Source organism: Enterobacter sp. SECR19-1250 (assembly GCF_013391025.1).
GTDB lineage: Bacteria > Pseudomonadota > Gammaproteobacteria > Enterobacterales > Enterobacteriaceae > Enterobacter > Enterobacter cloacae.
In genome coordinates this window covers 1-56,083 of record NZ_JACASJ010000022.1, presented here as the reverse complement: position 1 = coordinate 56,083, position 56,083 = coordinate 1, and the positions used below count along the sequence as shown (strand labels likewise).

The window sequence follows — 56,083 nt, the reverse complement described above, 5'->3', positions numbered from 1 at the left end:
GAGCAGTTGACTTTTAATCAATTGGTCGCAGGTTCGAATCCTGCACGACCCACCAATGTTAAAAAGCGCCCTAAAGGCGCTTTTTTGCTATCTGCAATACAACAAATGCTCCGCACATCTATTCCCGGTGACTTTTCACTCCAGATTCGCTATCTTGTTTAGTATACAAAACACAGTTGCCCTGCGTTTTGCTATGTCAGGCAAAAGAAAGGCAATATTGTTAAGCCAGTAAAACGAGAAGCCATAATGAGCGTGATGTTTGATCCTGAAGCCGCAATCTATCCCTTCCCGCCGAAGCCTGTTCCGCTGAGCATGGATGAAAAGCAGTTCTACCGTGAGAAAATCAAGCGTCTTCTCAAAGAGCGAGATGCCGTGATGGTGGCACATTACTACACCGACCCGGAAATCCAGCAGCTGGCGGAAGAGACCGGAGGCTGTATTTCTGACTCTCTGGAGATGGCGCGCTTTGGTGCAAAACATCCTGCTTCCACGCTCCTGGTTGCGGGGGTGCGTTTTATGGGGGAAACGGCAAAAATCCTTAGCCCTGAAAAAACCATCCTGATGCCAACGCTGAACGCGGAGTGTTCACTGGATCTCGGCTGTCCGATTGACGAATTCTCGGCCTTCTGCGATGCCCATCCTGACCGGACCGTGGTGGTGTACGCCAATACGTCCGCTGCAGTGAAAGCGCGCGCAGACTGGGTTGTTACGTCGAGCATCGCCGTTGAACTGATTGAGCACCTGGACAGCCTGGGTGAGAAAATTATCTGGGCACCCGACCGCCATCTGGGAAGCTACGTCCAGAAGCAGACCGGGGCAGACGTGCTCTGCTGGCAGGGCGCCTGCATCGTTCATGACGAGTTCAAGACGCAGGCACTGTCCCGCATGAAGGCGCTTTACCCTGATGCCGCTATTCTTGTTCATCCTGAATCACCGCAGTCGATTGTCGACATGGCCGATGCCGTGGGTTCAACCAGCCAGCTTATTAATGCTGCCAGAACGTTGCCGCATAAGCAGCTTATCGTGGCGACCGATCGCGGTATCTTCTACAAGATGCAGCAGGCCGTGCCGGAGAAAGAGCTCCTCGAAGCGCCAACCGCAGGCGAGGGAGCCACGTGCCGCAGCTGTGCGCACTGTCCGTGGATGGCGATGAACGGCCTGAAAGCGATTGCCGAAGGGTTAGAAACCGGCGGTGCGGCGCATGAGATCCATGTGGATGCCGCTCTGCGTGAAGGCGCGTTAGTTCCACTTAACCGCATGCTGGATTTTGCGGCTACACTACGTACTTAATTCACTACGTCCCGGGGAAAAGATGGATTTTTTTAGCACACAAAACATTCTGGTTCATATACCGATTGGTGCAGGTGGCTATGACCTGTCATGGATTGAGGCCGTTGGCACGCTGGCGGGATTACTCTGTATCTGGCTCGCAAGCCTGGAGAAGATCAGCAATTACGCGTTCGGGCTCATCAACGTTACGCTGTTTGCGATTATCTTCTTCCAGATCCAGCTCTACGCAAGCTTGCTTTTGCAGCTTTTCTTTTTTGCGGCCAATATCTACGGGTGGTACGCGTGGTCTCGGCAGAACAGCCAGCAGGAGGCCGAGCTGCAGATCCGCTGGTTACCCTTGCCGAAAGCCATCGCCTGGTTTGTCGCGTGTGTGGTCGCCATTGGTTTAATGACGGTCTACATCAACCCGGTATTTGCTTTCCTGACCCGCATTGCTGTGGCGGCCATGTCCGGCATCGGGTTACAGGTGACAATGCCTGTGCTTCAGCCGGATGCTTTCCCGTTCTGGGATTCCTGCATGATGGTGTTGTCCATTGCGGCGATGATCCTGATGACCCGTAAATACGTTGAGAACTGGCTGCTGTGGGTCATCATCAATGTCATCAGCGTGGTAATTTTCGCCCTGCAGGGCGTCTATGCGATGTCTCTGGAATATCTGCTGTTGACCTTCATTGCCCTGAACGGAAGCCGGATGTGGATTAACAGCGCGCGTGAGCGAGGCTCTCACGCGCTCTCCAGTTAGTGGTGGTGATGATGTGAATGGTCGGACTGCGCCTCATTCAGGTGGCAATCCGGCCCGTTACAGGGCTGGTACTCCATCTGGATGGTCGCGTGACCAATTTCATAGTGATGTTCAAGAAAGTGCTGGATGCGTTCGAGCAGCGCATCGTGGTCGTGCGGCGGGATCACCTGGACGTGCAACGTCATAACCGGTTTCTCGCCCACCAGCCAGACGTGTACGTGGTGGACGTTACGTACTTCAGGAACTGAACGATGCAGATTACGCTTTAACTCGGCGATATCCACAGAGGCGGGCGCCCCCTCCAGCAACTCATTGACGCTCTCCTTCAATAGCCGCCAGGCGCTGCGTAACACCAGACACGAGACCAGTACAGAAAGAATAGGGTCGACAGGCGTCCAGCCGGTGTAGAGGATCACCAGTGCGGCAACTATGGCTCCCACCGAGCCCAGTAAATCTCCCATCACATGCAGAGCCGCGGCGCGTACGTTAAGGTTCTTTTCACCACTGCCGCGATGCAAAATCCAGAAGGCCAGAAGATTGGCAAGCAGCCCCGCCACGGCGATCGCCATCATTGTCATCCCGGCGACCGGCTGAGGGTGTCTGAAGCGCTGAATGGCCTCCCAGACGATAAGAAGGGTAATGACCACCAGCGCAATCGCATTAACAAACGCGGCAAGCGTCGTCAGCCTCAGCCAACCGAACGTATGGCGTGCATTAGGAGGACGACGGGCAAACTGTACGGCCAGTAGGGCAAAAAGCAGCGCTGCTGCATCGGTAAGCATATGTCCGGCGTCAGCCAGCAGCGCCAGGGAGCCGGAGATCAAACCGCCGATGACCTCAATAATCATGAAGGTGGCGGTAACGCCGAAGGCCAGCAGCAGGCGTTTAGCGTTGTCGTCGCCGGAGGCGTGGGAATGCGTGTGAGCCATGTTATCTTTCCTGATTCGTTATTATTATTAGTGTAGCGTTTTTAATAAGTTACTCAAAAAGAAAGGAGAGCCTGAGCTCTCCTTTCGCAGTTAAATCCCTAACCGGTTACTGGGTTGTACCATCCGTTTTGGTATTGGCATCATCGCCCACTTTGTCATTCGCGTCCGGGCAACGGCCGTCTTTACACATTGTATTTTTGTGAACCTCATCCTTGCTCATATTGTCATGATTCATGGTGCCGGAGTCGGTACCATCAGGGTGCAGCATCGTGCCGCCGGTGTTGGTGTTCCCGTTATTGATTTGGCTGTTATCGACATTGTTCGGGGCGACATTCTGTTTGGCATCAGGGGCCACCTGGCCTGCTGACGCAGCCGCGTTAGCATCGCCGTTACCCGATGAGCTCGTTTCAGCCGCAAGAACGCTGCCGCTTGCCAGGGTGAGGGTTGCCGTCAGGAAGAGAGTTGCCAGTTTCGTCATTTTCATCATGGTGCTCCTGTTCTTGTCGTTACGCTGGATAACATTCTCCAACAGTGCATCTTTTTCAGAGGCGAAAGATCCCGCCAGACGGACTTACGTCAGTAGGGAATCGCGTTTAATAAAGCAAAAATGGTTGTTACAGTTAAAAAGCTTAGGTTAGATCTCGTTTTTCGCTATTTTGTGGCGATTTTTAGGCGAATTCCAGGAATTATCTGCGTGAAGTGTAAAACCGTGTTTACACTTCCTGGTCGACAAGATAGATTGAAAGGATTGCTTTCATTACTAAAGATATGGCAGAGCTGGAAAGAAGATGAATTATCAGAACGACGATTTACGCATTAAAGAGATCAATGAGTTATTACCTCCTGTAGCACTCCTTGAGAAATTCCCCGCCACTGAAAATGCCGCAAACACGGTTTCTCATGCTCGTAAAGCGATCCACAAGATCCTGAAAGGTAATGACGATCGTCTTCTGGTGGTGATTGGCCCGTGCTCAATCCACGATCCTGCCGCGGCAAAAGAGTATGCCGCGAGACTGCTTAAGCTGCGCGAAGAGCTTAAAAATGAGCTGGAAATTGTGATGCGCGTGTACTTTGAAAAGCCGCGCACCACCGTTGGCTGGAAAGGGCTGATTAACGATCCGCATATGGACAACAGCTTCCAGATTAACGACGGCCTGCGTATTGCGCGCAAGCTGCTGCTGGAGATTAACGACAGTGGCCTGCCAGCCGCCGGTGAGTTCTTGGATATGATTACGCCACAATATCTGGCAGACCTGATGAGCTGGGGCGCCATTGGCGCGCGTACCACTGAATCTCAGGTTCACCGTGAACTGGCGTCCGGCCTCTCTTGCCCGGTGGGTTTTAAAAACGGTACCGATGGCACCATCAAAGTCGCTATTGACGCCATCAATGCGGCGGGGGCACCACACTGCTTCCTGTCCGTGACCAAATGGGGTCACTCTGCCATTGTTAACACCAGCGGTAACGGTGACTGCCATATCATTCTGCGCGGCGGTAAAGAGCCTAACTACAGCGCAAAACATGTCGCGGAAGTGAAGGTCGGGCTGGAAAAAGCGGGGCTGCCGCCTCAGGTGATGATCGACTGCAGCCACGCCAACTCCAGCAAGCAGTTTAAAAAGCAGATGGAAGTCGGCGCAGATGTTTGTCAGCAGATTGCTGGCGGCGAGAAAGCGGTGATAGGGGTGATGATTGAAAGCCATCTGGTTGAGGGTAACCAGAACCTCGAAGGCAGCGAGCCGCTGGTCTATGGCAAGAGCGTGACGGATGCCTGCATTGGCTGGGAAGATACCGACGCCATCCTGCGTCAGCTGGCGAATGCGGTAAAAGCCCGTCGCGGTTGATTCTTCCGGCACAAATAAAAAAGCGCGGAAGGCTCCGCGCTTTTTTTATGTCCGGCGAAAATTACTTCGCTTTACCCTGGTTCGCAACAGCCGCGGCTTTCGCTGCGATCTCATCCGCGTTACCCAGATAGTAGTGTTTGATTGGCTTGAAGTTTTCGTCGAACTCATACACCAGCGGTACGCCAGTCGGGATGTTCAGTTCGAGGATCTCGTCTTCACCCATGTTGTCCAGGTATTTCACCAGCGCGCGCAGGGAGTTACCGTGAGCGGCGATGATCACGCGCTCACCGCTTTTCAGGCGTGGCAGAATGGTTTCGTTCCAGTAAGGAACAACGCGGTCGATAGTCAGCGCCAGGCTCTCGGTGGTTGGCAGCTCAGCGTCGGTCAGTTTCGCGTAACGCGGGTCGTGGCCCGGATAGCGCTCGTCATCTTTGGTCAGCTCTGGTGGGGTTACCGCGAAGCCGCGACGCCACTGTTTAACCTGCTCGTCACCGTACTTCTCAGCGGTTTCGGCTTTGTTCAGACCCTGAAGCGCACCGTAGTGACGCTCGTTCAGTTTCCAGGATTTCTCAACCGGCAGCCAGGCCTGATCCAGCTCGTCCAGCACGTTCCACAGGGTGTGGATGGCACGTTTCAGCACAGAGGTGTAAGCAAAATCAAAGCTGAAGCCTTCTTCTTTCAGCAGTTTACCTGCTGCTTTTGCTTCGCTTACGCCTTTCTCAGACAGATCAACGTCGTACCAACCGGTGAAGCGGTTTTCGTTGTTCCACTGGCTTTCGCCGTGGCGCACCAGAACCAGCTTAGTAATAGCCATCTCTTACTCCTCAAGCATTTTTAGAATGATAACAATTCTCATTATATTGCCGTGGCCGTGCCAGCAGCAACGCTTAACCCTAACCATAGCGAAAATAGTCTCTGAGTGTAAGGTGCTTGTGAATCCAGGGTTATGATTTTGTCTGCGATTGGCGCTATTTTCAGCAAGGCGTGCAGAAAAAAGCCCTCCAGGGGAGGGCTGACGATGTTGCGGCCGGAGGTTAAGCGTGCGGAGTAAAATGATACTCGGTGACGCTGACGTACTCTTCACCCGGGCGCAGCACACAGTCCGGCTGTGGCCATTCGGGATGGTTCGGGCTGTCCGGCAGGAACTCGCTTTCCAGCGCCAGACCTTGCCAGTCGCTGTACTCGCCGTGCTCTCGTGCGGTTGTCCCGCCAAGATAGTTACCTGAGTAGAATTGCAGGGCAGGGGCGCTGGTGTAGACCGTCATCTGCAGTTTTTCATCCGCAGACCAGACCTGTGCAGCAGGCTGTTTAACATCGCCTTGTGCCTGCAGCAGGAACGCGTGGTCGTAACCTTTCACCTTGCGCTGATCGTCATCGCTCAGGAAATCCTGGGCGATGGATTTTGCGTTGCGGAAGTCAAAGCTGGTACCTTCCACGGGCTTCAGCCCCTGATACGGAATGCCCATCTCGTCTACCGGCAAATAGGCATCCGCAAGGATCTGCAGCTTATGGTTACGCACATCGCACTGGTTACCGTCCAGATTGAAGTAGGCGTGGTTGGTCAGGTTGACCGGACACGGCTTATCGACCGTCGCACGGTATTCAATGGCGATACGGTTGTCGTCGGTCAGCGTAAAGCGTGCAAACGCGGTAAGGTTACCCGGGAATCCCTGGTCGCCATCCAGCGAGTCAAGTGAAAACAGTACTTCCCGGTCGTTTTGCTGGACAATTTTCCAGCGGCGTTTGTCAAATCCTTCCGGTCCACCATGCAGCTGGTTCTCACCCTGGCTTGGCAGCAACGTGTAGCGAACACCGTCGAGCTCAAAACGGCTTTTCGCAATGCGGTTCGCATAGCGCCCGACGGACGCGCCAAGATAGGCGGCCTGGTTGATATACTGCTCAGGCGAGGCGCAGCCGAGAAGGGTTTCGCGCACGCTGCCGTCTGGCATTGGTACGCGGGCGGAAAGTAGGGTGGCACCCCAGTCCATGAGCGTAACAACCATCCCCGCGCTGTTGCGCAGGGTTAACAGGCGATACGGCAGACCATCCGGTGCGAGGGTTGGCGTTTCGTTTAGCACTGTCCGGCTCCTTGTGATGCTTTACAAACATAGAACGTTTCTTTAATGCCCGTTTTGGCTTCGTACTGTTTCTCCACCGCCGACTGGACGGCCGGGACGAGATCTTCCGGCACCAGAGCGACGATGCAGCCACCAAAACCACCGCCCGTCATGCGTACACCGCCTTTATCGCCGATGACCGCTTTGACAATCTCCACCAGGGTGTCGATTTGCGGAACGGTGATTTCGAAGTCATCGCGCATGGAGGCGTGGGACTCTGCCATCAGTTCCCCCATACGTTTCAGGTCTCCTTTTGCCAGCGCGGAAGCGGCTTCAACGGTTCGGGCGTTTTCGGTCAGCACATGACGAACGCGTTTTGCCACTACCGGATCCAGTTCGTGCGCCACTTTGTTGAATTCATCAAGCGTCACGTCGCGCAGGGCCGGCTGCTGGAAGAAGCGTGCGCCGGTTTCGCACTGCTCGCGGCGGGTGTTGTACTCGCTGCCCACCAGCGTACGTTTAAAGTTGCTGTTGATAATCACGACCGCGGCACCCTTTGGCAGGGGAACGGCTTTGGTTCCAAGCGTTCGGCAGTCAATCAGTAACGCATGCTCTTTTTTGCCCAGCGCGGAGATAAGCTGGTCCATGATGCCGCAGTTGCAGCCCACAAACTGATTCTCCGCTTCCTGGCCGTTCAGTGCGATTTGCGCCCCGTCCAGCGGCAGATGGTACAGCTGCTGAAAGACGGTTCCTACCGCCACTTCCAGTGATGCCGACGAGCTTAAACCGGCCCCTTGTGGCACGTTGCCGCTGATGACGAGATCTGCACCGCCAAAATTCTTGTTACGCTTTTGCAGATGTTTCACCACGCCGCGCACATAGTTGGACCACTGCTGGCTGTCGTGGATAACAATCGGGGCATCGAGGGAAAACTCGTCCATCTCATTACCGTAATCCGCCGCAATCACGCGCACTTTGTGGTCATCGCGCTTTGCGCAGGCGATCACCGTCTGGTAATCAATGGCACAGGGCAGAACAAAACCGTCGTTGTAGTCGGTGTGTTCACCAATCAGGTTTACGCGGCCAGGTGCCTGGATAACGTGGGTGGCAGGGTAGCCAAATTTTTCAGCAAACAGGGATTGTGTTTTATCTTTCAGACTCATTTATTAGACTCCTGATTCGCGATAATGGACATCGCTAACGGCACGCAGGCGTTCTGCGGCCTGTTCTGCCGTCAGGTCACGCTGGGTTTCCGCCAGCATTTCATAGCCCACCATAAATTTACGCACCGTCGCAGAACGCAGCAGCGGCGGATAGAAATGGGCATGCAACTGCCAGTGTTGATTCTCTTCGCCGTTAAACGGTGCGCCGTGCCAGCCCATTGAGTACGGGAAGGAGCACTGGAACAGATTGTCGTAACGGCTGGTCAGCTTTTTCAGCGCCAGCGCAAGATCGTCACGCTGTGCGTCGCTGAGATCCGTAATGCGCTGAACATGTGCTTTAGGCAGCAGCAGCGTTTCAAAGGGCCACGCCGCCCAGTACGGCACAACGGCCAGCCAGTGTTCCGTTTCGACCACAGTACGGCTACCGTCGGCCAGTTCACGCCGGGTGTAGTCCACCAGCATCGGGGAGCCGTTTTCCGCGTAATAGGCTTTTTGCAGGCGATCTTCGCGTTCGGCTTCGTTGGGCAGGAAACTGTTCGCCCAGATCTGCCCGTGTGGATGCGGGTTAGAGCAGCCCATCGCGGCGCCTTTATTTTCGAATACCTGCACCCACGGATAAGTCTGGCCCAGCTCCGCAGTTTGTGCCTGCCAGGTGCTCACCACCTCTTTCAGCGCATCAACGCTAAGCTCCGGTAGCGTTTTGCTGTGATCGGGCGAGAAGCAGATCACGCGGCTGGTTCCCCGGGCGCTTTCACAACGCATCAGCGGATCATCGCTCTGCGGCGCGTCCGGCGTGTCGGTCATGAGCGCGGCAAAATCGTTGGTGAAAACGAAGGTGCCTTTGTAGTCCGGGTTTTTATCTCCCGTTACGCGGGTGTTGCCCGGACACAGGAAGCAGTCCGGGTCGTGCTGTGGCAGCGTCTGTTTTGCAGGCGTCTCTTGCGCCCCCTGCCAGGGGCGCTTGGCGCGATGCGGAGACACCAAAATCCATTGCCCGCTAAGCGGGTTAAAACGACGATGCGGATGATCGACGGGATTGAATGAAGTCATGACGGATCCTTAGTCCGGATAACCTTGTGGGTGGCGAGACTGCCAGTGCCAGGTATCCTGTGCCATTTCATCCAGCGTGCGGGTAACACGCCAGTTAAGCTCTTTATCGGCTTTGGTTGCATCAGCCCAGTATGCCGGGAGGTCTCCTTCGCGGCGGGGGGCGAAGTGATAATTGACCGGCTTACCGCAGGCTTTGCTGAAGGCGTTAACCACATCCAGCACGCTGCTGCCAATACCGGCGCCGAGGTTGTAAATATGCACGCCCGGTTTGTCGGCCAACTGCTGCATTGCTGCCACGTGGCCGTCGGCCAGATCCATAACGTGGATGTAATCACGCACGCCGGTGCCATCTTCGGTTGGGTAGTCATTGCCGAATACCGCCAGCGACTCGCGGCGGCCCACCGCCACCTGTGCGATATACGGCATCAGGTTATTTGGAATACCCTGCGGATCTTCACCCATATCGCCTGACGGATGGGCGCCGACCGGGTTGAAGTAGCGCAGCAGGGCGATGCTCCACTCCGGCTGTGCTTTTTGCAGGTCGGTCAGGATCTGTTCCACCATCAGTTTGCTTTTGCCGTACGGGCTTTGTGGCGTACCGGTAGGGAAGCTTTCAACGTAAGGAATTTTAGGCTGATCGCCGTAGACGGTGGCGGATGAGCTAAAGATGAAGTTTTTGACGTTCGCCGCGCGCATGGCGGAGATAAGACGCAGGGTACCGTTGACGTTGTTGTCGTAATACTCAAGCGGCTTCGCGACCGACTCACCGACCGCTTTCAGGCCAGCGAAGTGGATCACCGTTTCAATGGCATGGTCGTGGAGGATCTCGGTCATCAACGCTTCATTGCGGATGTCACCTTCGACGAAAGTCGGCTGTTTTCCGCCAAGACGTTCAATCACAGGCAGCACGCTGCGCTTACTATTGCACAGGTTGTCGAGGATGATGACATCATGACCGTTTTGCAGCAGTTGCACACAGGTATGACTTCCTATGTAACCGCTACCACCTGTTACCAGAACTCGCATATTTCGCTCCATTAGGCTTATGGTATGTAATAACCATAGCATAACAGAGACGTGAAAAGTGTGACATGGGATAAATTAGTGGAATCGTTTACACTGTTTTTCAAACCCGCTTTTTTTTGATCCAGTCGCATTATAGATCAAAGAGATAAAAGAGTATCACTGCAGGTTATCTGAAAAGCGGAGGGCGGCGCCCTCCGGAAGTTAATCGATTTTGCTCAGCAGGTAACGATAGTGCTCCCCGTCCGGGATAAACTCCAGACGGTGCATGATGCAGGCCGGTGCGTCTTCAGCATGATGTGAGACAAACAGTAACTGGGTCTCACCTTCGCCAATCAGCACATCCACAAAGCGACGGATCAGCTGGCGGTTCAGCGGATCCAGCCCCTGAAGCGGCTCATCGAGGATCAGTAGGGTCGGGTGTTTCACCAGCGCCCGGACGATCAATGCCAGACGCTGCTGCCCCCAGGACAGACTGTGAAACGGCGCATCAGCGACCCGGTTGTCCATCCCCAGAATATCCAGCCACTGCTGGGCCAGCTTGTGCTGTTTGTCCGATACCGCCTGATAAATACCGATGGAATCAAAGTACCCGGAGAGGATCACATTGCGTACGGTGGTGCTGACCCGGTAATCCAGATGCAGGCTGCTGCTGACATAGCCGATATGCTTTTTGATATCCCAGATGGTTTCACCGCTTCCGCGACGGCGGCCAAACAGGGTCAGATCGTTACTGTAGCCCTGCGGGTGATCGCCGGTGATCAGACTCAGCAGCGTCGATTTCCCCGCGCCGTTGGGACCGACAATCTGCCAGTGTTCGCCCGGGTTAACCGTCCAGCTGAGATGATTCAGGATCGGACGATCGTCATAAGAGACCACCCCGTCACGCAGCACAATCCGCGGCTGATTGGGATCTAAAGCGAGACGTACCGAAGGGGCATCGGGTTCGGGCAGGGTAATGCCGTCGAGCTTTTCGCTGTGCGCCAGTTGGGCAATTAACGCCTGCTTTAGCAGTACCGATTTTTCGCCGGTTTCGGTAAGGCTGCAGTCCGCCAGCACCCCGGCGTTCTGCACAAAATCCGGGATTTCATCAAAACGGTTAAGCACCAGCACAAGGGTGTAGCCCTGCTGGTTAAGCGAGGCCAGCAGGTCCGCCAGTTGGGCGCGGGACTGCACGTCCAGACCGTCGAACGGCTCATCCAGGATTAACAGCTCAGGTTCGCTCATCAGCGCCTGGCAGAGCAGCGTTTTACGCGTCTCGCCGGTAGAAAGGTATTTGAAGCGGCGGTTGAGAAGGGCGGTGATGCCAAACTGCTCCGCCAGCTGCTGACAACGGGCAGGATTGTTGACTTCATCCTGAATAATTTCTGCCGTTGTGCGGCCCGTGTCTTCTTCGCCCGGGCTGAGGAGGTCCGTGTTGTTACGCTGCCATTCATCGCTCACCAGCTTCTGCAACTGTTCAAACGACAGGCGCGTCGTACGCGTAAAATGGCTCTGGCGTTCACCTTTAAGCAGGGTGAGCTCTCCGGCCAGCGCTCGGGCCAGCGCGGACTTGCCGCTTCCGTTGGTGCCCACAAATGCCCAGCTTTCACCCGCATGGAGTGTTAAATCTGGCAGCGTCAGCGTTCGGGTATCGCCAAGACGAAACGTACCTTGCGAAATATGCAATGATGACATGATTTATCCCATTTTTTGCAGCATCAGATGTCAGGGATACTCACTGTCGACACGCTTGTCAATCCGCTCAGCACAATGTGGCGATAATTACCCGGTCTGCGTTGAAATATGCGGTGACTACAGCACCTTCTTCTAATTCGTGCGCCTCGCTCAGGGCAACCGTCGCGCACAGCACCTGGCCGTCCGGCAGGGTCATCAGGACCTCACACTGCGCTTCACCACGTTCAATGTGCTGGATGGTGCCCTGCAGCTGGTTGTCTGCCGCTTTGGCGCGTTCGGCATCGCGCGTCACTGCGACCCACGGCGCTTTCAGCAACACCAGCACCTCCTTGCCTTCATCCAGCCCCAGGCGCTCTCCGCTTTGGGCGGTAATCGCGGCTTTCAGGCGGGTGGTGCCGTCGGCAAGCAGGATCTCGATATGTTGCTGGACCTGCCCGTTATCGCGCGCGGTGACCGTGCCAAACCACTGGTTGCGGGCGCTGGTCTGGAGTGAGAAGCGAGAAATGGCGGCTAACAGGCTGTCCAGCGGGAGGTTATCATCGTCACTTAGCACATCGAACGCTTTCTGCTGGATCTGGGCCAGCAGGTCATAAAGCTGAATCAGACGCTGGCCGTAGCGGGTCAGCACGGCGCCACCGCCCCCTTTGCCGCCCGTGGCTCGCTCTACCAGCATCTGCTCGCTCAGGGTATTCATGTCGTTGATCGCGTCCCAGGCGCTTTTATAACTAATGCCCGCGTTCTTTGCCCCCTGGCTTATTGAACCCGTTTGTTCTATTTGTTTAAGCAGGGCGATACGTCGCGGATCGGCGAAAAGCTTCTGCTGAAGTCGTAGGGTAAGGAGAATTTCAGCCTGCATAACGGAGTGTCCTGACAAAAGAGCTATTGTGAACCAAATGGCACAGGGCGCAAAGGGGACCGCACAAAAGGGGATGTTTTTCTTACTTTTCAGGGTAGAATAAGCCGTCCACAATATCTGGAGAAAACCATGTTAGAGTTGTTGAAAAGTCTGGTATTCGCCGTGATCATGGTACCAGTAGTGATGGCCATCATCCTCGGTGCCATCTACGGCCTGGGTGAAGTGTTCAACGTCTTTTCGAACATTGGTCACAGAGACCGCGCTAAAAAGCAGCACTGATTCCCCACAAAACGCCCGGCTTGCCCGGGCGTTTTGCTCTCAAGTATTTTTCGTCATCGCCGATATGATTTAAAGCATCCGGTAATTGTACCTCTTGATCGGTACGATTTAACGCTGGGATATCTCCGGCGTTGTCGTTATATTATTGTGTATATAACGAAACTCACAGGAGCTACAGATGGCACGTACAGGGTTACGCTTTTTCGCAGGGGCAACGCTGGCACTTTCGCTGACCGGACACGCGCTGGCCGACGAAGGTAAAATTACGGTTTTTGCGGCGGCGTCGCTGACGAATGCGATGCAGGATATTGCTGCTGCGTATAAAAAAGAGAAGAACGTCGACGTCGTCTCCTCTTTCGCGTCTTCTTCTACACTGGCGCGCCAGATAGAAGCGGGGGCACCGGCCGATCTGTTCATCTCTGCCGATCAGAAATGGATGGATTACGCCGTTGATAAGAAAGCCGTGGATACGACAACCCGCGAAACGCTGCTGGGGAATAGCCTTGTCGTGGTCGCGCCAAAAGCCAGTCCGCAGGGTGACATCACCATCAACAAAGAGACTCACTGGACGCGTCTTCTGAACGGTGGCCGGCTGGCAGTGGGCGATCCGGACCATGTACCGGCTGGGATTTACGCGAAAGAGGCCCTGCAGAAACTGGGCGCGTGGCAGACACTGTCATCAGATCTGGCGCCGGCAGAAGACGTACGTGGTGCGCTGGCGCTGGTGGAGCGCAATGAGGCTCCGCTGGGCATTGTCTACGGCTCGGATGCCGTTGCCAGCAAGGGGGTCAAAGTGGTTGGCACGTTCCCGGAAGACGCCCACAAAAAAGTAGAATATCCTGTTGCGATTGTTGATGGACATAAAAATGCGACCGTGACGGCCTTCCAGGCGTACCTGAAGGGGCCGGAAGCGTCCGCAATCTTTAAACGTTATGGATTTACGACTCACGAATGATATTGACCGATCCTGAATGGCAGGCTGTACTGCTGAGCCTGAAAGTCTCTTCCCTGGCGGTTGCGCTAAGTTTGCCCTTTGGGATCTTTTTTGCCTGGTTGCTGGTGCGCTGTAAGTTTCCCGGCAAAGCGCTACTTGACAGCGTTCTCCATCTTCCGCTGGTATTGCCGCCCGTCGTGGTGGGATATCTGCTGCTGGTGTCCATGGGCCGACGCGGGTTTATCGGCCAATGGCTGTACGACTGGTTCGGGCTGACCTTTGCCTTTAGCTGGCGCGGTGCGGTGCTGGCCGCGGCGGTGATGTCATTTCCGCTGATGGTGAGGGCTATCCGCCTGGCGCTGGAAGGGGTGGATATCAAACTGGAACAGGCCGCCCGCACGCTGGGTGCCGGGCGCTGGCGCGTCTTTTTCACCATTACGCTACCGCTCACGCTGCCGGGCATTATTGTCGGTACGGTACTGGCCTTTGCCCGTTCGCTGGGTGAATTCGGTGCCACCATTACCTTTGTTTCGAACATCCCCGGTGAAACGCGGACGATCCCTTCGGCCATGTATACGCTGATACAGACGCCAGGTGGCGAAGGTGCTGCGGCGCGTCTGTGCGTTATCTCAATTGTGCTGGCGCTGATATCGCTGCTGGTCTCTGAATGGCTGGCGCGACTCAGCCGCGAGCGGATGGGGAAATAGTTATGCTGGAACTCCATTTCACCCAGACGCTGGGAAACCACACCCTTACACTGGACGAGACGCTGCCTGCCACCGGCATCACCGCCATCTTTGGGGTCTCCGGCGCCGGGAAAACCTCGCTCATTAATGCGATCGGTGGCCTGACACGCCCGCAGGCAGGGCGCATTGTGCTGAACGATCGCGTCCTGAATGACGTTGAAAACAAGATTTACCTGACGCCGGATAAACGGCGTATTGGCTATGTGTTTCAGGATGCGCGGTTATTCCCGCACTACAGCGTGCGCGGGAATCTGCGTTATGGCATGGCCAAAAGCATGGCCGCGCAGTTTGACAAGCTGGTGACGCTGCTGGGCATTGAGCCACTGCTTGACCGGTTGCCTTCCTCGCTCTCCGGCGGTGAGAAACAGCGAGTGGCGATAGGGCGCGCGTTGCTCACCGCCCCCGAACTCCTGCTGCTTGATGAGCCGCTGGCCTCGCTGGATATTCCGCGTAAACGTGAACTCCTGCCGTATCTCCAGCGCCTGGCGCGTGAAATCAAGATCCCGATGCTGTACGTCAGCCACTCCCTGGATGAAATTCTGCATCTGGCGGATAACGTACTGGTGCTGGAAAACGGCAGCGTAAAGGCGTTTGGCAATCTTGAAGAGGTCTGGGGCAGTAGCGTCATGCACCCGTGGCTGCCCCGGGAGCAGCAGAGCAGTATCCTGAAGGTGAGCGTGCTGGAGCACCATCCGCATTACGCGATGACCGCCCTGGCGTTGGGCGACCAGCACCTGTGGGTGAATAAAATCGACAAGCCCCTGCAGTCGGCGCTGCGTATTCGTATTCAGGCGTCGGATGTCTCTCTGGTTTTACAGCCTCCGCTGCAGACCAGTATCCGAAATATCCTGCGCGCGAAGGTCGCCGAGTGTTTTGATGATAACGGTCAGGTAGAGGTGCAGCTTGAGGTGGGGAGCAGGACGCTCTGGGCACGGATCAGTCCGTGGGCCAGGGATGAGTTAGGGATCAAACCTGGCCTGTGGCTTTACGCGCAAATCAAGAGCGTCTCCATTACCACCTGATTACAGCAGGTGGGTATAAATATACTGCGCGATGCTGTCGGTGGTGTTATCGCCAATCACCACGTTAGCGCGCGCTTTCACCGCGTCATCGGCATTGCCCATTGCCACGCCCGTTCCGGCGGATTCCAGCATGCTGATGTCGTTGTAGTTATCGCCAAAGGCGATCACATCCTGCATTGACCACCCCTGAGACTCCACGAACTGCGTCAGGCGTTTACCTTTGCTGTTGCCTTTACGGGCAATATCCACCTGGTCATGCCAGGACCATTCGCACTCCAGACCCAGCGCCTGTTCAACGTGTTTCGCGAAGGTATTCAGTTTGCTGGTATCTTCATCGGTTAACGCGAATTTCCAGATAGCCTCAACATCCTGAGCCGCCTGGCGCAGGGAAGAGACCTGGGTAAAGACCGGACGCTGCGCTTCTGGCAGTGACTGAGCCCAGTTGGTGGTGCGGATAACGTGGCCGGTCGGGCGCTCATAGACCATCGCATTATCGACATACATCAGGCCGTGGATCGCATGTTCATCCAGCAGATCAATTAACTGCAATGCCTGGGGAACCGGCAGCGGGTCGGATTCTAAAACCTTTTTTGCTTGATAATCATACAAATAAGTGCCATTACAACAAATTGCAGGTGTATCTAACGCCAGTGCCTGATAAAAAGGGTGAATGGCAACGTGATGTCGACCCGTTACGATAAGGAGTTGATATCCCACTTCCTGCGCGCGTTTAAGCGCTTGAAGGGAGGAGGGGAGAAGGGTTTTTTGCGGCGTCAGTAAGGTACCGTCTAAATCCAGAGCAATCACACGCGAGGTCATTTGTTTTTCCGGGTTAATATTGAATTTACGATCTGATGGGATGGTACACCGAGAGGCGAACGCGTCAAAATTCCCGTCGACAATTCAGCATTCACCGTCAAAAGTTACCTACTTTCATGCGCAGTGAGGAGTGAATATTCATGAAACAAACCGTTTATACCGCCAGTCCTGAAAGCCAGCAGATCCACGTCTGGCGTTTAAATGCCGAGGGGACCCTCACGCTGGTGCAGGTTGTTGATGTGCCTGGTCAGGTACAACCAATGGCGATCAGCCCGGATAAACGTTTCTTGTACGTGGGTGTGCGCCCGGAGTTTCGCGTGCTGGCCTACCGCATCTCTCCGGATGACGGCGCGCTGACTTACACTGCGGAAGCGCCATTGCCGGGTAGCCCAACTCACATCTCAACCGATCGCCAGGGCAACTTTGTTTTCAGCGGCTCCTATAACGCGGGCTGTGTCAGCGTGACGCGTCTGGAAGAGGGCATTCCGGTCGAAACCGTGGATGTGGTGGAAGGGCTGGAAGGCTGCCACTCGGCGAACATCTCTCCGGATAACCGCACGCTGTGGGTACCGGCGCTGAAGCAGGATCGTATCTGCCTGTTTACCCTGAGCGACGATGGTCACCTGGTGGCGCAGAATCCGGCTGAAGTGACCACCGTAGAGGGGGCAGGCCCGCGTCATATGGTCTTCCATCCAAACCAGCAGTACGCCTACGTGGTCAACGAGCTGAACAGTTCAGTGGACGTCTGGGAACTGAAAGATCCTAACGGGCAGATTGAGTGCGTGCAGACGCTGGATATGATGCCGTCTGACTTCTCGGATACCCGCTGGGCGGCGGATATTCACATTACGCCGGATGGTCGCCATCTCTACGCCTGTGACCGTACTTCCAGCCTGATCACCATCTTTAGCGTCTCGGAAGACGGCAGCGTGCTGGCAGTAGAAGGCTTCCAGCCGACGGAAACGCAGCCGCGTGGCTTTAATATCGATCACAGCGGTAAATACCTGATTGCAGCGGGGCAGAAGTCTCACCACATCGCCCTGTACGAAATCAAAGGCGAGCAGGGCTTGCTGGAAGAGAAAGGGCGCTATGCGGTAGGCCAGGGGCCAATGTGGGTAGTGGTAAACGCTCACTAAGCGGCTTAAAACAAAAAACCTCGCGAACGCGAGGTTTTTTTATGCCCGGTGGTACTGCAGTAACGGACAGGCCGGGTAAGGCGAAGCCGCCACCCGGCAAAACAGATTACTGCTTCGGCTCAGCAACCACTTTGCTACCCAGACCGCGGTTGTTGTATTCCCACATGCGGTTGAAGTTAGCGTCGTTCAGGTTACGCTGCACGTTTCCTTTATCGTCCACGGAACCGGTATTGCCGGAGAATGGACGTTTGGAGATGGCGGCGTCAGCCCATGGTTTTGCCACGTTGAAACCTTCGTTGATAACGCTGTCGCGGATCACAACCTGACCGTTGGTTGCAGAGTCCACGTCCAGGGAGCGACCCAGCTGCGCCACGCCGTCACCGGAGGCGTTGAAGCGGCTGTTGACGGCGAGGAAACCGTAGAACAGATTAGACTGTGTCGCTGGCGCAAAGACATAACCTTCCTGCTGGGTACGTGAGTTCACGACGCGGAAATCGGTGTTATCAAATACCACCGCGCCACGACCGGAGACCATATCCACATCACCTTCGATGTAGCTGTTGGTCACCAGCGTACGGGTCAGACGGTTATTCTGCAGGGTGTTCTGTACGCCGCTGTTGGTCACGAAGAAGGTGTTCTGACGACCCAGAATATTCACGTTGTTGATCTGCACTTTGTCGCCATCGCTACGCAGCGCCACGGCCTGGTGGTTACCCGCATCAACGCTGTCGCCCAGGGTGTTCTGAATGGTCAGGTTTTGCAGTTGCAGACCGTTGTTCTGAGACCAGACGACCGCAGAACACATCACGCCAATGGTAGCTGCACGCTTGCTCTGGCAGTTATCAAACATATACCAGGCCGGTTTGCCCGGCATGTATTTACCCGCCGGGTTGACCAGGTGACGCCAGGTGGTGCTGTCAATCTCGGAATCAATCGCCAGACCAATTTTAACGTCGATGGCTTTTTCGCCCAGACCGTAAAGGGTGATGCTGCCCGGTGCTGCCGGAATGTAAACGGTACCTTCATATTCACCTGGCATGATCGCGATGTACTGGCGAGATGCGCTGTGTTTGGTGATGGCAGCGTCAACCGCAGCCTGAATAGAGGTATGCGTCACGCCCTGCGCCCCTGCCGGACCCACAACAAAGTTTGGCTGCTTCGGCAGGTTAGTAGAAGACGGCGTCCACGGCGCAGCGTTTGGATCCATCGCGGAGAAGTAGTGCGCGCGATCGAAGTTTTTCGCTTCATCAGCGGACAAAATCGGACGGGACGCGGTGCCTGGCGCGACCTGCTCAGAAGGTCGCTGATCCGGTGGCGTTGAACTGCATGCGGATAATGTCACGCCAAAGGCGAGTGCCAACGCCAGACGGGAAATCCTGGAAATGTTCAAGGTGAAGCTCCTGGGTATGCAAGTCTTAAACGAGATAGACGAAATAGCCTGCTTTTTTATACTAAGTTGAGCGAAACGGGAAGATAAAAAGGGGAAAAGTTGCATTTTTCGCCCGCAGGGGGCGGGAAAGTCGTCACAAATAAATAACATTTTCATAAAGGCGGTTGACAGCAGCCAGCAGATGAAAATAAATGTCTATACAACCCATGACAAGTGAAAGGCTTATGCTGCAACTTCATCCCGACGATGTGATATGGCGAAATGCGCGACTGGCGACAATGGTTCCTGGTGAAGAATCTTATGGCCTGCAAGCGCATCATGCCCTTGTGGTGCGCGGTCAAACCCTTCTGGCCGTCATTCCTGAAGCAGACCTCCCTTCCGGGCATGATAAATGCGTCGATCTCGGTGGACGCCTGGTCACGCCGGGTCTTATCGACTGCCATACCCACCTGGTGTTTGGCGGCAATCGCGCGGCGGAGTGGGAGCAGCGTCTCAACGGTGTCTCCTATCAGACCATCAGCGCACAGGGGGGCGGAATTAACGCCACCGTCTCGGCAACCCGCGACAGTTCGCCGGAAAATTTGCTTACACTGGCGCAGCAGCGGCTGGAGCGGTTAATGAATGAAGGGGTGACCACCCTGGAAATCAAATCCGGCTACGGTCTTAACGCCGCGGCTGAAGAAAAAATGCTGCAGGTCGCACGCCAGCTCAGCCTGAGTAATCCGGTTGAGATCAGCCCAACCCTGCTGGCGGCACATGCGGTTCCGGCGGAATACCGCCACGATCCAGACGCGTACCTCACACTGGTGTGCGAGCAGATCATGCCCGAACTGTGGCAAAAAGGGCTGTTCGAAGCGGTGGATGTTTTTTGTGAAAACGTCGGCTTCACGCCAGCACAAACCGAGCGGCTTTTCCTGGCCGCCCGCGCACGGGGTATTCCGGTGAAAGGGCACGTGGAGCAACTTTCTAACCTGGGCGGTGCGGCGCTGGTCAGCCGATTTAAAGGGTTATCTGCCGATCATATCGAATACCTGGATGAGAAGGGTGTTCAGGCCATGGCGCAAAGCGGCACGGTTGCGGTACTGCTGCCCGGCGCGTTCTATTTTCTTCAGGAGCGTCAGCGTCCACCGGTTGAACAGCTCCGGGCGCAGGGCGTACCGATGGCGGTCGCCACGGATTACAACCCCGGCACCAGCCCGTTCGCGAGCATTCATCTGGCCATGAACATGGCCTGCGTACAGTTTGGCCTGACGCCTGAAGAGGCCTGGGCTGGCGTCACGCGGCACGCCGCGCAGGCGCTGGGGCGTGGAACAACGCACGGGCAGTTAAAGGCCGGTTTTATGGCTGATTTTATCGTCTGGGATGCAGACCATCCGGTAGAAATGGTTTACGAGCCGGGACGCAATCCGCTGTATCAACGCATTTTCCGGGGGGAGGCAGTATGAGTTGGCAGCCCGTTGCAGAGACCGTCTGGCAGGGGCGCGACGACAGCGCCGAGGCCAGCAACGCAAAACGTATTTTTCAGACCATACGCCAGCCGTCGCAATTTACCCCGGTTTCATCCGCGATTGCGCTGATAGGCTTTGCCTGTGATGAAGGAGTAAGGCGTAATCAGGGCAGGCAGGGGGCGGCGCAGGCTCCCGACGTGCTGCGTAAGGCGCTGGCGAACATGGCAACGCATTCCGGCCACGAACGGCTGGTGGACATGGGGTCGGTTTATGTTGAGGATGACCAACTGGAAGAGGGCCAACAGGCACTGAGCGATGCCGTGGTCACCTGTCAGCAGGCTGGCATGCGTACGCTGGTGTTGGGCGGCGGACACGAGACCGCCTGGGCCCACGGCCGTGGTATTCTTGAGGCGTTCCCGAATGAGCGCGTGGCGGTCATCAACCTGGATGCGCATCTTGATTTGCGCAAGGCCGAACGGGCCACCTCCGGCACCCCGTTTCGTCAGCTGGCGAACTACTGTGCTGACCACGCGCGGGAATTTCAGTACGCCTGTTTTGGCGTCAGCCGCGCGGCGAACACCCAGGCGCTGTTTGACGAGGCTGAACGGCTTAACGCCACGCTGGTGGACGATCTGCATTTCCACCGGGATGCGCTACCAGCGCTGGAACAGGTGCTGGCGCAGGCCGATCGTGTTTACCTCACCATTGATCTGGACGTTCTGCCCGCAGCCGAGATGCCCGCCGTGTCAGCCCCCGCGGCGTTAGGCGTGCCTGCGCGGGATCTCCTGCCCGCGATCGAACGCATTTGCCGTAGCGGAAAACTGCAGGCCGCCGATCTGGTAGAATTTAACCCTCACTACGATCGGGACGGACAGGGGGCGAAGCTTGCCGCCCGTCTGGCCTGGCAAATTGCTCACTGGTGGGCATAACAATATTTAAGGAGTCACGATGTTCTCACGCTCACCTCAGCCGCCGTCCGGCTCTCCCGCGCCTTTCTATGAAAAGGTGAAGCAGATGATCAGCGAAAAAATCGCCACCGGCGTCTGGCGGCCGCATGACCGCATTCCCTCTGAAGCCGATCTGGTGGCGCAGTTTGGTTTTAGCCGGATGACCATCAACCGGGCGTTACGCGAGCTAACCGACGAAGGCCTGCTGGTGCGTCTGCAGGGGGTCGGGACGTTTGTGGCGGAGCCGAAAGGACAATCGGCGCTGTTTGAAATCCGCAGCATTGCGGACGAGATAGCGTCGCGAAACCATCAGCACCACTGCGAAGTGCTGGTGCTTGAAGAGACGCAGGCCAGCGCCGAGCAGGCTGCGGTACTGAACGTCAAGGAGGGAACCCGGATCTTCCATTCCGTAATGGTGCATTTCGAAAATGACGTGCCGGTGCAGATTGAGGATCGCTGCGTTAACGCCGAACGGATACCGGACTATCTGGATCAGGATTACACTCAAACCACGCCACATGCCTTTCTCTCGCTTGTCGCACCGCTGACGGAAGGGGAGCATATTGTGGAAGCGGTGCGCGCGACGCCGCAGGAGTGCGAGCTGCTGCGTATCAAAGAGCACGATCCCTGCCTGCTGATCCGCCGCCGCACCTGGTCATCCGCGCAGATTGTGTCGCATGCAAGACTGCTGTTCCCCGGTAGCCGCTATCGGTTGCAGGGCCACTTTATGTCATAAGTTTTAAAAGCGTGATAGCTAACGCAATATAACAAAATTGTATCTTTTTTGTTAAATCTGACCTTGTGTGTGCTTGTCTATACAAGTATATCTAAATGCATCATCTGTCCCGTATGAGGAGCACACAATGTCGTCAGGTAAATACCGTCAGCAGGATGTCCGCGCCGCGCGCGGCACCACCCTTACCGCCAAAAGCTGGCTCACCGAAGCACCACTGCGCATGTTGATGAACAACCTTGATCCTGAGGTTGCGGAAAACCCCCACGAGCTGGTGGTGTACGGCGGCATTGGCCGCGCCGCGCGCAACTGGGAATGCTATGACGCCATTGTTAAGGCCCTGACCGAACTGGAACACGACGAAACCCTGCTGGTGCAATCCGGCAAGCCGGTCGGCGTGTTTAAAACCCACAAAAACGCGCCGCGCGTTTTGATTGCCAACTCTAACCTGGTCCCACACTGGGCGACCTGGGAACACTTTAACGAACTGGATGCCAAAGGGCTGGCGATGTATGGCCAGATGACCGCGGGTAGCTGGATCTACATTGGCAGCCAGGGGATTGTGCAGGGCACCTATGAAACCTTCGTCGAAGCCGGTCGTCAGCACTACAACGGCTCGCTGAAAGGCCGCTGGGTACTGACCGCGGGTCTGGGTGGCATGGGCGGTGCACAGCCGCTGGCCGCGACGCTGGCTGGCGCCTGCTCGCTGAACATTGAGTGCCAGCAGAGCCGCATCGATTTCCGTCTGCGTACCCGCTATGTTGACGAACAGGCCGACAGCCTCGATGACGCGCTGGCGCGTATCAAAAAATACACCGCGGAAGGTAAAGCGGTATCGATAGCGTTGTGCGGCAACGCGGCAGAGATCCTGCCGGAACTCGTGGCCCGTGGCGTTCGCCCTGACCTCGTCACCGACCAGACCAGCGCCCACGATCCGCTGCACGGCTATCTGCCAAAAGGCTGGACGTGGGAAGCCTACCAGCAAAAAGCCGAAACCGATCCTGAAGGCACGGTACTGGCCGCTAAGCGTTCGATGGCAGAACACGTCTCCGCCATGCTGGCGTTCAGCGAGATGGGCATTCCGACCTTCGATTACGGCAACAACATCCGCCAGATGGCAAAAGAGATGGGCGTCAGCAACGCCTTTGATTTTCCGGGATTTGTCCCAGCCTATATTCGTCCGTTGTTCTGTCGCGGTACCGGTCCGTTCCGCTGGGTGGCCCTGTCCGGCGACCCGGAAGATATCTACAAAACCGATGCCAAAGTGAAGGAAATTGTCGCGGACGATGAACACCTGCACCACTGGCTGGATATGGCCCGCGAGCGCATTAACTTCCAGGGCTTGCCGGCGCGTATCTGCTGGGTTGGGCTGGCGTGGCGGCAAAAGCTGGGTCTGGCTTTTAACGAAATGGTGCGCAGCGGCGAAGTGTCAGCCCCGATTGTGATTGGTCGCGACCATCTGGATTCTGGCTCCGTCGCCAGCCCGAACCGTGAAACCGAAGCCATGCGCGACGGCTCAGACGCGGTCTCCGACTGGCCGCTGCTGAATGCCTTACTCAACACCGCCAGCGGCGCGACCTGGGTATCGCTGCACCACGGTGGCGGCGTGGGGATGGGCTTCTCCCAGCATTCCGGGATGGTTATCGTCTGTGACGGAACGGATGAAGCCGCCGCGCGTATCGCACGCGTGCTGCACAACGACCCGGCAACCGGCGTGATGCGTCACGCAGATGCGGGTTACGAGATTGCTATTGAATGTGCCACAGAGCAGGGACTTAACCTGCCGATGATCCCTGCCACACAAGGAAAGCATGAATGAACGCGTTAACACTCACTCCCGGCTCGCTCACGCTCAAACAGCTGCGTCACGTCTGGCGTCAGCCGGTCACGCTCTCGCTGGATGAATGCGCCCATGCCGCCATTAACGACAGCGTGGCCTGCGTTGAAGCCATTATTGCCGAGGGGCGTACCGCCTACGGTATCAACACCGGTTTTGGTTTGCTGGCGCAGACACGCATTGCCACGCACGATCTGGAAAATCTCCAGCGTTCGCTGGTGCTTTCCCATGCCGCAGGCGTTGGCCAGCCGCTGGACGACGAGATTGTCCGTCTGATGATGGTGCTCAAAATTAACAGTCTGGCGCGCGGCTTTTCCGGCATTCGTCTGAGCGTGATCCAGGCCCTGATAGCGCTGGTGAACGCGGAAGTCTATCCGTGGATCCCCGCCAAAGGCTCCGTTGGCGCCTCCGGCGATCTCGCCCCGCTGGCGCATATGTCGCTGCTGTTGTTGGGGGAAGGTCAGGCGCGCTGGCAGGGAGAGTGGCTCCCGGCAAAAGAGGCGCTGAAAAAGGCCGGATTAGCGCCAATCACCCTTGCGGCAAAAGAGGGGCTGGCGCTGCTTAACGGCACGCAGGCCTCCACGGCCTTTGCGCTGCGCGGTCTGTTTGAAGCCGAAGATCTGTTCGCCTCGGCCGTGGTGTGCGGTGCGCTGACCACGGAGGCGGTGCTGGGCTCGCGTCGTCCGTTTGACGCGCGTATTCATGACGTACGTGGCCAGCGCGGGCAAATTGACGCTTCCGCGATGTATCGCCATCTGCTGACGGAGACCAGTGAGATTGCTGATTCGCACCATAACTGTGACAAGGTACAGGATCCGTACTCGCTGCGCTGTCAGCCGCAGGTGATGGGCGCGTGTCTGACGCAGCTGCGCCAGGCCGCAGAAGTGCTGCTGGTGGAAGCCAACGCGGTGTCCGATAACCCGCTGGTGTTCGCCCAGGAAAACGAGGTGGTCTCCGGTGGTAACTTCCACGCCGAGCCCGTGGCGATGGCGGCGGATAACATCGCGCTGGCGATTGCCGAAGTGGGCGCCTTGTCCGAGCGGCGAATTGCGCTGATGATGGATAAGCATATGTCCCAGCTGCCACCGTTCCTGGTGCGCAACGGCGGGGTGAATTCAGGCTTTATGATTGCCCAGGTGACGGCCGCAGCGCTGGCGAGCGAAAACAAAGCGCTGTCGCATCCGCACAGCGTGGACAGCCTGCCAACCTCTGCCAACCAGGAAGACCACGTCTCAATGGCTCCGGCAGCCGGACGTCGTCTGTGGGAGATGGCCGCCAATACCCGTGGCATGCTGGCAGTGGAATGGCTGGCGGCGTGTCAGGGGATCGATCTGCGTGAAGGGCTGAAGTCCAGCCCGCTGCTGGAGCAGGCACGTCATGCGCTGCGTGAGCACGTATCGCATTACGATGATGACCGCTTCTTTGCGCCGGATATTGATAAGGCGATGCAGCTTCTGGAAGAGGGGCGTCTGGTGGGGTTGTTGCCGCCGGTGTTGTGATTTTTTCCCCCTCACCCTAACCCTCTCCCCAAAGGGGCGAGGGGACTTGAACACCCTCTCCCCTTTGGGGAGAGGGCTGGGGTGAGGGGTCATCAGCCCGCACAATTACGAATACATCGCCGTAATCGACGCGCTCTCCAGCGAATGGAAATGCACATTAAACCCTACCATCGCGCCGCTCGCCCCTTCGTCGACCTCAATCTTCTCTACATCCAGCGCGTGAACCGTGAAGATATAGCGGTGCGTTTCTCCTTTTGGCGGCGCTGCGCCACCGTAACCGGCTTTCCCAAAATCGGTGCGCGTCTGAATGGCGCCTTCCGGCAGGGCGACCAGGTCGGAGCCGGAACCCTGCGGCAGAACGCGCGTATCGGCGGGCAGGTTGGCCACAACCCAGTGCCACCAGCCGGAGCCGGTCGGCGCATCCGGGTCGTAGCAGGTGACCACAAAGCTTTTGGTGCCCGCCGGCACATCGTCCCATGCCAGATGCGGAGAGATATTATCTCCCTGATACCCCATCCCGTTGAAGACGTGGCGTTCAGGCAGTTTTTCGCCGTCGCGCAGATCTTTACTGATGATTTTCATACGGTTTGCCCTCGTTATTCACTCGTTCAGGAAGTGTAACGCATAGGGTCAAATCGTGAAATGCGCCGGAATGTTAACGGCTTCAACCACCGCGGCGGTTAACGTGCGTAGCTGTTCAGCCGTGATGATATACGGTGGCATCAGGTAGATAAGCTTGCCGAAAGGCCGCACCCAGACACCCCGCTCTACAAAGAAGCGCTGCAATGCCGCCATATTCACCGGATGGGTGGTCTCAATCACGCCGATGGCACCCAGCACGCGCACGTCCGCCACGAAATTCGCCCCCGAGGCGGCACTGAGCTCTTCTTTCAGTTGCGCCTCAATCGCCGCAACCTGCGTTTGCCACTCGCCGTTTTGCAGGATCGCGAGACTTTCGTTTGCCACCGCGCAGGCCAGCGGATTGCCCATAAAGGTAGGGCCATGCATAAAGCAGCCCGCTTCGCCGTCGCTGATGGTGTCGGCCACCTGGCGGGTAGTGAGGGTGGCTGAGAGTGTCATGGTGCCGCCGGTCAGCGCTTTCCCCAGGCACAGGATATCCGGTGTGATATCCGCATGTTCGCAGGCAAACAGCTTACCCGTGCGGCCAAATCCGGTGGCGATCTCATCGGCAATCAGCAGGATGCCCTCGCGGTCACACATTTTACGAATGCGTTTTAACCACTCGGGATGGTACATGCGCATCCCACCAGCACCCTGAACAATAGGTTCGAGGATCACGGCGGCAATCTCATGGCGGTGGGCAGCCATCAGCCGCGCAAAGCCGACCATGTCCATTTCATTCCACTCGCCGTCGAAACGGCTCTGCGGGGCCGGGGCAAACAGGTTTTCCGGCAGGTACCCCTTCCACAGGCTGTGCATGGAGTTATCCGGATCGCACACCGACATCGCGCCAAAGGTATCGCCGTGGTAGCCGTTGCGGAAGGTCAGGAATCGCTGACGGGATTCCCCCCTGGCATGCCAGTACTGCAGCGCCATTTTCATCGCCACTTCCACCGCCACCGAGCCGGAGTCGGCAAGGAACACGCACTCCAGCGCATCGGGCGTCATCGCCACCAGACGACGGCAGAGATCAACCGCCGGTTGATGGGTAATGCCGCCAAACATCACGTGCGACATCTGCTCAATCTGCGCTTTCATCGCGGCATTCAGACGCGGGTGGTTGTACCCGTGAATGGCCGCCCACCAGGATGACATACCGTCAACAAGCGGCTCGCCGCTGGCAAGGTGCAGTTCGCAGCCGTGGGCCGAGGCCACCGGGTAGACCGGAAGCGGGCGGGTCATGGAGGTGTAAGGGTGCCAGATATGCTGCTGGTCGAAGGCGAGATCGTCCTGGGTCATAATCGACTTGTAAACCATTTTGAAAAGTTTTAGGTTTACGAGTATAAACCGAACCGAAAATTAACAAAACCCTTTGGAGAAGCCCCATGGCTCACCACGCACGCTGGACGATGTCGCAAGTCACTGAATTATTCAATAAACCTTTCCTGGAGCTGATGTTCGCAGCCCAACAGGTGCATCGTCAGCACTTCGATCCGCGCCATGTTCAGGTCAGTACGCTGCTGTCGATCAAGACCGGTGCCTGCCCGGAAGATTGCAAATATTGCCCGCAGAGCGCGCGCTATAAAACCGGGCTGGAATCCGAACGTCTGATGGAAGTGGAGCAGGTGCTAGACTCCGCGCGTAAGGCGAAAAACGCCGGCTCTACCCGTTTCTGCATGGGGGCGGCATGGAAAAACCCGCACGATCGCGACATGCCGTACCTGGAGCAGATGGTAAAAGGGGTCAAAGAGATGGGGCTGGAAGCCTGTATGACCCTCGGCACGCTGAACGAAGAGCAGGCGCAGCGCCTGTCTGCTGCAGGGCTGGATTATTACAACCACAACCTCGACACCTCGCCAGAGTTTTACGGCAACATCATCACCACCCGTACCTATCAGGAGCGTCTGGATACGCTGGACAAAGTGCGCGAAGCGGGCATCAAAGTGTGCTCGGGCGGGATTGTGGGGCTGGGTGAAACGGTGAAAGATCGCGCCGGTCTGCTGCTGCAACTGGCGAACCTACCGACCCCGCCGGAAAGCGTGCCAATCAACATGCTGGTGAAGGTCAAAGGCACGCCGCTGGCGGATAACGAGGATGTCGATGCGTTTGATTTTATCCGCACCATCGCGGTCGCGCGCATCATGATGCCAACCTCATACGTCCGCCTTTCTGCCGGTCGCGAACAGATGAACGAGCAGACGCAGGCGATGTGCTTTATGGCTGGCGCTAACTCCATCTTCTACGGCTGCAAGCTGCTGACCACGCCGAACCCGGAAGAGGACAAAGACGTCCAGCTGTTCCGCAAGCTGGGGCTGAACCCGCATCAGACCGAGGTGCTGGCGGGAGATAACGAGCAACAGCAGCAGCTGGAGCAGCAGATTTTCAACACCGATACCGAACAGTTCTACAACGCGGCATCCGTATGACCTGGCAGGCTCGTATTCAATCCGCGCTAGAAGAGCGCCGGGCGCGGGACGCTTTTCGCGTTCGCAGGGTAGTGGAAAACGGTGCAGGCCGTTTTCTGACCCACGCCCGGCGGCAGTACTGTAATTTTTCCAGCAATGATTATCTCGGCCTGAGCCAGCATCCGACGATTGTTCGCGCCTGGCAGCAGGGGGCGGAACACTACGGCGTGGGCAGCGGTGGTTCGGGGCACGTCAGCGGCTATACAACAGCGCATCAGGGGCTGGAAGAGACGCTTGCCGACTGGCTGGGCTATCCACGCGCGCTGCTGTTCATCTCCGGCTTTGCCGCCAATCAGGCGGTGATTGCCGCGCTGATGGGCAAGGACGATCGTATCGCCGCGGACCGCTTAAGCCACGCCTCTTTGCTGGAGGCGGCGAGTCTCAGCCCGGCACAGCTGCGGCGCTTTGCCCACAACGATGCGCTTTCGCTCGCCACGCTGCTGGATAAACCCTGTGCCGGACAACAGCTGGTTGTGACGGAAGGGGTGTTTAGCATGGATGGCGACAGCGCGCCGCTTCGTGCGCTGTCTGACGTTGCGAAACAGCAAAACGCCTGGCTGCTGGTGGATGATGCCCACGGTATTGGCGTGATGGGTGAGGACGGTCGCGGTAGCGCCAGTCAGCAAGGCGTGAAGCCGGAACTGCTGATCGTCACCTTTGGCAAAGGCGTTGGCGTGAGCGGGGCCGCCGTGCTGTGCAGCGAGTCCGTCGCCGATTATCTGTTGCAGTTCGCCCGACATCTGATTTACAGCACCAGTATGCCGCCTGCGCAGGCGGTGGCGCTCTCTGCCTCGCTGGAGGTGATCCGCGGTGAAGAGGGGGCTGAACGGCGCGCGCGTCTGGCAGAACATATTCAGCGTTTCCGTCAGGGTCTGGATCGGCTTCCTTTCCAAAGCACCGATTCGCAGAGCGCCATCCAGCCCGTTATCGTGGGGGAAAACAGCCGCGCGCTCGCGCTGGCACAGACGCTGCGCGAACGGGGAATGTGGGTCACGGCCATCCGTCCGCCCACCGTGCCGCCGGGTACGGCGCGTCTGCGTTTGACGCTGACGGCGGCGCACAAAGCGGAAGATATCGATGCGCTGCTGGAGGCTCTCCATGTCGCCAGTCAATAAACAGGCCATTGCGGCGGCGTTTGGCCGGGCTGCACGCAGTTATTCGCAGCATGATGAGCTTCAGCGTCAGAGCGCTCAGGGGCTGCTTGAGCTACTCGGTGCGCGTCGTTTCCGGTACGTACTGGATGCCGGATGCGGCCCCGGCGGCAACAGCCGCTACTGGCGCGACGCCGGAAGCCACGTCACCGCACTCGATCTCTCTGAGCAGATGCTGGACGAGGCGCGACAGCAACAGGCGGCTGACCGCTATCTGACTGGCGATATTGAGTCGCTTCCGCTGCCGGATGCGCAGTTCGATCTGGTGTGGAGTCACCTGGCGGTACAGTGGTGCAGTAGCCTTTCGCAGGCGTTAAACGAGCTGTATCGCGTGGCGCGTCCGGGCGGAAAGGTGGCCTTTACCACCTTGCTGGAAAGCTCGCTGCCCGAGCTGAATCAGGCATGGAAAGCGGTAGACGAACAGCCGCACGCCAACCGCTTTTTAGCGTATGAACAGGTGACGGACGCGCTGACGGGCTGGCGCTTTCGCAGCCAGGTGCAGACCATCACGCTGAACTTTAGTGATGCGTTCAGCGCCATGCGCTCGCTGAAGGGCATTGGCGCTACGCATCTGCATGCCGGGCGCGAGAGAAAACCGCTCACGCGCGGGCAATTGCAGCGCCTGGAGCTGGCCTGGCCGCAGCGGCGGGGCACTTTCCCGCTCTCTTATCAACTCTTTCATGGGATTATCGAACGTGACTGAACGTTATTTTGTCACCGGAACGGATACCGAAGTGGGTAAAACGGTGGCCAGTTCCGCGCTGTTGCAGGCGGCTCGTCTGCAGGGCAAAACCACCGCCGGGTACAAGCCCGTCGCCTCCGGAAGTGAGATGACGGCACAGGGGTTACGCAATACCGACGCGCTGGCGCTGCAGCGTAACAGCACGCTGCCGCTGGACTATGCGGCGGTGAATCCCTATACCTTTGCCGAGCCGACGTCGCCGCACATTATCAGCGCCGACGAAGGTCGCCCCATCGCGTTTTCCGTGCTCTCGGACGGCCTGAGCGCACTGGAACGCCAGGCTGACTGGGTACTGGTGGAAGGCGCAGGGGGGTGGTTTACGCCGCTGTCGGACGAACTGACGTTTGCGGACTGGGTCCAGCGCGAGCAGCTTCCGGTGATCCTCGTGGTCGGGGTGAAGCTCGGCTGTATCAACCACGCCATGTTAACGGCACAGGCTATTCAGCAGGCCGGGCTGCGTCTGGCGGGCTGGATAGCCAACGACGTGGTCGCACCCGGTAAGCGTCATCAGGAGTATCTGGCCACGCTCAGGCGAGTGCTTCCCGCGCCGTTCCTTGGGGAGATCCCATGGCTTGCGGACGGTGCTGAGCACGCCGACACCGGACATTATCTCGACCTCAGTGCCTTGCTTCCCGCGACATCCAGTGGGCAATAAGCTCGTCATCCAGCTCGGTAACGTGGCCCTGGGCCACGTTACGCCCGCGATACAGCATACAGAAGCGATCCACTACCCGGCGGATAAACGACAGTTGCTGCTCGGCTAATAACACCGTCATCCCCAGCTCACGATTAAGCCTCGCCAGCAGATGGCCCAGCTTCTGAGCAAAGCTGTACCCTGCGCCCTGCAGCGGCTCATCCAGAATCAATACCCGCGGTCGGTTGACCAGCGCGTTAGCCAGCGCCAGCTGATACTGATCGTCCGGGGAGAGCCCGTTCGCCCGAATCTGTCGCAGCGCCCACAGCTGCGGGAACAGGTCATAGACATCGCTTTTTGCACGCGTGTCCGTTGCCCCTGTCGCCCGCATGGCGATGTGCAAGTTTTCCTCAATGGTCAGTTGCGAAAAAATCCGTCGGTCCTGTGGCACGTAGCCAATCCCCGGCAGCACGCGTTGATCCGGTGCCTGACGCAGTAAATCACAAGGCGGGGCACCGGCTTCGTGCCAGACGATGGTTCCGCTCTGCACCGGTAACGCGCCGGTGATGCAGTTGATGAGGGTGGTTTTTCCCATGCCGGGCAGACCAATCACCCCTGTGCATAAGCCCTGCGGTAAATCCAAATCGACATTCCATAGCGTATGTTGGTTTCCGTAAAACTGATTGACTGCACGCAGACTCAACATCTTTCTCTCCTTAAAAATGTATGTGGGTGAGGCTCGTTAATGAAGCTGCAAATCTCCTGCCAGAACCGTTGAACTGATTAAAAAAGAGGCTTTTTTAGGATAATGCCGTCGCAAAACGACCGATCGATAAGCGGATTGCACTGTCTCAGTGCCAGAACTGTTAGCGGTGGTGCAGGGACTGAAATTGCTGAATTGTGAGCAAGATCTCATTGGTTGGTTATGAATAACGCAACGGTTGATTGGCAAAAATTAGCGATAAAAATTTTTTGTCACCGCCTCGTGGGAAAAACCGGGAATTTGCTGAGCGGCAGTCTGTATGGGCTGGACGCAGTTATCCACTATTCCTGTGGATAACCATGTGCATTAGAGTTAGAAAACACGCGATAAGCGAGAGAAGACGCGGGTTACGCCCAAATTGACGCGAAACGCGGCTCTGGAAAATATCCTTTAAGATTTAACTGGTTAGATAAAATCAATTGCCGTCATAAAAGTGTCACCGGTTGCCATAAAACTACCATTACCTGGCTTGACAAATGTTAAAAATGAAAATGTTCTGGGGATAACCGGGTAGGGCTGGTGTTTTATGTCGTCTCAGTCGAAATTTTGACCGGGAATACGCTAGTCCTTCGGGTGCTATGCTAAATATCGTGACACGCTACTGGTTTTACATCCAGTGTTTTTTACTGGCATTCCTGGCCACAACGAGTAAAATTACTCACCTGCCGCTTTTTACATCACCAGGTTGTCGCCCATGAGTAAACCGTTCAAACTGAATTCTGCTTTCCGTCCTTCTGGCGACCAGCCTGAGGCGATCCGTCGTCTTGAAGAGGGGCTGGAAGATGGGCTGGCACACCAGACGCTGCTGGGGGTGACCGGTTCGGGTAAAACCTTCACCATCGCCAACGTCATTGCGGATCTGCAACGCCCCACCATGGTGCTGGCGCCCAACAAAACGCTGGCGGCGCAGCTGTATGGCGAGATGAAAGAGTTCTTCCCGGAGAATGCCGTCGAGTATTTCGTCTCGTATTACGATTACTACCAGCCAGAAGCCTACGTGCCGAGCTCTGACACCTTCATCGAGAAAGATGCCTCGGTGAACGAACACATTGAGCAGATGCGTCTCTCGGCGACGAAGGCGCTGCTGGAACGTCGTGATGTGGTGGTGGTCGCATCGGTGTCTGCCATCTACGGTCTGGGCGACCCGGATCTCTACCTCAAGATGATGCTGCACCTGACGCAGGGGATGATCATCGATCAGCGTGCGATTTTGCGCCGACTGGCAGAGTTGCAGTACACCCGTAACGACCAGGCGTTCCAGCGCGGTACGTTCCGCGTGCGCGGCGAGGTTATCGACATCTTCCCGGCGGAATCGGACGACATTGCCCTGCGCGTTGAGCTGTTTGACGAAGAGGTGGAACGCCTGTCGCTGTTCGACCCGCTCACCGGCCACGTCGAGTCCGTTATTCAGCGTTACACCATCTACCCGAAAACGCACTACGTAACGCCACGCGAGCGTATTGTGCAGGCGATGGAAGAGATCAAAGAGGAGCTGGCGGAACGCCGTAAGGTGCTGCTGGCGAACAATAAACTGCTGGAAGAGCAACGCCTGAGCCAGCGTACCCAGTTCGATCTGGAGATGATGAACGAGCTGGGCTACTGCTCCGGCATCGAAAACTACTCCCGTTTCCTCTCTGGCCGTGGGCCGGGCGAGCCGCCGCCGACGTTGTTTGACTACCTTCCGGCGGACGGGTTACTGGTGATCGACGAATCCCACGTCACGATCCCGCAGATCGGCGGGATGTATCGCGGTGACCGCGCGCGTAAAGAGACGCTGGTTGAGTACGGCTTCCGTCTGCCGTCGGCGCTGGACAACCGTCCGATGAAGTTTGAAGAGTTTGAAGCGCTGGCACCGCAAACCATTTACGTTTCGGCGACGCCGGGCAACTACGAGCTGGAGAAATCGGGCGATGAGGTGGTTGACCAGGTGGTTCGTCCGACAGGGCTGCTGGATCCGGTGATCGAAGTCCGTCCGGTTGCGACTCAGGTGGACGATCTGCTCTCCGAGATCCGCGCCCGTTCGGCAATCAACGAGCGCGTGCTGGTCACCACGTTTACCAAACGTATGGCGGAAGACCTGACCGAATATCTGGAAGAACACGGCGAGAAGGTGCGTTATCTGCACTCGGATATCGATACCGTGGAGCGTATGGAAATTATCCGCGACCTGCGTCTGGGCGAGTTTGACGTGCTGGTGGGGATCAACCTGTTGCGAGAGGGTCTGGATATGCCGGAAGTCTCGCTGGTGGCAATCCTCGATGCTGACAAAGAGGGCTTCCTGCGTTCTGAGCGCTCGCTGATCCAGACCATTGGCCGCGCCGCGCGTAACGTCAACGGTAAAGCGATTCTCTACGGCGATAAAATCACCCCGTCGATGGCGAAAGCGATTGGCGAAACGGAACGCCGTCGCGAGAAACAGCAGCGCTACAACGAAGAGCATGGCATTACGCCGCAGGGTCTGAACAAGAAGGTGGTGGATATTCTGGCCCTGGGTCAGAACATTGCGAAGACCAAAGCGAAAGGACGCGGCAAGGCGCGTTCCGTGGTGGAGGAAGATACCGTCGCGCTGACGCCGAAAGCGCTGCAGCAGAAAATCCACGAGCTGGAAGCGCAGATGATGCAGCATGCCCAGAACCTGGAGTTCGAAGAGGCAGCGCAAATTCGCGACCAGCTGCATCAGCTGCGGGATCTTTTCATCGCCGCATCTTAGGTAAAGCAGCGTGTTTTCGCCCTCTCCCTGTGAGAGAGGGCCAGGATGAGGGCATCAGGCCGCACAAAACGAGCCTAACCCAACTCCTGAATCGCCTTCTCCAGCGCCTCACGCAACAAGTGACGGTCATGACGGTATTTGATATCGCTGGCCTCCAGCGGCTCCTGCACCACCACGCGATCGCAAATGCCCGTCACATCCACTTTCGGCCCGACCACAACACCGTCGATGATTTTTTTACCGACGTACTGCTCCATCAGCTCCAGTTTATCCGCCAGCGACAGGCTGGCCGCTGCCGGACTCAATTCGCGGCCTAAATTACCGATGTACACCATCGGGGCGGGCGTTCTGCGCAGGGCCTGCGCCAGCTCTTTCACCAGTAAAATCGGCATCAGGCTGGTGTAAAAACTGCCCGGGCCAATCAGGATCAAATCCGCCTCGGCGATGGCCTCAACCGCTTCGCGCGTGGCGGGAACGGCCGGGTAAGTCATCAGCTCTTTCGGCGGCAGCGTAAGCTGATCAATATTCACTTCGCCGTACACTTCATGGCCTTCCACGTCGATGGCCATTAAATCGACCGGTTGTTCAGACATCGGGATTAGGAACGCATCCACTTTGAGCAGATTGCGGATGAGATTGATCGCTTCCAGCGGGCGCACGCTCAGGTGATCCAGCGCTTTAAGCATCAAATTTCCAAGGTTATGCCCGGAAAGTTCCCCGTTACCGCCAAAACGGTACTCAAACATCGCCGAGGCGACGCTCGGTTCGGTAATTAACTGGTTCAGGCAGTTACGCATATCGCCCCAGGCAATGCCGCCTTCTGCGCGTCGGATCCGCCCCGTCGATCCGCCGTTATCCGTTGTTGTTACTATCCCTGTCAGTCTTGAGCCAAGGGATGACAAAGAGGACATCACCCGGCCCAGACCATGGCCTCCACCCAGTGCCACCACCCGGTCAAGATCCGCAAAAGTGCGATTGCGCATACCTATTCCTTATCACGTTCTATCTGCGTAACAGTAACCTAACTACCCCTAAAAGACGATGCCTCAGCCAGGGCAAAATGACGTATATCAATGCGAATCTGCTGTTTTGGCGTATTCTGTAACGAAAATGCACGATCAGGTCGCTATATACATTTTTATATAGCGTTAAGCGGTAATGGCGAAAGGGTGATTTACGCGCTACTATCGCCATAACCACGTTTTCAAATTTGAAAACATACACTCTAGCCCTGGTGCCTGTGTCGAAAGATATGGCGCCCTGGCCGTGGCAACTATGCCACCAGGGTACAGAAAGAAATGACTGTGCCTCCCGTATCTGGAAAGGTGTACATGGCTTCACAACTTACTGATGCTTTCGCGCGTAAGTTTTACTACTTACGTCTGTCGATTACCGATGTGTGCAACTTCCGTTGCACCTACTGTCTGCCCGACGGCTACAAACCGGGCAGTGTCACCAATAACGGCTTTCTCTCCGTGGATGAAGTTCGCCGCGTTACGCGCGCGTTCTCGGCACTCGGCACGGAAAAAGTGCGTCTGACCGGCGGAGAACCTTCGCTGCGCCGTGACTTCCCCGACATTATTGCCGCCGTGCGTGAAAACGAACGCATCCGTCAGATTGCGGTGACCACCAATGGCTACCGCATGGCGCGCGATGTCGCAACCTGGCGTGATGCGGGCTTAACGGCCATTAACGTCAGCGTGGACAGCCTGGATGCCCGTCAGTTTCATGCCATTACTGGGCAGGATAAATTCCAGCAGGTGATGGACGGTATTGATGCCGCGTTTATCGCCGGGTTCGATAAGGTCAAAGTCAACACCGTACTGATGCGTGATGTAAACCATCATCAGCTGGACACCTTCCTGGCGTGGATCAAATCCCGCCCCATTCAACTGCGGTTTATTGAACTCATGGAGACGGGCGAGGGCAGCGAGCTGTTCCGCCGCCACCATATCTCCGGCATGGTGTTGCGCGATGAGCTGCTTAAACGCGGTTGGATCCACCAGATCCGCCAGCGCAGCGACGGCCCGGCGCAGGTCTTTTGTCACCCGGATTACGAAGGGGAGATTGGACTTATCATGCCTTACGAGAAAGATTTCTGCGCCAGCTGTAACCGCCTGCGCGTCTCCTCGGTGGGCAAACTGCATCTGTGTCTGTTCGGGGATGGCGGCGTTAACCTTCGCGATCTGCTGGAAGACGATGCGCAACAGACCGCGCTGGAAGCGCGTATTTCTGAGGCGCTGACGCATAAAAAACAGACCCACTTCCTGCATCAGGGCAACACCGGCATTACTCAGAACCTGTCATACATTGGCGGGTAATCAGGCTTAAGAAGGAACCAGAAGATGAGTCAGGTCAGCGCGGAATTTATCCCGACACGTATTGCCATCCTTACCGTTTCCGACCGTCGTGGCGAAGAGGATGACACCTCCGGCCACTGGCTGCGCGAAGCCGCCCATGACGCCGGGCATAAGATCGTCGATAAAGCGATCGTCAAAGAGAACCGCTATGCCATACGCGCGCAGGTCTCCCAGTGGATTGCCAGCGATGAAGTGCAGGTGGTGTTGATCACCGGCGGCACCGGTTTTACCGCAGGCGACCAGGCGCCAGAGGCGCTTATCCCGCTGTTTGACCGCGAGGTAGAAGGCTTCGGCGAAGTGTTCCGCATGCTGTCGTTTGAAGAGATTGGTACCTCGACGCTGCAGTCACGTGCGGTGGCGGGCATGGCGAACAACACACTGATATTCGCCATGCCGGGCTCGACCAAAGCCTGCCGCACCGCGTGGGACAACATTATCGCCCCGCAGCTGGATGCCCGTACCCGTCCGTGTAATTTTCATCCCCATTTAAAGAAATAAGCTATGTCGCAACTGACCCACATTAATGCCGCTGGCGAAGCGCATATGGTGGACGTTTCTGCCAAGGCCGAAACGGTCCGCGAGGCGCGTGCCGAAGCGTTCGTTACCATGCTGCCAGACACCCTGGCGATGATTATCGACGGCAGCCACCATAAGGGTGATGTCTTTGCCACTGCCCGCATCGCCGGGATCCAGGCGGCGAAACGCACCTGGGACTTAATTCCGCTCTGCCACCCGCTGATGCTCAGCAAGGTGGAGGTCAATCTTCAGGCCCAGCCAGAGCACAACCGCGTGCGCATCGAATCGCTGTGTCGTTTAACCGGTAAAACGGGCGTGGAGATGGAAGCGCTGACGGCGGCGTCCGTTGCCGCGCTGACCATCTACGATATGTGCAAAGCGGTGCAGAAAGATATGGTGATTGGCCCGGTTCGTCTGCTGGCGAAAAGCGGCGGCAAATCCGGTGATTTTAAGGTGGACAGCCATGATTAAGGTGCTCTTTTTTGCCCAGGTGCGTGAACTGGTGAATACCGACAGCCTGACGCTGGAAGCGACGTTTAAAGACGTTGCCGCACTGCGTGCGCATCTGGCGGCGCAAAGCGACCGTTGGGCGCTGGCGCTGGATGAAGGGAAGCTGCTGGCCGCCGTCAACCAGACGCTGGTGGAGTTTACCCATCCGCTGGAGGCAGGTGATGAAGTGGCCTTCTTCCCACCGGTGACGGGGGGTTAAGATGGCTGATACGCGAATTCTGGTTAGCCCTGAGCGCTTTAACGTCGGTACGGAATATCACTGGCTGGCAGAGCGCGATGAAGACGGTGCTGTTGTGACCTTCACCGGTAAAGTGCGTAACCATAACCTTGGCGACAGCGTAAAAGCGCTGACGCTGGAACACTATCCGGGCATGACCGAGAAATCTCTGGCTGCGATCGTCGAAGAGGCGCGAGGCCGCTGGCCGCTCGGGCGTGTGACGGTTATCCACCGCATCGGTGAGATGTGGCCGGGCGAGGAGATCGTTTTCGTGGGGGTGACCAGCGCCCATCGCGGCAGCGCGTTTGCCGCCGGGGAGTTCATCATGGATTACCTGAAAACCAAAGCCCCGTTCTGGAAACGTGAAGCGACGCCGGAGGGGGAGCGGTGGGTTGAATCGCGCGACAGCGACAAACAGGCCGCCAGCCGTTGGTAACAGGTTTATGTGGATGTGTTAGTCTTAACGTGTGTGTCTACTTAATCAGGAGTGAATCATGGACCGATTTCCGCGTTCCGATTCGATAGTACAGCAGACCCGTAGTGGCCTGCAGACGTATATGGCTCAGGTTTATGGCTGGATGACGGTGGGCTTACTGCTTACCGCATTTATCGCGTGGTATGCGGCCAATACCCCTGAACTGATGATGTTTATCTTTTCCAGCAAAATCACCTTCTTTGGGCTGATCATTGCGCAACTGGCACTGGTGTTTGTGCTCTCCGGTCTGGTACAGAAGCTGAGTGCCGGGATGGCGACCACCCTGTTTATGCACTATTCGGCACTGACGGGGCTGACGCTTTCCAGCATTTTCATCGTTTATACCTACTCTTCTATTGCCGGCACCTTTGTGGTCACCGGCGGGATGTTTGGTGTGATGAGCCTGTACGGTTACACCACCAAACGTGACCTCAGCGGTCTTGGCAACATGCTGTTCATGGGGCTGATCGGGATTGTGCTGGCGTCGCTGGTAAACCTGTGGCTGAAGAGCGACGCGCTGATGTGGGCGGTGACCTATATCGGGGTGGTGATTTTCGTTGGCTTAACCGCCTACGACACCCAGAAGCTGAAAAACATCGGCGAGCAGATTGACGTGCGTGACAGTTCCAACCTGCGTAAATACTCGATTCTGGGTGCCCTGACGCTGTATCTGGACTTCATCAACCTGTTCCTGATGCTGCTGCGTATTTTCGGCAACCGTCGTTAAATACTGCCCCTCACCCTAACGGTGCGGTTTTTCTCCCTCTCCCTGTGGGAGAGGGCCGGGGTGAGGGCATCAGACCGCTGCGCCTATTTTGCCATCGCCTTCTCGTTCTTCGCTCTCAGCTTCTTCGCCCGGCTCTCAAGCACCAGATAACAGACCGTTGCCAGCGCCAGCGGCAGGAAGTAATAGAGCATGCGGTAGGCGAGCAGGGCGGCGATAATCGTCCCATGAGAAACATGTTCTCCGGCAAGCAGGGCGATAAATACCGCTTCCAGCACCCCAATCCCGGCCGGAATATGTACGATCACCCCGGCAATACTGCTCACCAGCAGCACCCCCAGCACGAAGAAATAGTTCACATCTTCGCCAATGAGCAGCCAGATAATTGCCCCCATCGCCATCCAGTTGGCGCTGGAGACCGCCATCTGCAGCACGGCAAATTTGCATGAGGGTAAAACCAGCTTTTGTCCTTTGATGGTCATATGGCGGCGTCTGGCAAAGGCGCAGGCCCAGAGATACAGGGCGATAATGAGCAGGAGCGCGAAACCTAAAATCCGCAGCGTGGCTTCATCGATATACCAGTGTGCGGGCAACTGCACCACGCCGATGGTAAAGATCACCCCACCCAGCAGAATATAACCCAGCCAGTTGGTAGTGATGCTCAGCGAAAATATACGCGTGATGGTCCCACCGGGCAGTCCCAGGCGCGAGTACAGGCGATAGCGCATGCCAATCCCCCCGACCCAGGTGCTGAGCGTCAGGTTAAAGGCGTAGCAGATAAACGACACCAGCATGACCTGGCGTTTTGCCAGCTTGTGGCCGCAGTAGGCGCGGCCCAGCAGGTCATAGCAGCCGTACATCAGATAGCTCACAATCACCAGCCCAACCGCTCCCAGCAGCACCATCCGGTTGTAGTTGCGGATGACTTTCCACACCTCTTCCCAGTCCACCTTTTGCGCGTAAACCACCAGCAGCACCGCAACGGCAATAAAAAACAGCCAGGTCAGGATCTTTTTCGCCATTCGCCAGCGTGGATGCGATTTAGACATCAGGTTTTCCCTCCATCTTCCGCTTCAATGCGGTCCTGGGTTTCCATTTCGGGTTGAACAGGCGGATCCACCAGCGCAAGTTTTGGGGTATGCGCCGGCAGCCAGCCCACCATCGCCGGGAAATGGCGCAGGAAGTGGAACACCACTACGCTGATCCCCAGATTCCACCAGGTGCGTTTTGGCACCATGGACTCGTCCACGCGCACGCAGTCGTTGGCGATCAGACCCTGCAGGTTATCCCGCAGGGTCTGGTTAAACTGGCGATCGTGAATGATCAGGTTCGCTTCCAGGTTAAGCGACAGGCTCAGCGGATCGAGGTTACTGGAGCCGACGGTCGCCCAGTGATCGTCCATCAGCGCGACTTTGCCGTGCAGCGGTCGGCGACGGTATTCGTAGATTTGCACTCCGCCTTTGAGCAGGTAGTTATAGAGCAGCCGCGCGCCGACTTTGACGATGGGCATATCCGGCTCGCCCTGCACAATCAGCTTCACGCGGACGCCGCGTCGGGCAGCACTGCGCATGGCGTGCAGCAGTCGGTAGCCCGGGAAGAAGTAGGCGTTGGCGATGATCACTTCGCGTTTGGCATTCGCCAGCATTTTCAGATAGTGGCGCTCAATATCGTCCCGGTGCTCGCCGTTATCTCGCCAGACGAACAGCGCCTGCGCTTCGCCGGGCTTCCGGTTCTCTTCCGGACGATGGCGGCGCTTCCACCAGCGTCGGGCGGCCTCTTTGCCGGGTAAGTTTTCCAGTTCAAACAGCAAAATGTCCTGAACCACAGGCCCTTCGATGCGGATGGCGTAATCCTGCTTGGCCTCCGGGCCGTAGTCAGACATATGCTCGGCGGAGTAGTTAATGCCACCGACAAACGCCACCGTCTCATCAACGACGACGATTTTGCGGTGCATCCGGCGAAAGAGATTGGTACGCATGCCGAACAGGCGAGGGCCGGGATCGTAGTAGCGGAACACAACGCCTGCGGCAGTGAGCTCATTCACGAACGCATCGCTGAGATCGGGCGAGCCATAGCCATCCAGCAGCGCTTCAATTTTGACGCCGCGCTGGGCGGCGCGCAGCAGCACGCTGTGCAACTGTTTGCCCACATCATCTTCAAACCAGATAAAGGTCTCGAGGATCACTTTATGCTGCGCGCGGTCTATCGCATCAAAAACGGCGGGGTAATATTCGTCCCCGTTGACCAGCAGCGTGATCCGGTTGCCTTCCTGCCAAGTACATTTCATAAGTGGATCTCCGCGCTCAGCGGGGCATGGTCGGAAAGGTGGCGCCAGTTAAGCAACGCCAGCGCGGTCGGGCTGCTGGCATGGGCGTTTTTCACATAAATGCGGTCAAGCCTCAGCAACGGGAAGCGCACCGGAAACGTGCGCGCAGGTCTGCCGTGCGCGCGGGTGAAAATTTCCTCCAGCCCGGCCTCCACTTTCAGAGGGTGGTTAGCCCGCTGCCGCCAGTCGTTGAAATCTCCGGCAATGACCACTGGCTCTCCTTCGGGCAGGGCGTTAGTCCACTCGGCCAGCATCTGCAGCTGTGCCTGGCGATGCGCTTCCCGCAGACCGAGATGCACACAGCCAACGTGCACCGGAAAATCGAGATCCGGCGGGGTGATACGGCAATACAGCAGCCCACGCTTTTCGCTTTCGCCGACGGAGACGTCCCGGTTCTCGTAATGTTCAATGGGATAACGCGACAGCACCGCATTTCCGTGATGCCCTTCAGGATAGACCGCATTGCGGCCGTAAGCGTAATCACTCCACATGGTGTCGGCCAGAAATTCATAGTGGGGCGTGTCGGGCCAGTTTTCGAAGTGCATCGGATGGACCTCGTGCGCGCCCATCACTTCCTGCAGGCAGACAATGTCCGCGCTGACGGTGCGAACCGCGTCGCGCAGCTCCGGTAAAATGAAGCGGCGATTAAATGCTGTGAAGCCTTTATGAATGTTTATCGTCAGCACTTTAAGCGAGAAATGCTGCATTTTTTTGGTCATAAGCTCCTTCCTGAGTGACTATCCCAATGAAAATAAAGTGTAGTCGTCGTCACAAAAAGATGCGGTGTTACGGAATTTTCCGTAAAGTGCGGTAGTCTGATTAAGCAGAGAAAAATCCTTCAGGAGAGAAGCCATGAAGTGGCAACAACGTGTTCGTGTCGCAACGGGTCTAAGTTGCTGGCAGATAATGTTGCATTTACTGGTCGTGGCCGTACTGGTGATGGGCTGGATGAGCGGCACGCTGGTGCGTGTTGGCTTAGGACTATGCGTCCTCTATGGCGTCACCGTGCTGTCGATGTTGTTCCTGCAGCGCCATCATGAAGCGCGCTGGCGCGAGGTGGGTGATGTGCTCGAAGAGCTCACCACCACCTGGTACTTTGGTGCCGCAATGATTGTGCTGTGGCTGCTGTCCCGCGTGCTGCAAAACAACCTGCTGCTGGCGCTGGCCGGTCTGGCCATTCTTGCAGGGCCTGCGGTGGTCTCTTTGCTGGCCAAAGAGAAAAAGCTACGCAATGTTGCGTCTAAACATCGCGTACGCCACTGAACCCGTCGTGGCCGCTATGACCAGTAGCGGCCACAAACTTCCCCAGATAATATCCAGACTCGCATCCTTCAGATAAATTTGCTTGGTGATATCCGTAAAGTGACGAATCGGGTTTATCCACGTCAGATCCTGTAACCACACCGGCATATTCTCAACCGGCGAAACATACCCGGAGAGCAGGATGGCCGGCATCATAAAGACAAACACGCCAATAAACGCCTGCTGCTGCGTGGAGCAGAGCGCGGAAATCAGCAGGCCAAACCCGACCAGCGACAGCCCGTAGATCACCATCGTGAAGTAGAACAGCGCCAGCGACCCGGCGAACGGGATCTGGTAGGCCCAGATCCCCACGCCCAGCACGATGGTGGCCTGGAACGTGGCAACAATCAGGGCGGGAACCGCTTTACCGACGAAGATTTGCCAGGTCGCCAGCGGGGAGACCAGCAGCTGATCGAGCGTACCTTGCTCGCGTTCGCGGGCGACGGACAGGGAGGTGACGATCATCACCCCAATGGTGGTAATCATGGCGATCAGCGACGGCACCACAAACCATTTGTAGTCCAGGTTTGGGTTGTACCAGTTACGTACCACCAGCTCGCTGTTGTTGGGCTTCGGTTTCCCCTCCATCAACTCCTGCTGATAATCCTTCACCACCTGTTGCAGATAATTCGCGGCAATCTGCGCGCTGTTGGAGTTACGCCCGTCGAGGATCAACTGCATGGGCGCGGGCTGGAAGGTGTCCAGATTGCGGGAAAAATCAGCCGGAAAACGCACCAGCAGCAGCGCTTTCTGGGTATCGATGGTGGGCTGGATCGCCTGTGGACTTTTCAGCAGCAGGATATGGGTAAAAGCCTTCGCCCGGGCAAAGCGCTGGGTCAGCTCGACGGAATGTTTACCGTTGTCTTCGTTGTAAATCGCGATGGTGGCGTTGGTCACCTCAAGCGTGGCGGCAAAAGGGAACAGAAACACCTGGATGAGCACCGGCAACACCAGAATGGCGCGGGTTTGCGGCTCGCGCAGCAGCGATTGCAGCTCTTTGCGTATTAACGTCCATAAACGGTGAAACATGTTCGCTCCTTAATCCAGACGCCGTTTGGTTTTCATCCACGTCAGCCCAATAAACATCGCCGCCGACGCCAGCAAAAACAGGGTATTGATAATCAGCACTACCGGAATATTCCCCGCCAGGAACAGGCTTTGCAGCGTGCTGACGAAATAGCGCGCCGGAATAATGTAGGTCACGGCGCGGATCACCGCGGGCATGCTGTCTATCTGGAAGATAAACCCGGACAGCATAATCGACGGTAAAAAGGCGGCGTTCAGCGCCACCTGCGCGGCGTTAAACTGGTTGCGGGTGACGGTGGAGATGAGCAGCCCCATGCCCAACGTGCTCAGCAGGAAGAGGCTGGTAATGAAAAAGAGCAGCACCAGCGAGCCGCGGTACGGCACCCCGAGGATAAACACCGAGACCAGCATACAGAGCAGCATCGCCAGCATGCCGAGGAAGTAGTAGGGGATAAGCTTACACAGCAGCAGCTCAAGGCGCGTCACTTCGGTTGAAAGCAGCGCCTCCATGGTGCCGCGCTCCCACTCGCGGGCAATCACCAGCGAGGTCAGGATTGCGCCAATCACCGTCATAATGATGGTGACCGCACCCGGGATAATAAAATGCTGGCTGATGGCGGCAGGGTTAAACCAGTAGCGCATCTGTACGTCGATCAGCGGTTCAAACGTTTCGCCCCGGTCTTCGGCGCGCTGCATCTGCCAGAGCTGCCAGATCCCCTCCACGTAGCCCTGGACAAAGTTGGCGGTATTCGGCTCGCTGCCGTCAGTGATCACCTGGATCGGCGCAGCGGTATTTGCCCGCGCCATGTTGGCGGAAAAATCGACCGGGATCACCACCAGACCGCGGATTTTCCCGGCCTGCATCTTCTGAACAAGCTCTTGCCGGTTGTCGCTGATGGTGGCGTCAATGTAGGGCGAGCCGGTCATGGCGTGGGTGAAGTCGAGCGCCTCTTCGCTCTGCTGCTCCAGTAATATCCCAACCCGCAGCTTGCTGGAGTCGAGGTTGATCCCATAGCCGAAGATAAACAGCAGCAGAAGCGGGATAACCACCGCAATCAGCCAGCTGCTGGGGTCACGCACGATCTGACGCGTCTCTTTGATGCACAGCGCGCGCACCCGGCGCCAGGAAATCGCGTTATTGCGCATCGGCATTCTCCTTATCCCAGTCGTGGATGAGGGTGATAAACGCCTGCTCCATGGTCGGGTCCGGCACCTCGTCGTCTGCGGCCTGGGCTTTCAGGTCATCCGGCGTGCCGTGGGCAATCAGCTTGCCGCGATAGACCAGCCCGATGCGATCGCAATACTCCGCCTCGTCCATAAAGTGGGTGGTTACCATCACCGTCACCCCTTTCTCCACCATGCTGTTGATGTGTAGCCAGAACTCGCGGCGGGTGAGGGGATCAACGCCTGACGTGGGTTCATCCAGAAACAGAATATCGGGCTCGTGCATCAGCGAGCAGGCCAGCGCCAGCCGCTGTTTGAAGCCAAGGGGCAGCTCATCCGTGGCGTGGGAAGCGATAGCTGTCAGGCCAAACGCCTCGCTCATGCGGTGGATTTTCTCGTCCTGGGCGCGCCCTCGCAGGCCGTAAACGCCGGAGAAAAAGCGCAGGTTCTGCTCGACCGTCAGGTTGCCGTACAGCGAGAACTTCTGCGCCATATACCCCAGATGCTGGCGCGCCTTGCCGGAGCTGACTTTCAAATCCATATCCAGTACCAGCGCTTTGCCGGACGTAGGCACCAGCAGGCCACACATCATCTTAAAGGTGGTGGATTTCCCCGCGCCGTTTGGCCCGAGCAGGCCAAAAATTTCACCGCGCTTCACCGCGAAATTGACGTTATCGGTGGCGGCGAAATCACCGAATTTTTTGGTCAGGGATTTGGCTTCGATTACCGTCTCACCCGGCGTACCTTCTACCGTGTGCAGGATCGCCCCGAGCGGCGATTCCGAAGTACCCGCACCGCCCAGCAGATCGATAAACGCGTCTTCAAAGCGGGGAGCCGTCTCTTCCATCTCAATGTCAGGCATGCCCGGCGCGTGACGAATATCCGCTTCGGTCGCCTCTTTGGTCAGGATCACGCGCACCGAACGGCCCTGAATCATCCCGTCGCTGACCTGGGGCAGCTTCAGCACCCGTTGCAGCAGTTTGCGGTTCGACTCCTGCGGGCTGTGCATCAGGAAACTGCGTCCGGCCATGCTTTGGGTCAGCTTCGTCGGTTCTCCCTGATAAAGCAGCTCGCCTTCGTTCATCAGCAGCACATCGCGACACTGCTCGGCTTCATCCAGATAGGAGGTGCTCCAGAGGATCAGCATTCCGTCACCGGCCAGCTCGTGCACCATCTGCCACAGCTCGCGGCGTGAAATGGGGTCCACGCCCACGCCGGGCTCATCCAGCAGCAGCACTTTCGGCTCGCCGACCAGCGTACAGGCCAGCCCCAGCTTTTGCTTCATCCCGCCGGAGAGCTTGCCCGCCAGACGATCGGTGAAGGGACCGAGGGAGGTGAAGGACAGCAGACGGGCGAAAGTCTGCTGACGGGTTTCACCGGTCACGCTGCGCAGATCGGCGTACAGATTAAGGTTTTCCATCACCGTCAGGTCTTCATAGAGACCAAACTTCTGCGGCATATAGCCGAGCATGGCGTGGAGTGCACCGTCATCTTTAATCGGATCGAGCCCGAGCATGCTGGCCGCCCCTTCATCGGGCTTAAGCAGGCCTGCCAGCATCCGCATCAATGTGGTTTTGCCTGCGCCGTCCGGGCCAACCAGCCCCGTCACATACCCTTTCTGGATGGTACAGTTCAGCGGCGCGACGGCCGGTTTTTCCATGCCCGCGAAGCGTTTGACCAGATTGTCGAGCCGGATAACCGCGTCATTCATGTCGTTCCCCGCTGTTCACTTTTACGGTGACTGGCATGCCCTGGCGCAGCGCGTCGTCCGCATCGGTGACGATGATGCGCAGGCGATACACCAGGTCGGTACGCAGATCCGGCGTTTCCACCGTTTTTGGCGTGAATTCAGCGGTGGGCGAAACAAAGCCCACTTTGCCGTGATACGGCTTATCCGGACGACCGTCGGTATAGAGCAACAGTTCGCGACCCGGCTGCATCTGGCCGAGGTTTGGTTCATCAATGTAGGCGCGCACCCATACCGGACGGGTGAGCGACAGGGTTAAAACGGTGCTTCCGGCGTTGAGCATGCTGCCGGGCTCCACGGCGCGGGTCATCAGCGTGCCGTCAGACGGTGCCACCAACGTGGTGTCATGCAGATCGAGTTCCGCCTGGGCCAGCTGGGCCTGCGCCTGTTCAAGGCTGGCTTTGGCCTGGGCGATATCCTGTGGGCGGTTACCGGTGTGGTACTGACTCAGTTTGTCCTGTGCGGATTTCAGCGTTGCCTGAGCCTGATCGCGTGATGAACGGGCGTTTTCCAGATCGTTGGCCGAAATAGTGCGGCTTTTCCACAGCCCCTGCTGGCGGGCATAGAAATTCTGCGCATAGTCATAGGCCGCCTGCGCCTGTTTGACTGCGGCAGCAGCCTGGGCAATCTCTTCGTCACGATAACCGGCCAGCATCAGATCATATTGCGCCTGGGCGACGGAAACCCCGGCTTTTGCCTGCATCAGCGCGTTCTCGTAGGGCGCTTTATCAAGCATCCCCAGCGTCTGCCCGGTTTTGATGGTGTCGCCCTCATCCACGTTAAGCGACGCCAGCCGCCCCCCGACGCGGAAGCTCATGTTTACGGTGCGAATATCAACGTTACCGTACAGCGTCAGGCCGCGATCCTGATGGCTTTGATACCACAGCCAGCCACCGACGCCTGCGGCAAGCAAAACAACAACCACCAGAATGATGGCGACAGGTTTTTTCATGACTTCAGGCTCCTTTGCGTTAAGCCTTGCAGGATCAGATCCAGATGACAGGTGATAACCTGGCTAATCTGCGCGGCTTTATCCTCATCAAATTGTGTCCAGCCGGTGCGTAACAGAATCGTTTCTCGCCCCAGACGGAAGGCCAGAATCTCACCCAGCAGGGCGTGGGTATGCAAAATCGTAGCGGTATCGTTGGCGTCTTGCCCGGTATAGGCCGCAATCAGCCGGGTCAGGTGCGTGTGCATCGGGGCAATCACCTAGTCATGCACCAGCTGGTAGGCGGCAGTGGGGAAGAGCTGTTCACGGGAGATAAATCGACTCAGGTTCAGCGTGTCGTCGTGCGTCAGCAGGCGGATCATGTTGTGGCAGGCGTTGAGGATCAGCTGGCGGATAGCGTCACGATCGGGCGACGGCTGGCTGAGCAGCGCGGTGGCTTCCTCCACGTGCGGGTGAAACTGCGTGCCAATAAAATCGGCGATCCACTGGGCACAGGCGAGGTATAAATCCTCTTTTGAGCCAAAATAGTAGGGGATAGCCGCAATGTTTTGCCCGGCCTGCGCCGCGATATCCCGGGTGGTGGCGTGTAAGCCATACTCACCAAACTGCGCCAGCGCGGCAGCAATAAGCTGGCTTTTGGCCTGTTCGCCTTTAGAGGTTGTCGGGGTTGTATTCATAGCGGCATTAAAAATTAATCAATCGATTGATTAAGATTATGCCTGATTAGCGAAATCGTCGAGGGAAGGTGGAGGGATATTTTATGCGCCACGTCACAAAAGCTGCTACACTCCGCCCCTTCGCGACATTGTGGTTTTTGTCCTCCTAATTGTTATATCTCCCTGAAAACTACACCTGTGATGGTCGGGGCGGTTCGGAGTTTTTATGTCTTTTGATTCCCTTGGCCTGAACCCGGAAATTCTGCGCGCGATCGCAGAGCAGGGCTACGTTGAGCCAACCCCAATCCAGCAGCAGGCGATCCCTGCCGTTCTGCAGGGCCGTGACCTGATGGCCAGTGCCCAGACCGGGACCGGTAAAACCGCAGGCTTCACCCTGCCACTGTTAGAGCTGCTGGTAAAAAATCAGCCGCACGCGAAGGGGCGTCGCCCGGTTCGTGCGCTGATCCTCACCCCAACCCGCGAGCTGGCGGCGCAGATTGGCGAGAACGTGCGTGATTACAGCCGCTATCTCAACATTCGTTCGCTGGTGGTTTTCGGCGGTGTGAGCATTAACCCACAGATGATGAAACTGCGCGGCGGCGTGGACGTGCTGGTGGCAACGCCGGGCCGTCTGCTGGATCTGGAACATCAGAACGCCGTGAAGCTAGATAACGTCGAAATTCTGGTGCTGGACGAAGCCGACCGCATGCTGGACATGGGCTTTATCCACGATATTCGCCGCGTGCTGGCTAAGCTCCCGCCGCGCCGTCAGAACCTGCTGTTCTCCGCGACCTTCTCCGACGAGATCAAAGCGCTGGCTGAAAAGCTGCTGCATAACCCGCTGGAAGTTGAAGTGGCGCGCCGCAACACCGCCTCTGAGCAGGTGACCCAGCACGTGCACTTCGTTGATAAAAAGCGTAAGCGGGAACTGCTCTCCCAGATGATTGGTCAGGGTAACTGGCAGCAGGTGCTGGTCTTTACCCGTACCAAGCACGGTGCAAACCACCTGGCGGAACAGCTGAACAAAGACGGTATTCGCAGTGCGGCTATCCACGGTAACAAGAGCCAGGGGGCGCGTACCCGTGCGCTGGCGGACTTTAAATCCGGTGATATCCGCGTGCTGGTGGCCACCGACATCGCTGCCCGTGGTCTGGACATTGAAGAGCTGCCGCACGTGGTGAACTACGAGCTGCCAAACGTGCCGGAAGATTATGTTCACCGTATCGGCCGTACCGGTCGTGCGGCGGCCACTGGCGAAGCGCTCTCGCTGGTCTGCGTGGATGAACACAAACTGCTGCGCGATATCGAACGTCTGCTGAAGAAAGAGATCCCGCGTATTGAAACGCCGGGATACGAAGTGGATCCGTCCATTAAAGCGGAGCCAATTCAGAATGGTCGCCAGCAGCGTGGCGGCGGTGGACGCGGTCAGGGCGGCGGCCGTGGTCAGCAGCAGCCACGCCGTGCCGAAGGCGGCGCGCCGAAGTCGGGCAATAAACCGCCTCGCCGCGACGGCGAAGGGAAACCGGCAGGAGAAGGGCAGCGCCGTCGCCGTCCGCGTAAACCGGCTAACCCACAGTAATCTGGAAGCCCGGCCGTAAAGCCGGGCTTTTCTTTTTGCGGCGACGAAAATAAAGTGCCACAATAGTGGCTGTTTATACAGTATTTCAGGTTTTCCGATGGCTTTAACCGCGGCGCTGAAAGCGCAGATTGGTGCCTGGTATAAGGCACTCCAGCAGCAGATCCCCGACTTTATCCCCCGGGCACCACAGCGGCAGATGATTGCCGATGTGGCAAAAACGTTCGCCGGTGACGACGGGCGACATCTGGCGATTGAAGCGCCAACCGGGGTCGGTAAAACCCTCTCTTATTTAATCCCGGGCATCGCTATTGCACGGGAAGAACAAAAGACGCTGGTGGTCAGCACCGCTAACGTGGCGCTACAGGATCAGATCTTCAGCAAAGACCTGCCGCTGCTGCGCAAAATTATCCCTGAGCTGCGTTTTACCGCCGCCTTTGGCCGCGGACGTTATGTCTGCCCGCGTAACCTGGCGGCTCTCGCCAGCAGTGAGCCCACCCAGCAGGATCTGCTGGCGTTTCTTGATGACGAACTGACGCCAAACAACAAGGCGGAGCAGGAACAGTGCGCGAAGCTGAAAGCCGATCTCGACAGCTACAGGTGGGACGGTTTGCGCGATCACACCAGCCAGGCCATCGGCGATGATTTATGGCGCAGGCTCAGCACCGATAAAGCCAGCTGCCTCAACCGTAACTGTCACTACTACCGCGAGTGCCCGTTTTTTGTCGCCCGGCGGGAGATCCAGGAAGCGGAAGTGGTGGTCGCCAATCATGCGCTGGTGATGGCGGCGCTGGAGAGCGAGGCGGTGCTGCCGGAGCCGAAAAACCTGCTGCTGGTGCTTGATGAAGGCCACCATTTGCCTGACGTAGCCCGGGATGCGCTGGAGATGAGTGCTGAAATCACGGCCCCGTGGTTCCGCCTGCAGCTCGATCTGTTCTGCAAGCTGGTGGCCACCTGCATGGAGCAGTTCCGTCCTAAAACCACGCCGCCGCTGGCGGTGCCCGAGCGTCTGAGTGAACACTGTGAAGAGGTCTACGGCCTTATCGCATCCCTGAACAACATTCTGAATCTGTATCTCCCGGCGACTCAGGAGGCAGAGCACCGTTTTGCCATGGGGGAGTTGCCGGACAAAGTGATGGAGATTTGCCAGCAGCTGGCGAAGCATCTGGAAAAGCTGCGCGGCCTGGCCGAGATGTTCTTAAACGATCTCAGTGAAAAGACCGGCACCCATGACGTGGTGCGTTTGCACCGTATTCTGCTGCAAATGAACCGTGCGCTGGGCATGTTTGAAGCGCAAAGCAAACTCTGGCGGCTGGCCTCAATGGCGCAGGCGTCCGGCGCGCCGGTCACCAAATGGGCCACCCGCGAAGTGAGAGACGGGCAGGTACACCTCTTTTTCCACTGCGTGGGCATCCGCGTGGCCGATCAGCTGGAAAAGCTGATCTGGCGTAGCGTGCCGCACGTGGTGGTAACGTCAGCGACCTTGCGTTCCCTGAACAGCTTCTCGCGGCTGCAGGAGATGAGCGGCCTGAAGGAAAAAGCGGGGGACCGCTTCGTGGCGCTGGACTCGCCGTTTAACCACTGCGAGCAGGGCAAGCTGGTGATCCCGCGTATGCGCTATGAGCCGCTTATCGATAACGAAGAGCAGCATATTGCCGAAATGGCCGCCTATTTCCGCGAACAGCTGGAGAGTAAAAAATACCCCGGCATGCTGGTGCTGTTTGCCAGCGGACGCGCCATGCAGCGCTTTCTGGAACATGTTACCGATCTGCGTTTACTGTTGCTGGTGCAGGGCGATCAGCCGCGCTATCGGCTGGTAGAGCTCCACCGCCAGCGCATCGATAACGGCGAGCGCAGCGTGCTGGTGGGGTTACAGTCTTTTGCGGAAGGTCTGGATCTGAAGGGCGACTATCTGACCCAGGTGCATATTCATAAAATCGCCTTCCCACCCATCGACAGCCCGGTGGTGATCACCGAAGGAGAATGGCTGAAAAGCCTCAACCGCTATCCGTTTGAGGTTCAAAGTCTCCCGGCGGCGTCGTTTAACCTGATTCAGCAGGTGGGTCGTCTGATTCGTAGCCACGGCTGCTGGGGCGAAGTGGTGATCTACGACAAGCGTCTGCTCACTAAAAACTACGGTCAGCGCTTACTGAATGCCCTGCCGGTGTTCCCGATAGAACAGCCGGAGGTGCCTGAAATAAAAAAACGCCCGGCAAAACAGACTGCCGGGCGTCGGAAAAGCATCCGTGCTAAGGGGCGCGGTCCTACTGGTAAGTAAAGGTGGCCTGAACAACGCTGTTGAAGGTACCCGCTGTCACAGGCAGGGCGGTAGCGTAATAGCGTGCCGCCATGGGAAAATCGGCGGTGTGGGTACCGGCGTCAATCACCACGCTAAAGCGGGCTTCGGGAGCAAGCACGATGTAATCCAGACGGTCGGCCAGCTCTAATGCCACCCCTTTGGCAGTGCCACTATTGGCGAATTTAAAGGGGTGTTCCGTATCGCGCGGCCCATCAACGTTAATGGTGGCAACCGTCAGGGTGGGCGGACAATTGGTGAGCTTTAAATCGAAGTTTTTCCACGGGCCGGTGTCGCCGATATCCTTAAAATCACTGGCGACGGCCTGTCCCAGATCCACCACCATGTTCTGGCTGGCGCTGTCTACCTGGCAGGTGGTGTCGTAAATATTCCCTTCGATATTGAGCGTCACGTCGGTCGCGCCCGCAGAGAGACTCGTCAGAGCGAGCAAAAGGGATAACGTTTTCATCTTCGCTCCGTTACTGGTATTCAAGATCGATGGTGGCAATCGTATTGGCTTTCCCCGCTGTGACGCTGGCATCCGTCTGGTAATACTGCACCGCGAAGGGGATCACATCCGGAACGCCTGGTTCGGCTCTTCCACCCACCGGGATTGGGTAGTCGTATTTAAGATCGACACCGTCAAGCAGCATTCTCACCCCCACGCCCGTGGCGCTGTCGCTGCCGGGCGTCAGGTTCAGGACATCGGCATACTGGCTGTTGATGCCATTTGCGCTGGTTACCGAGGCCGTAAGATTGACCTCTTCGGTACAGGTGGCGGTGATGTTGAAATACTTCCAGGCCGTATAGCTGCCCACGTGGGTAAATTGCGACACCGGGAAATTGCCGAGGGTGACCGTCAGGTTTAGCGGATCAATAGAACAGGTCGCCGTTCTTTCGCTGACCGTGGCGGAATAGTGGCTGGTATTACGTGCACCAGAAATCCCCACAGAGTTATAAACCCCGAATCCATAGGGATCCTGCGCGAGCGAAAGGGTACCGCTACCGATATGTGATGCCGTTTTGATTAACCGCTGGGTGTAGCTGAAAGAAAATGTTTGTCCGCTGTCGCTGCTGACCGTCCCAATGGGCGTGGCGGTTGTATCGCATGAGTACCCTTTGCCGCGAACAATCTGCCCGCTGCTGTTCAGAAGCTCAATGCCGATGCCGTCAACATTGGTGGTATACACGCCCGGCATGCCAGGCACTTCCGTTCCCGTTCCGTAATAGCAGGAAATAAGGGTGTGATTCGTCATCGTGCCGGTACAGCTGCCGTTAACGGTATGGGTCTTTGCCGAACCCGGGATGACGCCGCCAATATCGAGTGTTGTGGGTACAGAAAGGGTGCCCGCATCAAGGGTATAAGGCAGATCGGCGCTGTCACAGGAGGTTGCCGCCTGGGCATGCGGCACCAGACACGTGCTCGTGAGTAAAACCAGCAGTGCGAAGACATATCTACACATGTTCATTTTTTCCTCGGGAAGGGTCATACACACTGCGCCGTAACGTTAAGAACAGGGCCGTCGGCTTTGGTGGGCAGGTGATAAGTTGCCTTGCAATGGCTGTCGGCGGTTTTCCCCCAGCTGACGTTAACCGTACCTGTCTCGTGCATACCGGTGAGGTACACCTGCCCGCCGTCGCCTACGATAAATTCACCGTCCTGATGGGCCTGAGATGCCGTTGCGCCAAAGGGGATCGGGCGACCATCCGCGCGTTTTAGTGTCATCAACACCCGACTGCCTACGTGCGTTTCATAATGTGCTCGCACGATGGCGCCGCGCGTTGGTGTCACCGTTTTTGCGGCCTGGTCGATATCGGCATTTTCCGGCAAGGTTTCGGTGTTCAGCGCGAGGGTGTTGTGACGGTATGGCGAAACGTACGGCACAATGGCATAGCCGCGATAATCGGTGTTGATGCCTGTCTGATTGGTGACATTGGTGTCGTCTGCGCCCGGCGCTTCGATCAGCGCAGCGGTCTCACCCATCGGCTGACCAAGGGTGATGCCGTGCGCATGGGCGATCATGCTGCCCTGAAGTCCGACATTGAGCTGTTGTTGCTGGTTATCCTGGGAATACCCGGCGCTCACTTCGCCGTAGGTGCCTTTATAATCGGCATTCAGACTGGTGCTGTCCCCACTGCTCTGACTATGGCCCTGCTGAACCCCCCAACTGAGGTTATTACCGGCCAGCGCCGTGCCGTTCAGACCCACGCTTTGGGTTGTTTCGTGCTTTGTGCTGTTCAGGTTGTAGTTCACCCAGGTGTTGCTGAGCCAGCGATCGAGCGGAACGGAGACGTTAAATGCGATCGTCTGCTCGCTGGTTTTCTCATTATTGTCATCCCCGCTGTCACGCGTGTTTTTATCCAGTCCGTAACTGAGACCGTAGCTGATCCCGTGCCAGGAGTTGTTGTAGCCGAGGTTCAGTGAGGTCATCCCCTGGCTTGAATTCCAGTAGTTCTCTTTGACCAGGCTTAACGTCAGGGAACCAAACGCCCCGCCCAGGGACTGGTCGACAGTCGCCTCCTCGCGGCTGCGGCGCGTGTCCGGCGTTTCCCAGTCGTCATTACGGGTATGGGAATCCAGCGTGTCCTGCAGGGTGTAGAACCCCTTGCTGTTATAGCGATAGCCAGCAATGGAAAAATGGGTACCGGTGGTGGCGAAATCTTTGCTGTAGCGGATGCGCCAGGAGGGCCCGCGGGTGGGATCCTGATCCTGCATCTCTGATTTGGCGTCGGTGACATCCACCGAAAAGGCCCCGAGATCGCCGATATTCTTGCCGACCCCCAGCGCCAGCGCATCGTAATACTGGCTTGCCTGCACGCCGCCGTAGACCGTAAAGCCGTAAGGCAATCCGTAGATTGCCGTACCCTGCATAAACGGGGTTTTTTCGACGTCGTTGTCATAGCTGCGATAGCGCCCCGCGGTGAGGCTGTATTTAAAGCGGCCTTCACGCTGCAACACTGGCACTGACGCATAAGGCACCACAAAATGCTGTTCGCTGCCGTCCGTCTCTTTCACGGTGACGTTCAAATCGCCGCTTCCGCCGGTGGGGTAGAGATCGTTAATCTCGAACGCGCCGGGAGCGACATAGTTCTGGTAAATGACGTAACCATTCTGGCGAACGATAACCTGGGCGTTACTGTGCGCCGTACCGCGGATCACCGGCGCAAAGCCCTTCATGCTGTCCGGGAGCATGTCGTCATCCGAGGCGATCTGCGCCCCGGTGTAAGAGATGCTGTCAAACACATCGGAAGGGGAAGAGCTTTGGCCGAATGTGACGTTCCCGCCAAGGGCGATAATATCGCGCTGGGCGTAGGTATAGACCGAAGAAAACTGGCTCTCTGCGTCACCGTCACCGCTGGTTTTGCTCCAGGTGGAGTAGTTACGAAAACGCCACGCCCCGAGGTTAAGACCCGGACGCAGGTTAAGAAACTCGCTGCGCTGATCGCTACCGTTTTTACCTTTGCCGCGGTTGTTCCCGGCGGTGAAGCTGTAATTGAGCAGCAGGGCGTTAATTCCCTCGTCATATTCCTGCGGGTCGACGTAATCACGCGGTACCTGGGTAATCGCGGTCTGGGGGATGCTTAACAGCAGCTGCTGCGGATTAACATGAAACGTTGCGCTGGCGGAGGGGATCACGCTCAGGTCAATGCACTGCGCCTTATCGTCCTGCCCGAATTTTGGTGATGCTGCCAACTTACTGATTTAGTGTATGATGGTGTTTTTGAGGTGCTCCA

Annotated in this window: 52 protein-coding genes, 1 pseudogene and 1 riboswitch; of the genes and pseudogenes, 27 read left to right on the top strand and 26 right to left on the bottom strand. The window is 57.1% G+C overall.

Going from position 1 to position 56,083, the window contains the following annotated elements; genetic code table 11:
* The first annotated feature begins 246 nt into the window (after nucleotides 1-246).
* Both nadA and pnuC read left to right on the top strand, forming a co-directional pair.
* Nucleotides 247-1,290 (top strand): quinolinate synthase NadA, encoded by a 1,044-nt coding sequence (gene nadA / locus HX884_RS08375; RefSeq protein ID WP_029882503.1) that lies wholly within the window; start codon nucleotides 247-249, stop codon nucleotides 1,288-1,290.
* Nucleotides 1,291-1,312: 22 nt separating this feature from the next.
* A complete protein-coding gene (gene pnuC / locus HX884_RS08370) occupies nucleotides 1,313-2,032 on the top strand; it encodes a nicotinamide riboside transporter PnuC (protein ID WP_020685075.1) in 720 nt (239 codons plus the stop codon).
* Here the strand turns inward: pnuC and zitB are convergent.
* Together zitB and HX884_RS08360 are read right to left on the bottom strand one after the other, a co-directional pair.
* Nucleotides 2,029-2,961: a CDF family zinc transporter ZitB gene (gene zitB, locus HX884_RS08365; protein WP_013097525.1), complete on the bottom strand. Its 933-nt coding sequence runs from the start codon at nucleotides 2,959-2,961 to the stop codon at nucleotides 2,029-2,031. The two genes, pnuC and zitB, sit on opposite strands and share 4 nt — an antisense overlap.
* Before the next feature lie 106 nt (nucleotides 2,962-3,067).
* The gene (locus HX884_RS08360; RefSeq protein WP_020685076.1) at nucleotides 3,068-3,445 is read right to left on the bottom strand and encodes a YbgS-like family protein; all 378 of its coding nucleotides are present in this window, start codon (nucleotides 3,443-3,445) and stop codon (nucleotides 3,068-3,070) included.
* A gap of 304 nt (nucleotides 3,446-3,749) precedes the next feature.
* Here HX884_RS08360 and aroG point away from each other — a divergent pair, with 304 nt between their 5' ends.
* The gene (gene aroG / locus HX884_RS08355) at nucleotides 3,750-4,802 is read left to right on the top strand and encodes a 3-deoxy-7-phosphoheptulonate synthase AroG (RefSeq protein ID WP_178327970.1); all 1,053 of its coding nucleotides are present in this window, start codon (nucleotides 3,750-3,752) and stop codon (nucleotides 4,800-4,802) included.
* 61 nt (nucleotides 4,803-4,863) lie between these two features.
* Here the strand turns inward: aroG and gpmA are convergent, their stop codons facing one another.
* From gpmA to modE, 7 genes are all read right to left on the bottom strand, one after another.
* Nucleotides 4,864-5,616 (bottom strand): 2,3-diphosphoglycerate-dependent phosphoglycerate mutase, encoded by a 753-nt coding sequence (gene gpmA / locus HX884_RS08350; RefSeq protein ID WP_008501111.1) that lies wholly within the window; start codon nucleotides 5,614-5,616, stop codon nucleotides 4,864-4,866.
* 220 nt (nucleotides 5,617-5,836) lie between these two features.
* Nucleotides 5,837-6,880: a galactose-1-epimerase gene (gene galM, locus HX884_RS08345; protein ID WP_013097522.1), complete on the bottom strand. Its 1,044-nt coding sequence runs from the start codon at nucleotides 6,878-6,880 to the stop codon at nucleotides 5,837-5,839.
* The gene (galK, locus tag HX884_RS08340) at nucleotides 6,874-8,022 is read right to left on the bottom strand and encodes a galactokinase (RefSeq protein ID WP_013097521.1); all 1,149 of its coding nucleotides are present in this window, start codon (nucleotides 8,020-8,022) and stop codon (nucleotides 6,874-6,876) included. Before galK ends, galM begins: the two co-directional genes overlap by 7 nt.
* 3 nt (nucleotides 8,023-8,025) lie before the next feature.
* Complete coding sequence (gene galT / locus HX884_RS08335; RefSeq protein ID WP_013097520.1) at nucleotides 8,026-9,072, bottom strand: galactose-1-phosphate uridylyltransferase; 1,047 nt, start codon at nucleotides 9,070-9,072, stop codon at nucleotides 8,026-8,028.
* Nucleotides 9,073-9,081: 9 nt separating this feature from the next.
* Entirely contained in the window at nucleotides 9,082-10,098 is a 1,017-nt protein-coding gene (gene galE, locus HX884_RS08330) for a UDP-glucose 4-epimerase GalE (RefSeq protein ID WP_023622345.1), read from the bottom strand.
* 201 nt (nucleotides 10,099-10,299) lie between these two features.
* Nucleotides 10,300-11,772 (bottom strand): molybdate ABC transporter ATP-binding protein ModF, encoded by a 1,473-nt coding sequence (gene modF / locus HX884_RS08325; protein WP_178327969.1) that lies wholly within the window; start codon nucleotides 11,770-11,772, stop codon nucleotides 10,300-10,302.
* Between the two features lie 67 nt (nucleotides 11,773-11,839).
* The gene (gene modE, locus HX884_RS08320) at nucleotides 11,840-12,628 is read right to left on the bottom strand and encodes a molybdenum-dependent transcriptional regulator (RefSeq protein ID WP_040020659.1); all 789 of its coding nucleotides are present in this window, start codon (nucleotides 12,626-12,628) and stop codon (nucleotides 11,840-11,842) included.
* 129 nt (nucleotides 12,629-12,757) lie between these two features.
* On the opposite strand from modE, the gene HX884_RS08315 reads away from it, so the two are divergent.
* The 4 genes from HX884_RS08315 to modC all read left to right on the top strand — a co-directional run bounded on the left by HX884_RS08315 (nucleotide 12,758) and on the right by modC (nucleotide 15,609).
* Nucleotides 12,758-12,907, top strand: a complete 150-nt coding sequence (locus HX884_RS08315) for an AcrZ family multidrug efflux pump-associated protein (RefSeq protein ID WP_013097516.1) — start codon at nucleotides 12,758-12,760, stop codon at nucleotides 12,905-12,907.
* 178 nt (nucleotides 12,908-13,085) lie between these two features.
* On the top strand, nucleotides 13,086-13,862 hold the full coding sequence (gene modA / locus HX884_RS08310; RefSeq protein ID WP_038418921.1) for a molybdate ABC transporter substrate-binding protein: 777 nt from the start codon (nucleotides 13,086-13,088) through the stop codon (nucleotides 13,860-13,862).
* A complete protein-coding gene (gene modB, locus HX884_RS08305; RefSeq protein WP_013097514.1) occupies nucleotides 13,859-14,548 on the top strand; it encodes a molybdate ABC transporter permease subunit in 690 nt (229 codons plus the stop codon). Before modA ends, modB begins: the two co-directional genes overlap by 4 nt.
* Before the next feature lie 2 nt (nucleotides 14,549-14,550).
* Nucleotides 14,551-15,609 carry a molybdenum ABC transporter ATP-binding protein ModC gene (gene modC / locus HX884_RS08300; RefSeq protein ID WP_095439903.1) on the top strand — a complete coding sequence of 353 codons (1,059 nt, stop codon included), beginning with the start codon at nucleotides 14,551-14,553 and terminating at the stop codon, nucleotides 15,607-15,609.
* Here the strand turns inward: modC and HX884_RS08295 are convergent, their stop codons facing one another.
* Nucleotides 15,610-16,428: a pyridoxal phosphatase gene (locus HX884_RS08295; protein ID WP_178327968.1), complete on the bottom strand. Its 819-nt coding sequence runs from the start codon at nucleotides 16,426-16,428 to the stop codon at nucleotides 15,610-15,612.
* 140 nt (nucleotides 16,429-16,568) lie between these two features.
* Between HX884_RS08295 and pgl the strand changes: the two genes are divergently transcribed.
* Nucleotides 16,569-17,564 (top strand): 6-phosphogluconolactonase, encoded by a 996-nt coding sequence (gene pgl / locus HX884_RS08290; protein WP_013097511.1) that lies wholly within the window; start codon nucleotides 16,569-16,571, stop codon nucleotides 17,562-17,564.
* Nucleotides 17,565-17,670: 106 nt separating this feature from the next.
* Here the strand turns inward: pgl and HX884_RS08285 are convergent, their stop codons facing one another.
* The gene (locus HX884_RS08285; RefSeq protein ID WP_178327967.1) at nucleotides 17,671-18,954 is read right to left on the bottom strand and encodes a putative acyl-CoA thioester hydrolase; all 1,284 of its coding nucleotides are present in this window, start codon (nucleotides 18,952-18,954) and stop codon (nucleotides 17,671-17,673) included.
* Between the two features lie 224 nt (nucleotides 18,955-19,178).
* Here HX884_RS08285 and hutI point away from each other — a divergent pair, with 224 nt between their 5' ends.
* The 5 genes from hutI (at nucleotide 19,179) to hutH (ending at nucleotide 25,418) form a co-directional block, all read left to right on the top strand.
* The gene (gene hutI / locus HX884_RS08280) at nucleotides 19,179-20,399 is read left to right on the top strand and encodes an imidazolonepropionase (protein WP_029882493.1); all 1,221 of its coding nucleotides are present in this window, start codon (nucleotides 19,179-19,181) and stop codon (nucleotides 20,397-20,399) included.
* A complete protein-coding gene (gene hutG, locus HX884_RS08275; RefSeq protein WP_038986072.1) occupies nucleotides 20,396-21,331 on the top strand; it encodes a formimidoylglutamase in 936 nt (311 codons plus the stop codon). The genes hutI and hutG overlap by 4 nt, the downstream gene beginning before the upstream one ends.
* A gap of 19 nt (nucleotides 21,332-21,350) precedes the next feature.
* Nucleotides 21,351-22,085: a histidine utilization repressor gene (locus HX884_RS08270; RefSeq protein ID WP_161657402.1), complete on the top strand. Its 735-nt coding sequence runs from the start codon at nucleotides 21,351-21,353 to the stop codon at nucleotides 22,083-22,085.
* A gap of 127 nt (nucleotides 22,086-22,212) precedes the next feature.
* Nucleotides 22,213-23,901, top strand: a complete 1,689-nt coding sequence (gene hutU / locus HX884_RS08265; protein ID WP_178327966.1) for a urocanate hydratase — start codon at nucleotides 22,213-22,215, stop codon at nucleotides 23,899-23,901.
* On the top strand, nucleotides 23,898-25,418 hold the full coding sequence (hutH, locus tag HX884_RS08260; RefSeq protein WP_178327965.1) for a histidine ammonia-lyase: 1,521 nt from the start codon (nucleotides 23,898-23,900) through the stop codon (nucleotides 25,416-25,418). Before hutU ends, hutH begins: the two co-directional genes overlap by 4 nt.
* Nucleotides 25,419-25,523: 105 nt before the next feature.
* Here the strand turns inward: hutH and HX884_RS08255 are convergent, their stop codons facing one another.
* Entirely contained in the window at nucleotides 25,524-26,000 is a 477-nt protein-coding gene (locus tag HX884_RS08255) for a kinase inhibitor (RefSeq protein ID WP_013097504.1), read from the bottom strand.
* A gap of 48 nt (nucleotides 26,001-26,048) precedes the next feature.
* Nucleotides 26,049-27,356, bottom strand: a complete 1,308-nt coding sequence (gene bioA / locus HX884_RS08250) for an adenosylmethionine--8-amino-7-oxononanoate transaminase (RefSeq protein WP_047024379.1) — start codon at nucleotides 27,354-27,356, stop codon at nucleotides 26,049-26,051.
* A 68-nt stretch (nucleotides 27,357-27,424) separates the two neighbouring features.
* Here bioA and bioB point away from each other — a divergent pair, with 68 nt between their 5' ends.
* Genes bioB through bioD form a run of 4 tightly spaced genes read left to right on the top strand, consistent with a single transcriptional unit; the run spans nucleotide 27,425 to nucleotide 31,052 of the window.
* Nucleotides 27,425-28,465, top strand: coding sequence for a biotin synthase BioB (gene bioB / locus HX884_RS08245; RefSeq protein WP_178327964.1), 1,041 nt, complete (start codon nucleotides 27,425-27,427; stop codon nucleotides 28,463-28,465).
* Nucleotides 28,462-29,619, top strand: a complete 1,158-nt coding sequence (bioF, locus tag HX884_RS08240) for an 8-amino-7-oxononanoate synthase (protein ID WP_178327963.1) — start codon at nucleotides 28,462-28,464, stop codon at nucleotides 29,617-29,619. Before bioB ends, bioF begins: the two co-directional genes overlap by 4 nt.
* On the top strand, nucleotides 29,603-30,358 hold the full coding sequence (gene bioC / locus HX884_RS08235) for a malonyl-ACP O-methyltransferase BioC (RefSeq protein WP_038986061.1): 756 nt from the start codon (nucleotides 29,603-29,605) through the stop codon (nucleotides 30,356-30,358). The genes bioF and bioC overlap by 17 nt, the downstream gene beginning before the upstream one ends.
* Nucleotides 30,351-31,052, top strand: a complete 702-nt coding sequence (bioD, locus tag HX884_RS08230; RefSeq protein ID WP_178327962.1) for a dethiobiotin synthase — start codon at nucleotides 30,351-30,353, stop codon at nucleotides 31,050-31,052. The genes bioC and bioD overlap by 8 nt, the downstream gene beginning before the upstream one ends.
* On the opposite strand, the gene HX884_RS08225 is transcribed toward bioD, so the two are convergent.
* Complete coding sequence (locus HX884_RS08225) at nucleotides 31,015-31,737, bottom strand: ABC transporter ATP-binding protein (RefSeq protein ID WP_178327961.1); 723 nt, start codon at nucleotides 31,735-31,737, stop codon at nucleotides 31,015-31,017. The two genes, bioD and HX884_RS08225, sit on opposite strands and share 38 nt — an antisense overlap.
* A gap of 751 nt (nucleotides 31,738-32,488) precedes the next feature.
* Here HX884_RS08225 and uvrB point away from each other — a divergent pair.
* Nucleotides 32,489-34,504, top strand: coding sequence for an excinuclease ABC subunit UvrB (gene uvrB / locus HX884_RS08220; protein ID WP_178327960.1), 2,016 nt, complete (start codon nucleotides 32,489-32,491; stop codon nucleotides 34,502-34,504).
* A 74-nt stretch (nucleotides 34,505-34,578) separates the two neighbouring features.
* On the opposite strand, the gene yvcK is transcribed toward uvrB, so the two are convergent.
* The gene (gene yvcK, locus HX884_RS08215) at nucleotides 34,579-35,487 is read right to left on the bottom strand and encodes a uridine diphosphate-N-acetylglucosamine-binding protein YvcK (RefSeq protein WP_178327959.1); all 909 of its coding nucleotides are present in this window, start codon (nucleotides 35,485-35,487) and stop codon (nucleotides 34,579-34,581) included.
* Between the two features lie 226 nt (nucleotides 35,488-35,713).
* Nucleotides 35,714-35,848: riboswitch (molybdenum cofactor riboswitch) on the top strand.
* On the opposite strand from yvcK, the gene moaA reads away from it, so the two are divergent.
* The 6 genes from moaA (at nucleotide 35,836) to HX884_RS08185 (ending at nucleotide 39,309) form a co-directional block, all read left to right on the top strand.
* A complete protein-coding gene (moaA, locus tag HX884_RS08210) occupies nucleotides 35,836-36,825 on the top strand; it encodes a GTP 3',8-cyclase MoaA (protein ID WP_178327958.1) in 990 nt (329 codons plus the stop codon). It overlaps the preceding riboswitch by 13 nt.
* Before the next feature lie 24 nt (nucleotides 36,826-36,849).
* On the top strand, nucleotides 36,850-37,362 hold the full coding sequence (moaB, locus tag HX884_RS08205) for a molybdenum cofactor biosynthesis protein B (protein WP_013097493.1): 513 nt from the start codon (nucleotides 36,850-36,852) through the stop codon (nucleotides 37,360-37,362).
* 3 nt (nucleotides 37,363-37,365) lie between these two features.
* Nucleotides 37,366-37,851 carry a cyclic pyranopterin monophosphate synthase MoaC gene (moaC, locus tag HX884_RS08200; RefSeq protein ID WP_013097492.1) on the top strand — a complete coding sequence of 162 codons (486 nt, stop codon included), beginning with the start codon at nucleotides 37,366-37,368 and terminating at the stop codon, nucleotides 37,849-37,851.
* The gene (gene moaD / locus HX884_RS08195; protein WP_038984997.1) at nucleotides 37,844-38,089 is read left to right on the top strand and encodes a molybdopterin synthase sulfur carrier subunit; all 246 of its coding nucleotides are present in this window, start codon (nucleotides 37,844-37,846) and stop codon (nucleotides 38,087-38,089) included. The genes moaC and moaD overlap by 8 nt, the downstream gene beginning before the upstream one ends.
* 1 nt (nucleotide 38,090) lies before the next feature.
* Nucleotides 38,091-38,543, top strand: a complete 453-nt coding sequence (moaE, locus tag HX884_RS08190; protein WP_013097490.1) for a molybdopterin synthase catalytic subunit MoaE — start codon at nucleotides 38,091-38,093, stop codon at nucleotides 38,541-38,543.
* A gap of 58 nt (nucleotides 38,544-38,601) precedes the next feature.
* Nucleotides 38,602-39,309 (top strand): Bax inhibitor-1/YccA family protein, encoded by a 708-nt coding sequence (locus tag HX884_RS08185; protein ID WP_178327957.1) that lies wholly within the window; start codon nucleotides 38,602-38,604, stop codon nucleotides 39,307-39,309.
* Nucleotides 39,310-39,392: 83 nt separating this feature from the next.
* On the opposite strand, the gene HX884_RS08180 is transcribed toward HX884_RS08185, so the two are convergent.
* Genes HX884_RS08180 through HX884_RS08170 form a run of 3 tightly spaced genes read right to left on the bottom strand, consistent with a single transcriptional unit; the run spans nucleotide 39,393 to nucleotide 42,351 of the window.
* Nucleotides 39,393-40,355, bottom strand: coding sequence for a YbhN family protein (locus HX884_RS08180; protein ID WP_178327956.1), 963 nt, complete (start codon nucleotides 40,353-40,355; stop codon nucleotides 39,393-39,395).
* A complete protein-coding gene (gene clsB, locus HX884_RS08175; RefSeq protein ID WP_094085251.1) occupies nucleotides 40,355-41,593 on the bottom strand; it encodes a cardiolipin synthase ClsB in 1,239 nt (412 codons plus the stop codon). The genes HX884_RS08180 and clsB overlap by 1 nt, the downstream gene beginning before the upstream one ends.
* On the bottom strand, nucleotides 41,590-42,351 hold the full coding sequence (locus HX884_RS08170; RefSeq protein ID WP_058683717.1) for an endonuclease/exonuclease/phosphatase family protein: 762 nt from the start codon (nucleotides 42,349-42,351) through the stop codon (nucleotides 41,590-41,592). The genes clsB and HX884_RS08170 overlap by 4 nt, the downstream gene beginning before the upstream one ends.
* A gap of 133 nt (nucleotides 42,352-42,484) precedes the next feature.
* Between HX884_RS08170 and HX884_RS08165 the strand changes: the two genes are divergently transcribed.
* Nucleotides 42,485-42,895: a YbhQ family protein gene (locus HX884_RS08165; RefSeq protein ID WP_014831155.1), complete on the top strand. Its 411-nt coding sequence runs from the start codon at nucleotides 42,485-42,487 to the stop codon at nucleotides 42,893-42,895.
* Here the strand turns inward: HX884_RS08165 and HX884_RS08160 are convergent.
* The 5 genes and pseudogenes from HX884_RS08160 to cecR all read right to left on the bottom strand — a co-directional run bounded on the left by HX884_RS08160 (nucleotide 42,857) and on the right by cecR (nucleotide 48,497).
* The gene (locus HX884_RS08160; protein ID WP_014831156.1) at nucleotides 42,857-43,963 is read right to left on the bottom strand and encodes an ABC transporter permease; all 1,107 of its coding nucleotides are present in this window, start codon (nucleotides 43,961-43,963) and stop codon (nucleotides 42,857-42,859) included. The genes HX884_RS08165 and HX884_RS08160 overlap by 39 nt on opposite strands.
* A gap of 9 nt (nucleotides 43,964-43,972) precedes the next feature.
* The gene (locus HX884_RS08155) at nucleotides 43,973-45,106 is read right to left on the bottom strand and encodes an ABC transporter permease (RefSeq protein WP_178327955.1); all 1,134 of its coding nucleotides are present in this window, start codon (nucleotides 45,104-45,106) and stop codon (nucleotides 43,973-43,975) included.
* Nucleotides 45,096-46,835, bottom strand: coding sequence for an ATP-binding cassette domain-containing protein (locus HX884_RS08150; RefSeq protein WP_178327954.1), 1,740 nt, complete (start codon nucleotides 46,833-46,835; stop codon nucleotides 45,096-45,098). Before HX884_RS08150 ends, HX884_RS08155 begins: the two co-directional genes overlap by 11 nt.
* Nucleotides 46,828-47,823: a secretion protein HlyD gene (gene hlyD, locus HX884_RS08145; RefSeq protein WP_013097481.1), complete on the bottom strand. Its 996-nt coding sequence runs from the start codon at nucleotides 47,821-47,823 to the stop codon at nucleotides 46,828-46,830. Before hlyD ends, HX884_RS08150 begins: the two co-directional genes overlap by 8 nt.
* Nucleotides 47,820-48,497: pseudogene (cecR, locus tag HX884_RS08140) on the bottom strand (transcriptional regulator CecR). Before cecR ends, hlyD begins: the two are co-directional and overlap by 4 nt.
* A 205-nt stretch (nucleotides 48,498-48,702) precedes the next feature.
* Here cecR and rhlE point away from each other — a divergent pair.
* Nucleotides 48,703-50,055 (top strand): ATP-dependent RNA helicase RhlE, encoded by a 1,353-nt coding sequence (rhlE, locus tag HX884_RS08135; RefSeq protein WP_038418948.1) that lies wholly within the window; start codon nucleotides 48,703-48,705, stop codon nucleotides 50,053-50,055.
* A 97-nt stretch (nucleotides 50,056-50,152) separates the two neighbouring features.
* Nucleotides 50,153-52,330 (top strand): ATP-dependent DNA helicase DinG, encoded by a 2,178-nt coding sequence (dinG, locus tag HX884_RS08130; protein WP_178327953.1) that lies wholly within the window; start codon nucleotides 50,153-50,155, stop codon nucleotides 52,328-52,330.
* On the opposite strand, the gene HX884_RS08125 is transcribed toward dinG, so the two are convergent.
* Genes HX884_RS08125 through HX884_RS08115 form a run of 3 tightly spaced genes read right to left on the bottom strand, consistent with a single transcriptional unit; the run spans nucleotide 52,317 to nucleotide 56,042 of the window.
* Nucleotides 52,317-52,817, bottom strand: coding sequence for a fimbrial protein (locus HX884_RS08125; RefSeq protein WP_178327952.1), 501 nt, complete (start codon nucleotides 52,815-52,817; stop codon nucleotides 52,317-52,319). The genes dinG and HX884_RS08125 overlap by 14 nt on opposite strands.
* A gap of 10 nt (nucleotides 52,818-52,827) precedes the next feature.
* On the bottom strand, nucleotides 52,828-53,811 hold the full coding sequence (locus HX884_RS08120) for a fimbrial protein (RefSeq protein ID WP_256737110.1): 984 nt from the start codon (nucleotides 53,809-53,811) through the stop codon (nucleotides 52,828-52,830).
* A gap of 23 nt (nucleotides 53,812-53,834) precedes the next feature.
* Complete coding sequence (locus HX884_RS08115; protein ID WP_256737109.1) at nucleotides 53,835-56,042, bottom strand: fimbria/pilus outer membrane usher protein; 2,208 nt, start codon at nucleotides 56,040-56,042, stop codon at nucleotides 53,835-53,837.
* Nucleotides 56,043-56,083 lie beyond the last annotated feature (41 nt).

Coding starts and splice junctions, on each gene's coding strand:
- nadA (WP_029882503.1), top strand. CDS start 247: ATGAGCGTGATGTTTGATCCTGAAGCCGCAATCTATCCCTTCCCGCCG.
- pnuC (WP_020685075.1), top strand. CDS start 1,313: ATGGATTTTTTTAGCACACAAAACATTCTGGTTCATATACCGATTGGT.
- zitB (WP_013097525.1), bottom strand. CDS start 2,961: ATGGCTCACACGCATTCCCACGCCTCCGGCGACGACAACGCTAAACGC.
- HX884_RS08360 (WP_020685076.1), bottom strand. CDS start 3,445: ATGAAAATGACGAAACTGGCAACTCTCTTCCTGACGGCAACCCTCACC.
- aroG (WP_178327970.1), top strand. CDS start 3,750: ATGAATTATCAGAACGACGATTTACGCATTAAAGAGATCAATGAGTTA.
- gpmA (WP_008501111.1), bottom strand. CDS start 5,616: ATGGCTATTACTAAGCTGGTTCTGGTGCGCCACGGCGAAAGCCAGTGG.
- galK (WP_013097521.1), bottom strand. CDS start 8,022: ATGAGTCTGAAAGATAAAACACAATCCCTGTTTGCTGAAAAATTTGGC.
- galT (WP_013097520.1), bottom strand. CDS start 9,072: ATGACTTCATTCAATCCCGTCGATCATCCGCATCGTCGTTTTAACCCG.
- galE (WP_023622345.1), bottom strand. CDS start 10,098: ATGCGAGTTCTGGTAACAGGTGGTAGCGGTTACATAGGAAGTCATACC.
- modF (WP_178327969.1), bottom strand. CDS start 11,772: ATGTCATCATTGCATATTTCGCAAGGTACGTTTCGTCTTGGCGATACC.
- modE (WP_040020659.1), bottom strand. CDS start 12,628: ATGCAGGCTGAAATTCTCCTTACCCTACGACTTCAGCAGAAGCTTTTC.
- HX884_RS08315 (WP_013097516.1), top strand. CDS start 12,758: ATGTTAGAGTTGTTGAAAAGTCTGGTATTCGCCGTGATCATGGTACCA.
- modA (WP_038418921.1), top strand. CDS start 13,086: ATGGCACGTACAGGGTTACGCTTTTTCGCAGGGGCAACGCTGGCACTT.
- modB (WP_013097514.1), top strand. CDS start 13,859: ATGATATTGACCGATCCTGAATGGCAGGCTGTACTGCTGAGCCTGAAA.
- modC (WP_095439903.1), top strand. CDS start 14,551: ATGCTGGAACTCCATTTCACCCAGACGCTGGGAAACCACACCCTTACA.
- HX884_RS08295 (WP_178327968.1), bottom strand. CDS start 16,428: ATGACCTCGCGTGTGATTGCTCTGGATTTAGACGGTACCTTACTGACG.
- pgl (WP_013097511.1), top strand. CDS start 16,569: ATGAAACAAACCGTTTATACCGCCAGTCCTGAAAGCCAGCAGATCCAC.
- hutI (WP_029882493.1), top strand. CDS start 19,179: ATGCTGCAACTTCATCCCGACGATGTGATATGGCGAAATGCGCGACTG.
- hutG (WP_038986072.1), top strand. CDS start 20,396: ATGAGTTGGCAGCCCGTTGCAGAGACCGTCTGGCAGGGGCGCGACGAC.
- HX884_RS08270 (WP_161657402.1), top strand. CDS start 21,351: ATGTTCTCACGCTCACCTCAGCCGCCGTCCGGCTCTCCCGCGCCTTTC.
- hutU (WP_178327966.1), top strand. CDS start 22,213: ATGTCGTCAGGTAAATACCGTCAGCAGGATGTCCGCGCCGCGCGCGGC.
- hutH (WP_178327965.1), top strand. CDS start 23,898: ATGAACGCGTTAACACTCACTCCCGGCTCGCTCACGCTCAAACAGCTG.
- HX884_RS08255 (WP_013097504.1), bottom strand. CDS start 26,000: ATGAAAATCATCAGTAAAGATCTGCGCGACGGCGAAAAACTGCCTGAA.
- bioA (WP_047024379.1), bottom strand. CDS start 27,356: ATGGTTTACAAGTCGATTATGACCCAGGACGATCTCGCCTTCGACCAG.
- bioB (WP_178327964.1), top strand. CDS start 27,425: ATGGCTCACCACGCACGCTGGACGATGTCGCAAGTCACTGAATTATTC.
- bioF (WP_178327963.1), top strand. CDS start 28,462: ATGACCTGGCAGGCTCGTATTCAATCCGCGCTAGAAGAGCGCCGGGCG.
- bioC (WP_038986061.1), top strand. CDS start 29,603: ATGTCGCCAGTCAATAAACAGGCCATTGCGGCGGCGTTTGGCCGGGCT.
- HX884_RS08225 (WP_178327961.1), bottom strand. CDS start 31,737: ATGTTGAGTCTGCGTGCAGTCAATCAGTTTTACGGAAACCAACATACG.
- uvrB (WP_178327960.1), top strand. CDS start 32,489: ATGAGTAAACCGTTCAAACTGAATTCTGCTTTCCGTCCTTCTGGCGAC.
- yvcK (WP_178327959.1), bottom strand. CDS start 35,487: ATGCGCAATCGCACTTTTGCGGATCTTGACCGGGTGGTGGCACTGGGT.
- moaA (WP_178327958.1), top strand. CDS start 35,836: ATGGCTTCACAACTTACTGATGCTTTCGCGCGTAAGTTTTACTACTTA.
- moaB (WP_013097493.1), top strand. CDS start 36,850: ATGAGTCAGGTCAGCGCGGAATTTATCCCGACACGTATTGCCATCCTT.
- moaC (WP_013097492.1), top strand. CDS start 37,366: ATGTCGCAACTGACCCACATTAATGCCGCTGGCGAAGCGCATATGGTG.
- moaD (WP_038984997.1), top strand. CDS start 37,844: ATGATTAAGGTGCTCTTTTTTGCCCAGGTGCGTGAACTGGTGAATACC.
- moaE (WP_013097490.1), top strand. CDS start 38,091: ATGGCTGATACGCGAATTCTGGTTAGCCCTGAGCGCTTTAACGTCGGT.
- HX884_RS08185 (WP_178327957.1), top strand. CDS start 38,602: ATGGACCGATTTCCGCGTTCCGATTCGATAGTACAGCAGACCCGTAGT.
- HX884_RS08180 (WP_178327956.1), bottom strand. CDS start 40,355: ATGTCTAAATCGCATCCACGCTGGCGAATGGCGAAAAAGATCCTGACC.
- clsB (WP_094085251.1), bottom strand. CDS start 41,593: ATGAAATGTACTTGGCAGGAAGGCAACCGGATCACGCTGCTGGTCAAC.
- HX884_RS08170 (WP_058683717.1), bottom strand. CDS start 42,351: ATGACCAAAAAAATGCAGCATTTCTCGCTTAAAGTGCTGACGATAAAC.
- HX884_RS08165 (WP_014831155.1), top strand. CDS start 42,485: ATGAAGTGGCAACAACGTGTTCGTGTCGCAACGGGTCTAAGTTGCTGG.
- HX884_RS08160 (WP_014831156.1), bottom strand. CDS start 43,963: ATGTTTCACCGTTTATGGACGTTAATACGCAAAGAGCTGCAATCGCTG.
- HX884_RS08155 (WP_178327955.1), bottom strand. CDS start 45,106: ATGCGCAATAACGCGATTTCCTGGCGCCGGGTGCGCGCGCTGTGCATC.
- HX884_RS08150 (WP_178327954.1), bottom strand. CDS start 46,835: ATGAATGACGCGGTTATCCGGCTCGACAATCTGGTCAAACGCTTCGCG.
- hlyD (WP_013097481.1), bottom strand. CDS start 47,823: ATGAAAAAACCTGTCGCCATCATTCTGGTGGTTGTTGTTTTGCTTGCC.
- rhlE (WP_038418948.1), top strand. CDS start 48,703: ATGTCTTTTGATTCCCTTGGCCTGAACCCGGAAATTCTGCGCGCGATC.
- dinG (WP_178327953.1), top strand. CDS start 50,153: ATGGCTTTAACCGCGGCGCTGAAAGCGCAGATTGGTGCCTGGTATAAG.
- HX884_RS08125 (WP_178327952.1), bottom strand. CDS start 52,817: ATGAAAACGTTATCCCTTTTGCTCGCTCTGACGAGTCTCTCTGCGGGC.
- HX884_RS08120 (WP_256737110.1), bottom strand. CDS start 53,811: ATGTGTAGATATGTCTTCGCACTGCTGGTTTTACTCACGAGCACGTGT.